Genomic DNA, 56459 nt, shown 5'->3' with positions numbered 1-56459 from the left:
TCGCGGTGCGGCTCGGCGGCCGGGTCGGCTGCCTGAGCGCGCTCCGGAGCTACGGGCTCTGGGGCGGGTTCCGCGACGATGCGACGCATATCACGCTCCCGCGGAACGCATCCAGACTCCGTTGGCGGAGCGACGAGACCAGCGGGATGCGCGCGGACCGATATCCGGCCCGGCCGTGCCTGGTGCACTGGCGCGACGGCCCGGTGCTGCGCAGGTCGCCACGCGCGTCGAGCTGGCGCGTCGAGCTGCGCGAGGCGCTGTCGGATGCCGCGGGATGCGCGCCGCGTGCGGACGTGCGTGCGGCGTTCGAGTCGGCGGTCGCCGCCGGGGCGCTCCCGCTCCCGGCCGCGCAGACGCTGCTCGATGCGATCTGGTCGCGCGAGCGGGCGCCGATGACCCTCCTCGCCGGCTCCGGCTCGGGCGCCGAATCCCACCTCGTCGAGATCCTGCTGGCGCTGCGCGTGGCGTTCGTCCAGCAGGTCGAGTTCGCGGGGGTCGCCCGGGTCGATGCGCTCGTGGAGCGGTGCCTGGTCATCGAGGTCGACGGGTATCGCTTCCACGCCGCCGAACCGCAGTTCGAAGCCGATCGGCGCCGTGACGCCCGGCTGCTCGCGCTCGGCTACCCGGTGCTTCGCCTGCCCGCGCGCACCGTGGTCGAGCAGCCGGAACTCGCGACCCGGCTGATCGTCGAGGCGCTCACGACGGTTCGGCGGGCGCGCCTTCCGCGTCGCCGGTAGCCCGCGTCGCCGGTAGCCCGCGGCATCCCTCGCCCGAGGCATCCTGCGCGCTCACACAACTCAGGAACGCCCTTCGCCCGGCCCGCGGAATCACGGGCCGGGCGAAATGTCTCGGGGGCCATAACTGCCAGATGTTCCTGAGTTGTGTGAGGGGGAGCGGGCTAGGGGCGCTCGGGGTCGACGGCGGGGATCGAGCCGGTGGGCACGATCTTCACCTCGGCGCCGTCCTTGTCGATGAGCTTGCCGCCGACGTAGTAGTCGCCCTCCTCGAGCGCGGTGAGCGCCTCCTCGGGCACCAGGCGCGTCGGCGCCGCGACGAAGGTCGAGCGATCGCCGCGCGAGTTCGAGCGCCGCACGACGTGGTTGAACAGGACGTTGAGCAGCACGGCCATGATCGTCGCCGAGCTGATCCCGGAGTGGAAGATGATCTGGAACCAGCTCGGGAACGCGTCGTAGATCGTGGGCAGCACCACGGGCAGCATGCCGAAGGCGAGCGAGATCGCGACGATGATGAGGTTCAGGTTGTTCTTGTAGTCGACCTTCGAGAGCGTCGCGATGCCGCTCGCGGCGACCGTGCCGAACAGGGCCACGCCGACCCCGCCGAGCACGGGCGTCGGGATGGCCGCGACGATCCGCCCGAGCACGGGCAGCACGCCGAGCAGCACGAGCACGACGCCGCCCGCGGCGACGACGTAGCGGCTCTTCACCTTGGTGATGGCGACGAGCCCGACGTTCTGCGCGAACGCGCTCTGCGTGAACGAGTTGAAGACCGGCGAGACCGCGCTCGAGAGCATGTCGGCGCGCAGGCCCGCCGCGATCCGCTTGGAGTCCACCTTCGTGCCGACGACCTCGCCGACGGCGAGGATGTCGGCGGTCGTCTCCGTGAAGGTGACGAGCACGACGATGAGCATCGAGATGATCGCCGCGGGTTCGAAGGTCGGCAGGCCGAACTGGAAGGGCGTCGGCACGGCGAAGATCGGGCCCTCGAGGGCGCCCGCGAAGTCGACCCGGCCGAAGAACGCGGCGACGACGGTCGCGAGCACCAGCGAGAGCAGGATGGCGAGGCGAGCCAGCGCCGGCGTGCCGAACTTCGTCAGCAGCACCATGATGAGCAGCGCCACGCCGGCGAGCCCGAGGTTCGCCGGGTCGCCGAAGTCGGGCGCGCCGGCCCCGCCCATCGCCCAGGTCCCCGCCACCGGGATCAGCGTCAGGCCGATCGAGGTGATCACGACGCCGGTGACGACGGGCGGGAAGAACTTCACGATCATGGCGAAGAAGGGGGCGATGAGGATGCCGATCACCGCGGAGGCGAGGATGGCGCCGAAGACCGCCGGCAGCCCGCCGCCGCCGGAGAGGATCGCGAGCATCGTGGCGACACCGGCGAAGGAGACGCCCTGCACGAGCGGCAACTGGGAGCCGAAGAAGGGGATGCCGATGGTCTGCAGGATGGTGGCGAGGCCGCCGATGAACAGCGCGCTCGCGATGAGCACGCCGATCTCCAGCTGGCTGAGGCCAGCGGCCTGGCCGATCACGAGGGGCGGGGCGATGATGCCGCCGTACATCGTGAGCACGTGCTGCAGACCGTAGGCGAAGGTCGGGCCGAGGCCGAGCTTCGCATCTTCGGGCCTGGCGGGGGTGGCTTTCGCGGCGCTTCGTGTGCGTCCCATGGTTCCTCTGCTGTCGGTTGCGGTTGATGCGGTATCGCATGTGTCTTCACCGGGGCCGTGTGGGGAACGGACCGAGGTGGCAGGGTGCACCGACGCGAGCCGGCGACCCTGCCGGAGGAATCCAGCTTTCGTTCTGCGGAAACTGGATTCCAGTGAGTGAGAAGAGTGAAGCACTCGGCATTGGGGCTGTCAAGGGGGCGCCGGACGGATCGTCGAAGCTCGACGCGGGTGAGCGGGCGCGCCTTGCAATAATTTCCCATATGGGTATATATTCAGGGGATGGCCCGTGCAGCGACGACCTCCGACGTCTTCAACGCGATCGCCGAGCCGCAGCGACGAGACATCCTGCTGCTGCTCCGCGCCGGCGAGCGCCCCGCGACCTCCATCGCCGAGGAGCTCGGCCTGAGCCAGCCCGGGGCCTCGAAGCACCTGCGCGTGCTGCGGGAGGTCGGGCTCGTGCACGACCGGCGCGACGGCAGGCAGCGCGTGTACCGGCTCGATGCGCGCGGCCTCGAGCCGGTGCACGAATGGGCCGGCGGCTTCGAGCGGTTCTGGAACGAGAGCTTCGACCGCCTCGACGCGTACGTGCAGGACCTCGAGCAGAAACGGAGTGCAGAATGACGAACGACCAGGCGACGAGCGGGACGGAGTCGGCCACGGCCGACCGCGAGATCGTGATCACCCGGGTGATCTCGGCCCCGCGGGCCCTCGTGTTCGAGGCCTTCACCGAGGTGCGGCACCTGTCGCAGTGGTGGGGGCCGCACGGGTTCACGACCACCACCCGCGCCTTCGAGTTCCGCGAAGGCGGGGTCTGGGAGTTCGTGATGCACGGGCCGGACGGCACGAAGTACCCCGAGTGGATCAGCTGGACCGAGATCGTCCCGCCGGAGCGCATCGCCATGCTCCACGGCGAGCATCGCGACGACCCCGACGCCTTCGAGTCCGTGCTGAGCTTCGAGGAGCGCGGGGAGTCGACCGCGGTCCGCATGCTGACCGTGTTCCCGAGCCGGGAGCTGCGGGACGCCGCCATCGAACGGCACGGCGCCGTCGAGGGCGGCCGGCAGACGCTCGCGGAACTCGCCGCCTACGTCGAACGCGCGAGCCGGACGCAGGGGGCGCACTGATGGCCGGCACCGTGTTCTTCAGCGTCTCGATGTCGCTCGACGGCTTCATCGCCCCGGCCTCCGCGGACGAGCTGATGGGGCGGCAGTGGATGCAGCTGCAGCAGTGGGTGTTCCGGCAGAAGCACTTCAGGGAGAACCTGCAGCTCGGCACCGGCGGCGAGGAGGGGCCCGACAACGATCTCGTCCGCGCCACCTTCGAGCGCACCGGGGCGAGCGTCATGGGCCGGCGCATGTTCGACGCCGGCGAGGCCATGTGGCCGGAGGAGCCGCCGTTCCACACCCCGGTGTTCGTCGTGACCCACGCGCCGCGCGAGCCGTGGGTGCGCGCCGGCGGCACCACCTTCTTCTTCGTCACCGACGGCATCGAGTCCGCGGTCGAGCAGGCTCGTGCGGCCGCCGGCGCGCGCGACGTCCGGATCGCCGGTGGCGCGGACACGATCGTGCAGGCGCTGAACGCCGGGTTCGTCGACGAGTTCCACCTCGCCGTCTCGCCGGTGCTCTTCGGCGCCGGGGTGCGCCTCTTCGACCGGATCGACGCCGCGACGATCGGGATCGAGCAGGTGGGCGCCGAGTCCTCGCCGCTCACCACGCACCTCCGCTACCGGGTGCGCGTCGGGGAGTCGGCGCGATAGGTTTCGGTCATCGGAAAGGACCCGACGATGACCGATCTCCACCTCCCGCCGAGCGGGTTCCCCGCGCTCGACTGGGCTGCACGCTCCATGCCGGTGCTCGCGGCGACGATGCGCGAGCACGCCGAGGCTTTCGCCGGACGCCACGTCGGCATCTGCCTGCACACCGAGCCGAAGACCGGGGTGCTCGTGCAGTGGCTGCTCCGGGTCGGCGCGCGCGTCACGATCACCGGCAATCTCGGCACCACCGTGCCCGAGACTGCGGCGGCGCTCGCCGAGCTCGGCGCGACGGTGGTGGGGGAGCGGACGGATGACCCGGCCGAGCACTCCCGCAACGTCGCACGGGTCGTGGCCGCCGAACCCGAGCTGCTGCTCGACAACGGCGGCGAGATGATCGAGCTCGTGCTGCGGGGCGGCCCGCGCGCCGCCGGGTTCCTCGGTGCGACGGAGGAGACGACGACCGGCGGACGCCGACTCCGCGAGCTCGAGGTGGAGGCCGACTTCCCGGTCATCGTGATCAACGACAGCCGGCTGAAGCTCCTCGTCGAGAACGAGTACGGCGTGGGGCAGAGCATCGTGCAGGGGTTCATGAACGCGACGAACGCGATGCTGCCCGGCATCCGCGCCACCGTCATCGGCTACGGGCCGTGCGGCAAGGGGGTCGCCGACACGCTCCAGCGGCTCGGCGCCCGGGTGAGCGTCGCGGACGCCGACCCGTACCGGGCGCTCGAGGCGATCATGCACGGGCACCGGGTGGGCCCGCTCGCCGAGCTGCTGCCGGGCTCGGACGCGCTCTTCCTCGCGACGGGGCATCCGGATGTCGTGCCCGCCGAGGCGTTCCCGCTGCTGCCGGACGGGCTCATCATCGCCGGGGTCGGGCACGAACCGTACGAGCTCGATCTCGCCGCGCTCGCCGAGGCGGCCGTCGAACAGCGCTCGTTGTCGGTGCCGGGCGGCGACGCGTCGGCGCGCAGCCTCTACCGGATGCCGGACGGACGCGAGATCGTCGTGCTGCACGGCACCCGCATGATCAATCTCGTCGCGGCGAGCGGGAACCCCATCCAGGCGATGGACCTCGGGCTCTCGCTGCAGGCGGCGAGCCTCGCCGCGATCGCCACCGGCCGGGCCCCGTTCACCGGACCGCACGCGGTGCCGGCCGACGTCGACCGGGCGCTCGCGACGCGACTCGTGGAGACGTGGCGGTGAGCCGTCCGGCTTGACCTCGAGTGCGCTTGAGGTCCGAGACTGGGGTGCGAGGTGAGGAGCTCGCATGAACCCAGGAGTCCGCCAGTGCGCCGTCTGCGGCGTCGAGTACGACCCCGAGGCGCTGCCGGGGCTCTGTCCGATCTGCGCCGATGAACGCCAGTACCTGGCGGCGGACCGACGGCAGCACTGGGTCGACCCGGCCGACTTCGCCGGCAGCATCGACGTCGTCGAGACCGAGCCAGGGCTGTGGTCGATCGCGGTCGACGGTGGACCCGGCATCGACCAGCAGGCGAAGGTCATCGTCACGGAGGCCGGCAACGTCATGGTGGAGGTGCCGGCATCGATCAGCGAACGCGCGGTCGAGGCGGTTCGCGCGCTCGGCCCGCTCGCTGCGATCATCGCCTCGCACCCGCACATGTACGGGCTGCAGTCGCTGTGGTCGCGGGCGCTCGGCGGGGCGACCGTGTACGTCTCGAACGTGGACCGCGAGTGGCTCGGTGTCACGCCGGAGCCGGTCGTGTACTGGGGCGGCGAGATCGAGCTGGTCCCCGGCGTGGTCGCCTCGCAGCCCGGCGGGCACTTCCCGGGCAGCTGCGTCGTGCACTGGGTCGGGCGCGACGGCGCCGGGGTGCTGCTGACCGGTGACACCATCGGGGTCAACCCCGACGGGGAAACGCTCGCGTTCATGCGCTCGTACCCGAACCGGATCCCGCTCTCGGCGGGGGTCGTGCTGCGGATCGCCGATCACGTCGAGCGATACGAGTTCGACCGCATCTACGGCAACTTCGGCGGCGCCATCCGCTCCATGGGGAAGGCCCGCCTGCGCGCCTCGGCGGACCGGCACGCCGCCTGGGCGCGCGGCGACTACGATCACCTCACCGGGACGGGGTGACGGTCGAGGGCGGGCGTCGCAGCCGCGCCTCGGAACCCGGCAGGATGGGACGGTGACCACGTCTCGCTCGATTCGCCGCGCCATCCGCCCGCTGCTCGCCGCGACGCTCCTCGCGGGCCTGCTCGCAGGATGCGCGAGCGCGCCGACCGACGGAGCCGCGCCCAGCGGGGCGTCGACCCCGGCGTCGTCGTCGCCCCCACCGAGTCCCGCGGCGGCGGAGACCCCTGAGCAGAGCTTCCGGAACTGGCTCGCGGCGAGCCGCGAGCCGGAGGTCGAGCTGGCCTGCTCCTACGTGAGCGAGGAGCTCGTCACGAAGATGCTGGCCGAACTCGCCGCGAGCGGCGTCGCACTCGGCGGGTGCGCCGAGATGATCGCCACGACCGCGCAGCTGTACGCGGCGCTCGGCGAGAGCGCGGATGCCGAGGTCGAGACGGTCAGCGAGGCGGCCGACCGAGCCGAGCTGTTCGTCACGTACGGCTCCGGCGACTGCGGCACCGTCGTGCTCGTGCCGGGCGGAGGCCGCTGGATCCTGACCGAGCACTCCCAAGAGGTCTGCTGAGCCGAGCGCGTCAGCGCGCTCCTGGCTCGACGGCGATCGCGCGGGTAACGAATCCGCCTCTGCTGGAAACACCCTTTCCGAGCCGCAACATCGCGGTGCACAGTGCCAGTCATGGCACGGGGGAACGGAGAGCACGAGTGAAGATTCGAAAGGCGCTGATCGGCGCCGTCCTCGCCGGCGCGACGCTGCTGGGCGGAGTGGCCGCGGCCGCGCCCGCCCAGGCAGCTGGGCGGTGTGTGGACTACCAGTACTCGCAGGGCGGCTATTCGACGTGCATCGGGCACATCCAGGCGATTCTGCGCCAGTACAACCAGGTGACCGTGGTCGACAACAACTTCGGCCCGGCGACTGCGACGGCGGTCAAGTCGTTCCAGCGCAACTCCGGGTTGACGGCCGACGGGATCGTGGGGGCGAACACGTGGGCGAAACTGTGCGCCTTCGGCAAGGCGGCCACCTACCCGCCGTACGCGGCCGCCGCTCGTGCGGCCGCAGCGGCCGCCGGGTGCTAGCCCGGCGGCGGACGCCGGCCTGAGACGGGTCCCCATCGGCATCGGTCGGTGGGGACCCGTTCGCTTGGCCCGAGCGGCTAGTACACGATCGTGTAGCCGGTCTCCCGAGCCGCGGGACGGTACCCCATCCGCTCGTAGAGCGCGAAGGCGCCGGTGGGGCTCGCCGCGTCGACCTCGAGCGTCGAGAAGTCGATGCCCTCCTCGGCGGTCGCCCGGAGGTGGGCGGCGAGCAGGGCGCTGGCGACGCCGCGTCCTCTCGCGGCGCGGGCCACCCCGACGAGCGGGACGTGCGAGCTGGAGAAGCCCTGTCGGGCCCAGTCGTCCTCGTCGACGTCGGCGAGCACGAAGCCGACGGCGCGATCGATCGCCGGGTCGACGGCGACGAAGGAGAGCGACGGCCGGAACGCGGTGCGCGACACGAACGCCCGCCACTGCTCGGCAGAGGACGGCTGGCTGCCCCAGTGGTCGCGGAACGCGTCGTTGCGCGCCGTGCGCACCTGCTCGAAGCGCTCGGGGGAGAGGCGCTCCAGGCTGAGCCCGTCGACGAGCTCGAGCGGTTCGATCGGCTCGGCGAGGTCGCGGCGCAGGCCCGCGAAGAACCGCGCCGCCGCGAAGCCGGCCCCGCCGAAGAGCGGTGCGGCGCCCGCGGCGCGGTCGTCGGAGAAGGCCATGATCCAGCCGGGGAGGCGCCGCTCGGACGCCGCGAGCTGCTGCTCGGCCCGGGCCCGCTGCCAGGCGAGCAGGAGCCGTCCGACGCTCCGGCGCCGGTGCTTCGGATGCACGCCGCCCATGACGATCGAGCGGACGAGCGTGTCCTGCCCCGGCGGCTGTTGCACGAGCCCCCAGGCGATCGCGCGGCCCGAGCCGTCGAGGCCCACGATCGAGTCGCGCCCGCGGTCGACGAAGGACATCCCCAGCTCGTCGGCGAGATCGTCGCGGGTCGTCGAGTACTCGGGATGGTCGGCCTCCGAGATCGCCCGTTCGAGCTCGGCGACGGCGTCGAGTTCCGGCTCGCCGACGGCGCGCCACTCCGCGACGTCCGGATGCGCCAGGCGCGGCGGCGCAGTGGGCCGCACCCGCTCGCTCAGCGGTGGCAGGGCTCGCTCGCCGGCCGGCTCGGTCATCCGGCCAGCCTAGGCGGGCCGCTTCGGGTCGACAATGCTCGAGCGGAGCGGGCCCCGCGCGCTCAGGACCGCGCGGTGAGCCCTGCGGCGGCCTCGTCGTCGATGGCGTCGTCGAGCCGTGCGCTCGTCACGGGGATGCCGACCTCCATCACCTCGCCGTCCGCGCCGGTGCCGAACGAGCGGAAGTAGCTCTCGCGATTCGCGCCGGTGCGCTGGCGGCCGTGCGTCGCGGTGAGGTAGTCGTGCACGGCGACGAGGAGCGCCTGGTCGTCGGCGTGCTGCTGAGCGAGGGGGACGAAGAGCTCGTCGTGGGCGGGGTCGAGTGTGATCTCCAGGCCCGCGGCCGGGGTGAGCGAACCGTCGAAGGGCACGCAGCCCCGCAACTGGGCGGGGGAGCTCTCGGTGGCCCGGGTGAGGTACTCGACGAACGGCGGTCCGGTGAGCGGCGCCTCGGCGTCGAGCAGGGCGGTGAAGAGCTCGCCGGTGAGCTGCGGGAGCACGGCGGGCACGGCCGGGAGTGTCGCCGTGCCGCGCTTGGCCAGGACGACCCGATCGGGGACACTGCGTCGCTGGACGTCGAGGCCGTCCGGGAGCTCCGGCGGGCCCGAGAGCGAACGGCGGACGTACTCGGCGACGTCGGAGGAATGCTGGAGCGTGCGTCGGCGGCCCTCCCAGTGCGCGTCGAACGCGCGAGTCGGGTCGTCGGCATCGAGGACCGCTCGGACCTCTGAGAGCGAGAGGTCGAGGGCTCGGAGCAGGACGATCCGCCGCGCCCGGTCGACCTGATCGTCGTCGAACACTCGGTGGTGGGCGGCGTTCCGCTCCGCGACGAGGAGCCCACGGTCCGCGTACAGGCGGATCGCCTTTTCGGAGAGCGCGGTGAGCTGGGCGATCTGACCGGTGGTATGCATGGGCTCAGAGTAGGAGCTGCCCCAGGGGGAGGTGCAAGACCTCGCGACCAGCGTTACTCGGCGGCGTCGAGGATCGTATCGAGGAGCCCTGGGAATCGGGCGTCGAGGTCCTCGCGGCGCAGGGTGAGCAGGCGTCCGCGCCCGTTCGGCTCGTTGCGGATGACGCCGGCTTCGCGGAGCACCTTCATGAGGTGCGACTTCGTCGATTTGGGCACGTTCGGGTCGCTCAGGTGGCACGCCGCCATGTCGAGCGGGCCGTCGTGGAGCTGCTGCGCGATCGCGAGTCGCTCGGGATCGCTCAGCGCGAAGAGCACGGCGCCGAGGGTGAGTTCGGCCCGTTCCGGGTGCGGGAGCTCGACCGGGGCGCGCATGGTTCGAGAATAGTTGAATAATGCGCGGATGGCGAGTACCGTCCAATTGTTCGAGATTTTTGGAACAGACAGGATGTCTTATGCGCACTCGCCCCGCCGGACCCGGATTCGCCCTCGCGGTCGCCGGCGTCACCGTGATGATGGCCGGGGCGAGCGCCCCGTCGCCGTTCTACCCCGTGCTGCAGGCCGAACTCGGCATCGATTCGGGCACCATCACCGCCGTGTTCGCCGTCTACGCGATCACGCTGCTCGGCGCGCTGCTCACGACCGGCTCGCTGTCGGATCACCTCGGCCGCCGGCCGGTCGTCAGCGCCGGGTTCCTGCTGCTCGCGCTGAGCGTGCTCCTCTTCTGGCATGCGGATGCCACGGCGACCCTGTTCGCGGCGCGGGCCGTGCAGGGGGTGGCGAGCGGGCTCCTGCTCTCCGCGCTCTCCGCGAGCATCGCCGATCTCGAGCCGCTCGACCGTCCCGGTTCCGCCGCCCTCTGGAACGCGGTCGCGCCGATGGCGGGGCTCGCGCTCGGGGCGCTCGCCGCGGGCGCGGTGCTCGATGTCGCCCCCGACCCGCTCGCCGCCGTGTTCCTCCCGCTCACGATCGCCTTCCTCGCGATGTCCCTGCTCGCCTGGGTCGCGCCCGAGACCTCCCCGCGCCACCCCGGCTGGCCGGCCTCGCTCCGCCCGCGGCTGGGGGTGCCTGCGCACGTGCGCGGCCTGTTCCTGCGAAGCGCCCCCGTCGTGCTCGCCGGCTGGGCGACCGGTGGGCTCTTCCTCTCGCTCGGTGCGAGCATCGTGCACCGCGAGCTCGGCGCCGAGCTCCACGTCTGGCAGGGCCTCGCGGTCGCCGCCCTCGCCGGCTCCGGGGCCGTGACCGCGGCGCTCATCCGATCCCGCTCGCCGAGGACGATCACCGTGTACGGCGCCGCGGCCCTGGCAGCCGGAACGGCGCTCAGCCTGCTCGCGCTCGGGGCGCACTCGCTCGCCGCGTACTTCGCCGCGGTCGTCATCGCCGGTTCGGGATTCGGCACCGCCTTCATGGGCGTCCTGCGCTCGATCATCCCCGCCGTGGCACCGTCCGAGCGGGCCGCCACCTTCGCCGCGCTCTACACCCTCTCCTACCTCGCCTTCGGCATCCCGGCCGTCATCGCGGGCCTCCTCGCCCCCGCGATCTCGCTGGGCGCGACGACGTACGGATACGGTGCGGCGGTCGTCCTGCTGGCCGCGCTCGCCGCGGCACTCCGGTGGCGGGCGCCGGGCCGACCCGGCTACTGAGCGGCGACCGGCGGCGCGGCGGCGACGTCCGGCTCGTGCGGGGGGAGGTGCTCGGCCGCTCGCTCACCGAGAACGAACGACAAGCCGAGTGCCGCCGCGACGAGGATGGGGTGCCATCATGTTCAGTCCGATGGCACCAGGGGCGAGGACTCGGGTCCTACGCGTCCGCGATCGACAGCAGCAGGTGCCCGCTCGACACCGTGACGCCGGGCTCGGCGTTCACGACGCCGACGATGCCGTCCTTGTGCGCGATGATCGGCTGCTCCATCTTCATCGCCTCGAGCACGAGCACGAGGTCGCCCTTGACGACCTTGTCGCCCTCGGCGACGGCGACCTTCACGACGGTCGCCTGCATGGGGGCCTTCACGGCGTCGCCGGTGGCGGTGTCGACCGCCCCGCCCGCGGCGCGGCGTCGGGGCGCCGGGGCGCCGGCCGAGGCGCCGCCGTTGGACCCGGCGGTGCCGACGAGCTTCTTCGGCAGCGAGACCTCGATGCGGCGGCCGTCGACCTCGACGACGACGCTCGCGCGCGCGGCCGGGCCGCGCACCTCCTCGAGCTCGCCCGACCAGGGCTCGAGCGTGTTCTCGTACTCCGTCTCGATCCAGCGCGTGTAGATCGAGAACGGCTGCTCGCCCTCGGGCGCGAAGGCCGGGTTCGTCACGATGTCGCGGTGGAACGGCAGCACCGTGGGCAGGCCGGCGACCTCGAACTCGTCGAGGGCGCGGCGGGCGCGCGAGAGCGCCTCCTGACGGTCCTTGCCGGTCACGATCAGCTTCGCGAGCAGTGAGTCGAAGGCGCCGGAGATCTCGTCGCCGCTCGTCACGCCCGAGTCGACGCGGATGCCGGGGCCGCCGGGGAAGCGGAGCTGGTGGATCGGGCCGGGCGCGGGCAGGAAGTTGCGGCCCGGGTCCTCGCCGTTGATGCGGAACTCGATCGAGTGGCCGCTCGCCTCGGGGTCGTCGTAGTCGAGCACGCCGCCCTCGGCGAGGCGGAACTGCTCGCGGACGAGGTCGAGGCCGGTGACCTCCTCGGACACGGGGTGCTCCACCTGGAGGCGGGTGTTCACCTCGAGGAACGAGACGGTGCCGTCCTGGCCGATGAGGAACTCGCAGGTGCCGGCGCCGACGTAGCCGACCTCCTTCAGGATGGCCTTCGAGGCCGAGTAGAGGGCGTCGATCTGCACCTGGCTGAGGAATGGCGCGGGCGCCTCCTCGACGAGCTTCTGGTGGCGACGCTGCAGCGAGCAGTCGCGGGTGGAGACGACGACGACGTTGCCGTGCTGGTCGGCGAGGCACTGGGTCTCGACGTGGCGCGGCTTGTCGAGGTACTTCTCGACGAAGCACTCGCCGCGGCCGAAGGCGGCGACCGCCTCGCGGGTGGCCGAGTCGAAGAGCTCGGGCACCTCTTCGCGGGTGCGGGCGACCTTGAGGCCACGGCCGCCGCCGCCGAACGCCGCCTTGATGGCGACGGGCAGGCCGTGCTGGTCGACGAACTCGAGCACCTCCTCGGCGCCCGCGACCGGGTTCAGGGTGCCGGGGGCGAGGGGGGCGCCGACCTTCTCGGCCACGTGCCGCGCGGAGACCTTGTCGCCGAGGCGCTCGATGGCCTCGGGGGAGGGGCCGATCCAGACGAGGCCGGCGGCGATGACCGCGCGGGCGAAGTCGGGGTTCTCGGCGAGGAAGCCGTAGCCCGGGTGCACCGCGTCCGCGCCGGAGCGGCGGGCCACCGAGAGCAGCTTGTCGATGACGAGGTAGGTGTCGGCGCTCGTGGCGCCGTCGAGGGCGTACGCCTCGTCGGCGAGCTTCACGTGGCGCGCGTCGCGGTCCTGGTCGGCGTAGACGGCGACCGAGCCGATTCCGGCGTCGCGAGCCGCCCGGATGACGCGGACGGCGATCTCGCCACGATTGGCGATGAGGACCTTGGTGATGCGCGGCATAGTTCTCAACTCTATTGCTCGGGACCCCCTCAGCTTTGAAGGGCTCCCACAAAAAGACGCGGTTGCGGGGTGCGGCAGCTCACAACTCCGGCGTCAGTCCGGCGAAGTTGCCGATCGGATCGGCGATTTCGGGGTTCAGCGATTCCAGAGTTCCGTCCACGGCACGCCGAGCTCGCGCACGAGCTCCCGGAGCGTCGAGAGCGAGAGGCCCACCACGGTCGACGGGTCGCCCTCGACCGAGCGGATGAACGGCCCGCCGAGGCTGTCGACGGTGAACGCCCCCGCCACGGCCAGCGGCTCGCCCGTCGCGATGTACGCGTCGATCTCCGCCTCGTCGAGCGTCGCGAAGCGCACCGTCGCGACATCCGCCCGCCCCACCGCCCGGTTCACCCGACCGCCGCGGTGGTCGATGAGCCAGTGCCCGGACCACAGCGCCCCGCTGCCGCCGTTCTGCGCGAGCCAGCGCTGCTTGGCGACCTCGGGCGCGTGCGGCTTGCCGTGGATGCGGCCGTCGACGAGGAACGCCGAGTCCCCGCCGAAGATCAGCCCGTCGATCGGCTCGCCGCCGGGGGTCGTGCCGAGCAGCGCCTCGGCCTTCGCCTGCGCGAGCAGCTGCACCATCCGCTCCACCGGGAGCGGACCGTGCTGGCCCTCGTACGCCTCGACGACCGCACGCTCGTCGACGCCCGGGGCGACCGGGATCGGCTCGATGCCCGCGGCCCGCAGCGTCTGCAGTCGGGCGGGGGAGGTGGAGGCGAGGTAGAGGCGCATGGGTCCATCTTGCCGCGCGGCGGCCGCCCTGCGCCGCTGTGGGATGCTCGATGCATGCTCGGATCCCTGCTCGACCTCCAGGTCGACCGCATCGCCCACGGCGGCATCGCGGTCGCCCGCCACGACGGCCGCGTCGTCTTCGTCGCCGACGCCATCCCCGGCGAGCGGGTGCGAGCACGGGTGACGGATGCCTCGAAGGACCGCTTCTGGCGGGCCGACACCGTCGAGGTGCTCGACGCCTCGCCGGACCGTCGCGAGCACGTCTGGGCCGAGGCCTCCGTCGATCGCGACCCGGCCGAGCGGGCCGGCGGCGCCGAGTTCGGGCACATCCGCATCGAGCGCCAGCGGGCGCTCAAGGGCGAGGTGCTCGCCGACGCCCTCTCCCGCATGGGCGGCGTCGCGCTCGCGCCCGAGGTCGCGGCCGTGGCCGCGGAGCTCGCGCCGGGCGTCGACGCCGCGAACGGCACCGGCTGGCGCACCCGGGTGCGGCTGCACGTCGACGCTGAGGGCCGGGTCGGGCCGTACGCGGCGCGCAGCCGTCGCGTCGTCCCGGTCTCGTCGCTTCCGCTCGCAGCCGCCGAGCTCGCGGCCCTCGCCCCGCTCGACGCGCGGATGCCCGGCGTCGGGGCGATCGACCTCGTGCTGCCGAGCGCGGGCGAGGCCCAGCTCGTCACCGTCGAAGCCTCCGCCGAGTCGTCCCAGCGCGGCCCGCGCGGCCAGCGCGGTCGTCGCGGCGGGCCGCGCCGCCCGCAGGCGGCGCGCCCGGCCGCGACCCGCGACCCCGTGATCGTCGAGGAGCTCGTCGCCGGGCGCCGCTTCCAGGTCGACCGCGGGGGCTTCTGGCAGGTGCACCGGGGCGCCGCCGCGACGCTGCACGCCGCCGTCCAGCGCGCGATCGACCCCGAGCGCTTCGACCCCCGCGCCGCGAACCTCGACCTCTACGGCGGCGTCGGCCTGCTCGCGGCCGCGGTCGGCGGCCGCTTCGGCGACACGACCCGCATCACGACCGTCGAGACCGACCCGCGCGCCACGCTGCACGCGGGGGAGAACCTCGCCGAGTGGGTCGGCGCGCAGGCCGTGACCGCTCGCGTCGACCGCTATCTCGCCGAACTCGCCGTCGGCGCGGGCGTCGCCGAGCGCGCGAGCCTGAAGGCCGGCACCGTCGTGCTCGACCCGCCGCGCGCGGGCGCCGGCCGTGAGGTCGTCGACCGGATCGCCGGGCTCGGGCCCGCCCAGATCGTGTACGTCGCGTGCGACCCGGTGGCGCTCGCCCGCGACGTGGCCCTCTTCCGGGGGCACGGCTACGAGCCGGAGGCGATCGAGGCGTTCGATCTCTTCCCGAACACGCACCACCTCGAAGCAGTGGCGCGTCTCGCCCGCTAGGGTGGCAGCTGAGGAAACGGGGGGTGCTGTGAGCGACGAGCGCGACAGCGACGCACGCCAGGCGACGGTCGCGATCGTCGACGATCACGAGGCGGTCCGGCTTGGGCTGCGCGCGGCCTGCCAGGACGCCGGCTACGACGTCATCGCCGACACGGCCGACGTGCCCCAGCTGCTCGCCGCGCTCGCCGGCGGCAGCTGCGACGTCGTCGTCCTCGACCTCTCGCTCGGCGACGGCTCGAGCGTCACCGACAACGTGCGCCAGGTGCTCGCCACCGGCAGCCACGTGCTCGTGCACTCCATCGCCGACCGCGTGGCCGCGGTGCGCGAGGCGCTCGCCGCGGGTGCGGCCGGCGTCATTCCGAAGGCCTCGCCGATGGCCGCGGTGATCGGCGCCATCTCCACGGTCGCCCGCGGCGACGTGCTGAACAACGTCGAATGGGCGAGCGCCATCGAGGCCGACCGCGACTTCGCCAGGGCCCAGCTCGGCCGACGCGAGCGCGATGTGCTGCACCTCTACGCCTCCGGCCTGCCGCTGAAGCTCGTCGCCGCCCAGCTCGGCATCGCGCACTCCACCGCCCGCGAGTACCTCGACCGCATCCGCGCCAAGTACGTCGAGGTCGGCCGCCCCGCGCCGACCAAGGTCGACCTGCTGCGCCGCGCGGTCGAAGACGGCATCCTCCCGGGTCTCGACGGCGAAGCGGGCGATGCCCTCCGCTGAGTGGCGCGTCGCCCGACCCACCGCCCGGCGGAGGATGTCGGTCAGCCGGAGCCAGGTCGAGACGATCTCCGCTCGCGCCGTCGGGATCGCAGGTCTCGTCTTCGCCGCCCAGACGGTGCCCTCCGCCCTCGCCGAGGCCGCGGTACTGCGCCCGGGGGCCGGGGCCGCGCTCATGGCCGTCGTGTACGGGGCGATCGTCGCGCTCGCGGCGGCCACCCTCTCGAAGGTCGCGATCCGCGCCGCGTGCCTCTCCTTCGCCATCCTCTACCTGCTCGCCCTGCTGTCCTGGCCCACGCTCGTCGAGGACTTCGGCGCGATGGCCGGGCAGGTGCCCTGGCTCTACTTCCTCTGCACCGTCGCGACGACCGCCGCGGTCGTCGCGCTGCCGAGCTGGTGGGCGGCGGCCTACACCGTCGTCGTGCCGATCGTCTACGGCATCGTGCGGGTCTCGCCATCGGGCGGCGCGGCCGAACCGCTGCTCGCCGTGCTCGACGCCACCTACGCGCTCATCCTCGGCATCGTCGTGCTCGTCATCATCACGATGCTCCGGCAGGCGGCGATCGGCGTCGACCAGGCTCAGGAGGCGGCCCTGCAGCGCTACGACCTCGCCGCCCGGCTGCACGCGAACGAGCTCGAGCGCGTCAAGGTCGACGCCCTCGTCCACGACAGCGTGCTGACGACGCTGCTCTCGGCCGCCGCCGCGACCCGGCCCGAGCAGCAGGCGCTCGCCGCTCGGATGGCGAAGGACGCGATCGCACGGCTCGACGACGCCGGCGCGGCCGGCCCCCGCTCGCTCGACCGGGTCTCGCTCGGCGTGCTCGTGCGGCGGCTGCGCACCGCGATCGGCACCTTCAATGCGAGCTTCGCCGTGCGCGTCGTGAACGCGGGCGGTGTGGAACTGCCCGTCGAAGCCGTCGAGGCGCTCTACTCGGCGGCCGTGCAGGCGATGGTGAACAGCCTCCAGCACGCCGACGAGCCGGGCCGGGTGACCCGGCGCGAGCTCCGCGTGCGCGGCGTGCGGGCCAATGGCTGCGTCATCGAGGTGGCCGACAACGGCGTGGGCTTCGATCCGATCACGGTGCCGCACGAGCGGCTCGGCGTGCGCGTCTCCATCGAGGAGCGGATGACGAACGCGGGCGGCCTCGCGAAGATCGAGTCGCTCGCGGGGCACGGCACGACGATCATCCTCGCCTGGCCGACCGGCGCGATCGGGGGCGACGCATGATCTCCGTCCCCAGGTGGCTGCTGCTCGTGCTCGCGGCGCTCTTCTCGACGTACCACGTCATCCTCGGCGTGTACTCGCTCGCCGTGCCCGCGAGTCCCTGGCCGGCGGTCGTCGCCCTCGCCTGCTACGCCTTGGCGACGGTGCTGAGCCTCTGGCCCTCCTCCCGGGCGCGGATGCCCGACTGGCTCGCCGCCTTCGACCTCGCGGTGAGCATCGCGCTGCCGCTGCTCGCCACGAGCCAGCTCGACGCCTCGGGCGACAACGGCTACGCCACGTGGTACGTCGCGGCCGTGGGCACGCTGATGACGATCGCCGCGGCCCGCCGCCAGCTCGTCGTCGCATGGCTCGGCGTGATCGCGCTCGCGGTGCAGACGATGGTGTGGGCGGGCCCCCTCGCGCTCGGCTCCCTCGGTGTCATCGGCAGCGTGGTCTGGGTGGCCATCGCGCACGCGCTCACCTCCGCCCTCGCGAACTCGGCCCGGGAGACCCGGCGCTACGCGCAGGCCGAACGCGAGGCGGCGGCCTGGCAGGCGGCGCAGGACGCCTACCTCTTCGAAGGGCGGATGCGTCTCGCGCACACGAACCGGGTCGCCGCGCCCATGCTCCGCCGCATCATCGACCGCGACGGGGTGCTCAGCGAGTCGCAGCGCGACGAGTGCCGCCGGCTCGAGGCCGCCATCCGCGACGAGATCCGCGGCCGGATGCTGCTCACCGACGCCGTCCGCGTCGAGGTGCAGCGCGCCCGCGAACGCGGCATGACCGTGACGCTCCTCGACGAGGGCGGCATCGACGACCTCGACGAGGTGGCGCGGGACCGCGTGCTCTCCCAGCTCGCCGAGGCGATCGCGGGCTCGAACGCCGACCGCATCATCGCCCGGACCGCCGCCGAGGGATCGGCCGCCGCGGTGACGGTCGTCGGCCTGCGCACCTCGGCGGTGCCCGGCGACGACGGCGACGACGCCGAGGTGGAACTGTGGCTCGAGATCCCGCGTGCGCCCGAGGGCGAGGCGGAGCGGGCCGTGCCGGCCGGCGAGACCGAGCCCGTCGAGGACTGAGCCGGGCGCACCGTGCCCGCGGACCTGCCGCGCCGTCTGCGCTGCCTGAGGGGAGCTCCGCGGCTTAAATGAGGAGGGGGCCGGTCGATGACCGGCCCCCTCACAGCCCGAGCCACGGCGACAACCCGAATATCGCCCTGGCTCGCCCCCAACAATCACCGGTTACCCGACCGGTGATGATGGCGACTCCTCTGGAGCCTGCACATCAATAGTGCAACAGGGGCGAGGTTCGCAATAGTCAGCATTTGTGAGGACATCGGGTCCTCATCGGGTCCCCCTAGCGGAGGGACCGCTGCCAGCGCCCCTGACCCGTCTCGATCGGCCGGCGCAGCGCCGTGCCCGAGCGCACCCACTCGTCCCGGCCGGCGGGCGCGGCGGAGGCCTCGGGGGTGTGTTCCTCGAGCACGGCGGTGACGACGGCGATGACGGCCGCGGTCTCGGCGGGCGTCGGCGGCCGGCGGTCGACGAAGCGGAGATCGACGGCGGGCTGGGCGTCCTGATCGGTCACAGCGGCTCCTTACAGGGGGATGTTGCCGTGCTTCTTCGGCGGCAGGCTCGCGCGCTTCGTGCGCAGCGTGCGGAGCGCCTTGGCGATGGCGACGCGGGTGGCCGCGGGCTCGATGACGCCGTCGAGCTCGCCGCGCTCCGCGGCGAGGAACGGGGAGGCCACGTTGTAGGTGTACTCGTTCGCGAGCTGCGTGCGCACGGCGGCGACGTCCTCGCCGGCCTCCTCGGCGCGCTTGATCTCGGCGCGGTAGAGGATGTTGACGGCGCCCTGCCCGCCCATGACCGCGATCTCCGCGGTGGGCCAGGCGAGGTTGATGTCGGCGCCGAGCTGTTTCGAGCCCATCACGATGTACGCGCCGCCGTAGGCCTTGCGCGTGATGACGGTGACGAGCGGCACCGTCGCCTCGGCGTACGCGTAGAGCAGCTTCGCGCCGCGGCGGATGACGCCGGTCCACTCCTGGTCGGTACCGGGCAGGTAGCCCGGCACGTCGACGAGGGTCAGGATCGGGATGGAGAAGGCGTCGCAGAAGCGCACGAAGCGGCTGGCCTTCTCGCCCGCGGCGATGTTCAGGGTGCCGGCCATCTGGCTCGGCTGGTTCGCGATGATGCCGACCGAGCGGCCCTCGATGCGCGCGAAGCCGATGACGATGTTCGGCGCGTAGAGCGGCTGCACCTCGAGGAAGTCGGCGTGGTCGACGAGCCCCTCGATGACGGTGCGCATGTCGTACGGCTGATTGGGGGAGTCCGGGATGACGGAGTTCAGGCGTCGGTCCTCGTCGGTGATCTCGAGCTCGATCTCGGACTCGTAGACGACCGGGTCGGCCATGTTGTTGTCCGGCAGGAACGAGACGAGGGTGCGCGCGTAGTCGAGCGCGTCGTCCTCGTCGCTCGCGAGGTAGTGCGCGACGCCCGAGACGGTGTTGTGGGTCAGGGCGCCGCCGAGCTCCTCGAAGCCGACCTCCTCGCCCGTGACGGTCTTGATGACGTCGGGGCCGGTGACGAACATGTGGCTCGACTTGTCGACCATGATCACGAAGTCGGTGAGGGCGGGGGAGTAGACCGCGCCGCCCGCCGCCGGCCCCATGATGATCGAGATCTGCGGGATGACGCCCGAGGCCGCGGTGTTCCGGCGGAAGATCTCGCCGTACTTGCCGAGCGCGACGACGCCCTCCTGGATGCGCGCGCCGCCGGAGTCCAGGATGCCGATGATCGGCACGCCGATCTTCAGCGCGAGCTCCATCACCTTGATGATCTTCTCGCCGGCGACCTCGCCGAGGGAGCCGCCGAAGATCGTGAAGTCCTGCGAGTACACCGCGACCTGGCGGCCGTGGATGGTGCCGGTGCCGGTGACGACGGCGTCGCCGTAGGGGCGCTTGGACTCCATGCCGAAGGCGTGGGTGCGGTGCCGCACGAACTCGTCGAGCTCGACGAAGGAGCCCGGGTCGAGCAGGCCCTCGATGCGCTCGCGGGCGGTCATCTTGCCCTTGGCGTGCTGCTTCTCGATGGCGGCCTGCCCGGAGGCGGTCACCGCCTCGTGATAGCGCGCCTTGAGGTCGGCGAGCTTGCCCGCGGTGGTCGAGAGGTCGGGGCCGTCGTTCGTCGCTTCGGTCACCGGATCACTCTACCGGTGAGCACTCCGGCCGGATCGTTGACGGAACCCTACAAATCTGGGGCGCTCCTTTCCCGCCTCTCGCCACCGTGGCGTCCTGCCGCCCCGGCGGCCCTCGGTAGGGTGATGGCCATGGATTGGGAGCGCTCGCGGGCCGCCGTGCCCCGGTTCGAGTTCCTCGAACAGGCCGGGTCGACGAACGACGAGCTGCGGATCGCGGCCACGGGAGCGGATGCCTCGGCCTGGCCGCACGGCGCGGTCGTGGTCACCGACGAGCAGACCGCCGGGCGCGGCCGGCTCGGCCGGAGCTGGCTCGCCCCGAGCGGCAAGACGCTCGCGATCTCGATGCTGCTGCGCCCGGCCGACGGTCGCGGCCCCGCGCTCCCGCTCGAGGCCTACGGCTGGATCCCGCTCATCGCGGGGGCTGCGATGACCGAGGCCGTGCGATGGGAACTCGCCCGCGCCCGCGCCGCGCGCCTCGAGGAGGCGCCGGAGGACGGCGACGCCGACGGTCCCGGGCTCCTGGACGTGGAGCTGAAGTGGCCGAACGACGTGCTGGTGTCGGGCTACAAGGTCTGCGGCATCCTCTCCGAACTGCTGCCGCCGGAACCCGGCGATGCGGCGCCCGCCGGCGTCGTCGTGGGGGCCGGGCTGAACCTCACCCTCGACGAGCACGACCTGCCGACGCTCACCTCGACCTCGCTGCTGCTCGCGAGCGGGCGCCGCCCCGACGCCGACGCCGTGCTCGCCGACTACCTCGCGGGCTTCCTCGAGCTCTTCGACGCCTACCGGGCGGCGGGCGGCGACGCGGTCGCGTCCGGCATCGCCGAGCGCGTCGCGACCCTCTGCGGCACGATCGGCGAGGAGGTGCGCGTCGAGCTGCCGGGCGGGCGCATGCTGCTCGGCACCGCCGAAGGACTCGACCCAGACGGCCGCCTGCTGGTGCTCGACCGCGAGTCGGACGAATCGCAGGCCGTCGCCGCGGGCGATGTGACGCACCTGCGGTATGAATGACCGTATGAGGCCACCCGAGACCGAGCAGCGCCAGGCGACCCCCGAACGCGTGGTCGCGCGCCTCCGTCGGCACGGGAGACGGCTGATCCTGCCCGCGATCGTGCTGATCGGCGTCGTCGGCGGCGCGGCGTACGCGAGCGGCATCCTGCTCGAGGACTGGCAGCGCTGGGCGGTCCTCGGCGGCTCGGTCCTCCTCGTGCTGCTCGCGTGCCTGCTCCCGTTCCTGTCGTGGCTCGCCGGCCGGGTGACGATCACCGACCGTCGCGTCATCGTCACGAGCGGCGTGTTCGTCCGGGTCCGCCGCGAGCTCCCGCTGCGCCGGGGCTACGACGTCACCGTGCGGCGCACGCCCGGCCAGCGGATGGCCGGATCGGGCGACGTGCGCATCGACGTCGGCCGCGAGCGGCCGTTCGTGCTGAAGGACCTTCCCGGGCCCGAGCTCGCGCAGCAGGCGCTGCACGAGCTGATCGCGGGCGCGCCCTCGGTGACACCGCTGCAGCCGACCCAGTCGGAGGCCGACACCGTCATGTGGGGTCAGCGCTGACGCAGGCCCCGACCTCGGCGCATCTGGCGGCGGAGGCCTCCGCGCACGCGTAAAGTAGACGGGCGGTTCCCGCGCGCCCCCGGTGCGGGACGCAGAGGAAAGGTGCCTGTTGGCCGACGAATGCATCCACGGTTTCGACGACGGCCTCTGCGCCATCTGCTTCCCGCCGAAGGGTCCTGAGCCCGCGCAGCAGCCCGAACCGGCGGCACGGGCGAGCCGGGTCCCCGGCCGGCGGCCGAGCGCCGCGTCGCTGCGCACGCCTGCCGCGAAGGCGCCCCGGGCGAAGACCGGTGCCGGGGCGCTCAGCGCGCCGCCCATCGACGCCGGAGCGGTGCGCATCTACCACGTGACGCACCTCGACAACCTCGCGCGGATCCTCGGCGCCGGCGCCCTCGTGCCGGACTCGGCCGGGGCCGCGCCGCTCGTCGACCTCTCGGCTCCCGCGGTGCGCGAGTTCCGCCGCGCTCGGGCGGTCGACGGCACCGATGCGGTCATCGCCGACTACGTGCCCTTCCTGCTCACCCCCGACGCGCTCGTCTGGAACGCGGTGCGCGAGGGCACCCCCGACCCCCGGCTCACCCCCGAGGCCGTCGAGCGCCCAGCGTCCGATCACGTCATGCTCGTCAGCTCGGTCGCCGCCGCGCGCGGCGCCGCCACGGCCGACGGTGCGGTCGCCGTGAGCGAGGTGGACACCGCGCTGCCCGGTGCGGAGCTCGCCGTCGCCTGGCCGGCGGTCGAGCGGATGCTCCGGCTGCTCGCCCACGAGCAGGAGACCGCGCGCCTGCGCACCGCCGAGTTCCTCGTGCGCGGGGAGGTGCCGCTCGAGCGGATCGCGCTCATCGCCGTCGGCAACGAACGCGTCCGCGACCGCGTGCGCGCCGCGCTCTCCGCAGTGGGCGCGAAGACGCGGATCGCGGTCTACCCGCCCTGGTTCCTGCCCGCCGAGGACTGAGCCGGCTCCTCGAAGAGCGCGCGCTGCGCCTCCTCCGCGCGGGCGAGCTGCGACAGTCCGTCCGCGCGGTGATGCCCGTACACCCAGTAGCGGTAGAGCACGAAGCGGAACAGCGTGCCGAGGCCAAGGCCGATGACGTTCGAGGCGATGTTGTCGGCCACGAGGCTCGTGAGGCCGAGGGCGTGGTGACTGATCCAGAGGCAGCCGAGCGCGATCGCCATCCCGCCGAGCGAGACGATGACGTACTCGGCGAACTCCCGCAGGTAGTTCTTCCTGCGGTGGCTGCGGAAGGTCCAGTAGCGGTTGCCCAGCCAGTTGAACACGATCGCGACGCTCGTGGAGATCGTCTTCGCGCCGAGGGCGGACTGCGCCCAGCCGTCCGCTCCGAACGCGCCGAGCCGCAGCGCGTTGAACAGCGCGACGTCGATCGCGAGGCCGATCAGGCCGACGACGCCGAACTTCAGCGCGTACGCCACCACCCCGCGCCACAGCCGGCGTGCGAGATCGCCGGCCCGCGAGCCGGTCGCCGCTCCCGCCGGGAGGTCGCGCGTCGTCACCCGGCACATCCTAGCCGCAGGCGCCGCCCGTAGACTGGGGGCATCCGCCCGGTGACCGCCGGGCGCCACATCGAGCGCGGCCGTCGGCCGCACGGAGGCCTCGTGCCGCGACTCAGCGTGCTCATCCCCGCCTGGAACGCCAGCGCCCACCTCGCGTCGACGATCAGGACGACGCTCATCGCCCTGCCGCGGGATGCGGAGATCGTCGTCTACGACGACGCCAGCGAGGATGCCACCGCCGCCGTCGCGGCGTCCTTCTCCGACCGGCGGGTCCGGGTGATCGTGGGCGACAGCCAGCTCGGCCCCGCCCGCGGCATGAACCGCCTCCTCGGCGCGACGGACAGCGAGTACGTCGCCCGCATCGACGCCGACGACCTGTGCCATCCGTTCCGATTCGCGCTGCAGCGGCGGGAGATCGAGCGCGGCGCGGACGTCGCCTTCGGCACCCTCCTCCACTTCGGCGGACGCTACCGGTATCCGCGCTGGCTCTCCCGAGGCCGTCTCGGCCCGCAGGCCGTCCGCGTCTCCCTGCTGCTGTCGAACCCGCTCGGGCATTCGACCATGTTCGCCAGACGGAGCGCGCTGCACGGCGAGCAGAGCTACCAGGACGTCCCGACCGAGGACTACGTGCTGTGGACCACGCTCGCCGCCGAGGGCGCGCGCATCGTGCGCAGCGCAGCCCCGCTCGCCAGCTACCGGCACCACCGCGGGCAGCTCACGGCGACCGCGGACTGGCAGCAGCGCCGCGTGCACGAGGACGCCGCGGTGCGCCGCGCCTACTCCGATCTCGGCGCCGAGGTCACCGGCGTCCGCCCGTCGGCGGAACTGCCCCTGCGCGGTGCCTGGACCGATGCGGGCGACGTCGAGTACCTCGCGGCGCTGCGCGCGGCGGTCGATGCGCTCGACGGCGGCGAGGGACGCTTCGTCGCCGAGCTGGCGAAGGGGAGAGGGCTGCGATGAACGCTCACGCGGCTCACAGTCCGCTCCCAGCTGAGCGGGGTCGAATCGAAAGGATGTCGAACGTGGAAGGAGTCGGTCGGGTGCGGGTCGGAGTGATCGGTGGCGGGCAGCTCGCGAGGATGATGATCCCTGCGGCGATCGAGCTCGGCGTCGAGCTCCGGGTACTGGCCGAGGCGGAGGGGATGGCCGCCGAGCTCGCTGCGACCGCGGTGGGCGACTACCTGGACGCCGAGACCGTGCTGGCCTTCGCGCGCGACGTCGACGTCATCACCTTCGATCACGAGCACGTCCCGCAGGACGTGCTGCACGCCCTCGTCGACGCCGGCGTCCCCGTGCACCCGGGACCCGACGCGCTCCGGTTCGCGCAGGACAAGCTGCTCATGCGCGAGCGCCTCTCCGAGCTCGGCCTGCCGGTACCCGACTGGGCGCGCGTCGAGACCGCCGAGGAGCTCGACCGGTTCATCGAGGCGCACGGCGGCGCCGCCGTCGTGAAGACGCCGCGCGGCGGCTACGACGGCAAAGGCGTCCGTGTCGTGCACGGCTCGGCCGAGGTCGCGGAGTGGTTCGCCGCGCTCGCCGAGGACGGCCGCCCCGGCGCCCTGCTCGTCGAGGAGCTCGTCGAGTTCCGCCGCGAGCTCGCGCAACTCGTGGCCCGACGCCCCTCGGGCGAGCTCGCCGCGTGGCCCGTCGTCGAGACCGTCCAGGTCGGCGGTGTCTGCAGCGAGGTCATCGCGCCGGCTCCGCGCTCGGCTGGGCGCGTCGCGGACGTGGCCGCCGACGTGGCCATCGCGATCGCCGAGGGGCTCGGCGTGACGGGCGTGCTCGCGGTCGAGCTGTTCGAGACGCGCGACGACCGGGTGCTCGTGAACGAGCTCGCCATGCGCCCGCACAACAGCGGCCACTGGTCGATGGACGGTGCGACCACGGGCCAGTTCGAGCAGCACCTCCGCGCCGTGCTCGACCTGCCGCTCGGCGGCACCGGCACCCACGACGACTGGTCCGTCATGGTGAACATCCTCGGCGGTCCCGCCGAGGGCTCGCTCGCCGACCGCTACCCCGAGGCGCTCGCCGGGCACCCCACGGTGAAGGTGCACAACTACGGCAAGGCCCCGAGGCCCGGCCGCAAGATCGGGCACGTGACCGCGGTGGGGGCCGATCTCGACGACGTGGTCTACCAGGCCCGAGCCGCCGCGGCGGTGTTCCAGGACTGATGTCCGGCGCGGTGACCGCATCGCTGGATTCGACGGCGCTGTCGTCGGCTCGATCGGTCGCGCCCGCGGGGCGCGCCGGGGGAGCCGCGACGGGACGCGGCCGTTTCCTCGCCCTCGACGGGTTGCGGGGGCTCGCGGCGCTCGTCGTGCTCGTCCACCACGCACTGCTCCTGAATCCCTCGATCTCCTCCCTCTACGTCGAGGGCGGCTCGGCGCCCGAGCGCGGCACCGCCCTCTGGTGGCTGACGTACAGTCCGCTCAAGCTCACGAACGCCGGCCACGAGGCGGTCACCGTGTTCTTCGTGCTGAGCGGCTTCGTGCTCGCGCTGCCCGTGCTGCGCGGCGGCTTCGACTGGGTGTCGTACTTCCCACGGCGGGTCGTGCGACTCGGGCTGCCCGTCGCGGGCGCCGTCGCCTTCTCCGCGTTCCTCCTCGCCGTCGTCCCGAGGCCCTCGGTCGAGCGGTTCTCGCCGTGGGTCGAGGAGCGCACCGCGAAGGAGCTCGACTGGCATCTCGTGCTGAACGCGCTGAACCTCTTCAACGGCTCCTACGATCTGGACAACCCGCTGTGGTCGATCCAGTGGGAGATGATCTTCTCCGTCACGCTGCCGGTCTTCGTGGTGCTCGCGCTCGCGCTGCGGCGCTGGTGGCCGCTCGGGCTCGTCGCAGCCCTCGCGGGCGTCTGGATCGGCTCGGAGACGGGCACCGGGGCGCTCGAGTACCTGCCCGTCTTCCTCGTCGGCGTGCTGCTCGCGGCGAAGCTCGAACTGCTCGAACGGGCGTCGGCGACGATCAACCGCTCCCGCTGGGCGCCGCTCGCCTGGGCCGGCCTGTTCGCCCTCGGGCTCGTGCTGCTGGTCCTGCGGTGGGAGCTCGGCGCCTTCGGCTCGATCGCCCCGATCGCCGCGCTGCTGAAGGTCGTCGTCGTGGTGGGCGCCGTCCTGCTCGTGTTCTGCTGCCTCGGCTCGCGCGGGGCGGCCCGACCGCTCGGCTCCCGCCCGGTGCAGTTCCTCGCCCGGATCTCGTTCAGCCTGTACCTCGTGCACGTCCCGGTGCTCGTGGCGCTGCGCTTCGCCCTGCCGGAGCTGCCCGCGCACTGGATCATGGCGCTCGGCATCCCGCTCTCCCTGCTCGTCGGCACGGTCTTCTACCGGATCGTGGAGGCGCCGTCGCACCGTGCATCGGGCTGGGTGGGGCGCCGGGCGTCGGCGCTGACCGCGAGCCTCGGGCCGCGGACCCAGGGCTGACGCGCGGCGTCGTTGCGGGCATCTCCCAGTCCTCGCCCCTACACTCGTTCGAGTGACTGAGACCTCCCCTGCACCGCTCGTCGGCGTCGTCATGGGTTCCGACTCCGATTGGAACGTCATGCGCGAGGCGTCGGAGCTGCTCGACGAGTTCGGCATCCCGCACGAGGTCGAGGTCGTCTCGGCCCACCGCACACCGGAGAAGATGATCGCCTACGGCAAGCAGGCCGCGGGCCGAGGGCTCAAGGTCATCATCGCCGGAGCCGGCGGCGCCGCGCATCTGCCCGGCATGCTCGCCTCCGTCACGACGCTGCCCGTCGTCGGCGTCCCGGTGCCGCTGTCCCGACTCGACGGACTCGACTCGCTGCTCTCCATCGTCCAGATGCCGGCCGGCGTGCCGGTGGCCACGGTCTCGATCGGCGGAGCGAAGAACGCCGGCCTGATCGCGGCCAAGATCCTCGCGACCGCCGACCCGGCGCTGAGCGAGGCGCTCGCCGCCTACGCGACGGCGCTCGCCGAGCTCGTCGAGGAGAAGAACGAGCGGCTGAAGCAGTCCCGATGAGCCTCGCCGCCAGCCCGATCAGGTACCCCGACCTCGCGTCGCGCCCGCTGATGACGAAGCGCGGCTGGTGGCTCGTCGCGCTCAACTTCCTGATCCCCGGCTCGCCGCAGGTGCTCGCCGGCAACCGGCGGCTCGGCCGTTTCGGCCTCGGCGCCACGCTCGTGCTCTGGCTGCTGCTCATCGCGGCGGTCGTGTCGTGGCTCCTCTGGCCGACCGCCGTCTTCAGCGCGGTCTCGATGTCGTGGTCGCTCTGGATCATCGCGGCGGTGCTCGTCTTCTACGCGGTGCTCTGGGTCATCCTGACCTTCGACACGCTGCGCATCGTCCGGCTCGTGAAGACCGCGCCCTCGGCTCGCGCCTGGATCGCCGGCCTCACCACCGTGCTCATGGTCGTGCTCTCGGGCGGCGCCTCGTACGGCGCCTACCTCGCCTTCACCGCGAGCGGCTTCCTGAACTCCGTGTTCATCGCCGGCCCCACCGAGCCGCCGGACGAGAACGGCCGGTACAACATCCTGCTGCTCGGCGGAGACTCCGGCCCCGACCGCGAGGGCCTGCGCCCCGACAGCATGTCGGTCGTCTCGATCGACGCCGACACCGGCCAGGCCGTCATCATCGGCCTGCCCCGCGACCTCGAGGACGTGCCGTTCCCCGAGGATTCCCCGCTCGCGCAGGTCTACCCCGACGGCTACGGCGCGATCGACGGCTGCGAGGTCGACGTCTGCCTGCTGAACTCGATCTACACCGAGGTCGAGCTGAAGAGCCCCGAGATGTACCCCGACGCGGTCTCGCGCGGCAGCGAGCCGGGCATCGAGGGCATGCGCGACGCCGCCGAAGGGGTGACCGGCCTCGACATCCAGTACTACGTGCTCATCGACATGCAGGGCTTCGAGCAGCTCATCAACGCGCTCGGCGGCGTCGACATCAACGTCGAGACCCGCATCCCCATCGGCGGCGACGAGGACAACGACGGCGTCGACGGCTGGATCGAGCCGGGCCAGCAGCACCTCGACGGCTATCACGCGCTCTGGTACGGGCGCGCGCGGTATGGCGTGGCCGGCGGCGACTACGAGCGGATGGCCCGCCAGCGCGTGCTGCAGGAGGCGATCCTGCACCAGTTCACCCCGGGCAACGTGCTCGCGAAGTTCCAGGACGTCGCCTCCGCCGGTGCCGACACGGTGAAGACCGACATCCCGCAGTCCATGCTCGGCTACTTCGCCAATCTCGCGATGAAGACGAAGGAGCTGCCGATCGGCCAGCTCGAGCTGGTGCCGGACAACGGCGTCGACCCGACGGACCCCGACTACGAGCAGATCCGCGCCATGATCGGCGAGGCGCTGTTCCCGCCGAGCCCGGACCCGACGGCGGAGCCGACGGAGTAGCTCCGCCGGCGGCGCGGTCGCGGCTGGCGTGATCGCGCGGGCGGGGTGATCGCGCGGGCGGCGTGCTCGCGCCGTCGGCTCAGAGGTCCGCGTGCAGCTGCCAGACCCGCTCGCCGGCGTCCTGCCAGCTGAACGCCCGCGCGCGGTCGGCCGCGGTGATCGCCAGGCGGGAGGCGAGCTCGCGGTCCTCGGCGACGTGCGTGATCGCCGCGGCGAGACGATCGGCGAAGCCCGCCGAGCCGCCGACGCCGACCGCGACGGACAGCCCCGCCCCCGCGGCGATCTCCTGGTGCGCCGGAGCGTCGGAGTGGATGACCGGGACGCCGAGGCTGAACGCCTCGATCAGCCAGGTGCCGCTCGCCTCGTCGTGCGCTGGGGCGACGACGGCCGTCGCCCGGGCGATCACCACCGCGAGATCGGCGGCGTCGAGCTCGTCGAGGCGGTGCAGCCGCCCGGCCGCGAGGCCGTGCTCCTCCGCGACGGTCACGAGATGCTGGTCGCCCCAGCTCTCCGGGCCGAGCACGACGAGCGGGAGCTCCGGGACCCCGGTGCGGCCGAGGGCGGCGAGCACGTCGACGAGGCCCTTCCGGGGCTCGAGGGTGCCCTGGACGAGCAGGTACTCCGCGGGCAGCCCGAGCCGCTCGGCGCGCGCCTCGGCGTCGGGCCCGAGCACGAGGCCGGTGCGCGGGGCGGTGCCGATGACGCGCAGCCGATCGCCGAAGTCGACGATCATCGAGAGCCGATCGGCGAGCGCGTGCGTCGGCACGACGACCGCGTCGGCGTGCTTGCGCGCCCGCTTCAGCATGCCCTTCTGCCAGGCGACCGTCGTCGAGCTCAGCGCTTCGGGGTTCGTCCAGGCCAGCACATCGTGGACGGTGACGACGGTCTGATCGCCGGTGCCGCGCTCGTGCTTGCGAAGCGGCGCGAACAGCCCGGGGGCGTGGATCATGCCGCCGCCCGGGGATGTCGTCAGCCCGAGTTGCCACGCGGCCGCGAGCTCGCGCCGAGCGAGGCTGGTCTTGTAGAGGTCCGCGAGCCCCGGCAGCGTCTCGAGCAGGCGCGCGTAGTCGGCCTCGGGCGAGGAGGAGACGATGCCCTCCACCGCACAGCCTTCCGGCGCGGTGCGGATGATGGCCCGGCCGAGCTCCTCCGTGTACCGCCCGAGCGCGCCCGGCACGGGAGCGACGAGCTGATCGACGACGACGCGCAGCGTGATCGGCATCCGGCTTCCTCCTCGCGGCGCCCTCCTGGCGCTCGTACGAATCTACCGGTCCCAGACTGCGAATCCGGCGTGCGTCCGCCGGGCCCGGCGCGGCCCGCCGCGCGTCGTCGGGCAGAATAGACAGGACCGAGAGCGAGACCCCGACACATGACCGTATCCAGTGCGCCGCCGCGCGTCGTCGCCGTCGTCGTCGCCTACAACCGTCGAGACCTGCTCCTGGAGGTCCTCGAGGCGCTGTCGGCCCAGGAGACCCCGCTCGCGAAGGTCGTCGTCGTCGACAACGCCTCCGACGACGACTCCGCGGCCGTGGCGCTGGCGCACGGCGAGCTCGTCGATCTCGTGCGGCTCGAGCGCAACACCGGCGGCGCCGGCGGCTTCGCCGCGGGAATGGCGGTGGCGCTCGACGAGCACGCGCCCGACTGGCTCTGGCTCATGGACGACGACACGGTCCCGACGCCGAGCGCCCTCCGGCACCTCCTCGCCGCGGTCGACGGCTCGGACTACGTCATCGCGGGCTCGCGCGTCGTCTGGACGGACGGCACCGACCACCCGATGAACACGCCGCGGCAGAACCCCTTCGCGGGCGGCGCCGAGCGACGCGCCGCGGCGGAGCGCGGCGGTCTCGCCATCCGCAGCACCTCCTTCGTGTCGATGCTCGTCCGCGCCGACGTCGTCCGCGCGATCGGCCTGCCCATCGCGGACTACTTCATCTGGAACGACGACTTCGAGTACTCGACGCGCGCCCTCCGCGGGCGGCGCGGCCTGCACGTGCCGGCGTCGGTGGTCGTGCACAAGACCAAGGTGCTCGGCGCCTCGGACGCCGATCCGGGGCCCCGCTTCTACTACGAGGTGCGCAACAAGCTGTGGATGCTGCGCCGCTCGGCCAGCCTCTCCCCGTTCGAGAAGGCCGTCTACGGGGCGTCGAGCGTGCGGCGGTGGCTCCGCACCTTCGTCCGCTCGAGCGACCGCGCCGTCCTCCGCGACGGTTGGCGGCGCGGGTACCGCGACGGCACCCGCACCCGGCCGCGCCCGAACCACATGTCCCTCGCGGGGCTCGGCCGGGCGAGCGCGGCGATCGAGCGCCTGGAGCCGGACTCGTGAGCGCGCCCTTCTCGCTGCTGCTCCCGGTGTACCGAGGCGATGACGCGGCCCACTTCCTGAAGGCCGTCGGTTCGAGCACCGCCGAGCAGACCGTCCGCCCGGCGCAGCTCGTGCTGGTGCAGGACGGCCCGGTCGGCGACGGACTCGCCGAGGCGATCGAACGGGCGGTGGCGCAGAGCCCGGTGCCGGTCACCAGGCACGTCTTCGACGAGAACGTCGGGCTGGCCGCCGCGCTCGAGCACGGGCTGACGCTCTGCACGCACGACATCGTGGCGCGGATGGACGCCGACGACATCTCCCTGCCCGAGCGCTTCGCCAAGCAGCTGCCCGTGATCGAAGCCGGGGCCGACCTCGTCGGCACCGGCATGTTCGAGTTCCTCGACGACGACGGTTCGATCGTCGCCCGGCGAACCCCGCGCACCGGGCACGAGGAGATCGCCCGCTACGCCCGGTTCCACGATCCGTTCAGCCATCCGACGGTGATGTACCGGCGCTCGGCGGTCGCGAACGCCGGCGGCTACCGGCCGCTCGGGCTGATGGAGGACTACTGGCTGTTCGCGCGGATGATCCACGCCGGCGCCCGGGTGGAGAACCTCGCCGACCCGCTCGTCATGTACCGCGTCGGCGCCGGGGCGTACGCCCGGCGCGGCGGGCGGGCGCAGTGGCGCAGCGAGCTCGCCCTGCAGCGCGCGCTCCGGTCGATCGGGTTCACGACGCGCTGGGAGTATCTGCGCAACGTCGCCGTGCGCGGGGCGTACCGCTTCGTGCCCGAGCCGGTGCGGAAGATCGCCTACCGGCGGCTCATCGCGAACGGGGGCGCGGCGAACGCCTAGGAGATTCCGACCGCCTGCTCGCGCCACTCCGATGCGAAAGTATCGGTGACCCCCGTCTTTCCGTACCATGAGGGGGCCGCGGTCCCCCTACCCGCGGCGTTCGGGGGTTCCAACGTGAGACGACTTCGCCAGCTGAGCATCGGCCTGCTGGCCGCGATCATCGTGGCGTCAGGGCTGAGCCTGGCGCCCGCGACGATCGCGCCGACCACTGCAGCGGATGCAGCGGACGGGGCCGACTTCAATCCCGGCATGATCATCAGCGACGCCGTCTTCTACGACAGCAAGACGATGACGGTCGCGCAGATTCAGAGCTTCCTCAACGCGCGAGTGCCCGAATGCCGCAGCGGCTACACCTGCTTGAAGGACTACCGGCAGACGACGAAGTCCCAGCCGGCACGGTCGGAAGGCTGCTCGGCCTACTCGGGGCAGGCGAACGAGTCGGCCGCCCTCATCATCTACAAGGTGGCGAACGCCTGCGGGATCAACCCGCGCGTCCTCATCGTGCTGCTCGAGAAGGAGCAGGGGCTCGTGAGCGACAGCTGGCCGTCGGCGCGCCAGTACCGCTCGGCGACCGGCTACGGCTGTCCGGATACGGCCGACTGCGACGCGAACTACTACGGCTTCTTCAATCAGGTGTACCACGCGTCCTGGCAGTTCAAGAAGTACCGGGCGAACCCCGGTATCCGGAACTACCAGGCCGGTCGGACGAACACGATCTACTGGCACCCGAACGCCTCCTGCGGCACGTCCAAGGTCTACATCGAGAACCAGGCGACGGCGGGCCTCTACATCTACACGCCCTACCGTCCGAACACCGCCGCGCTGCGGAACCTCTACGGCACCGGCGACTCCTGCTCGAGCTACGGCAACCGCAACTTCTGGCGGATGTTCACCGACTGGTTCGGGTCGACCGGCACCTACGCCGTGCACCCGAGCCTCGTGGCGCTGTACAACTCCACGGGCGGCGCGAGCGGCTCGCTCGGCTCGCCCGTCGCCCAGGCCACGCTCTACTCGGGCGGCGGCGTCGGTCAGCGCTTCCAGCGCGGGTGGGGCTACTGGCACTCGGTGACCGGCGGCTTCATGACGAAGGGCGCCATCGGCGCCCGCTACGAGGCGTTGAAGGGACCTGCGGGCCCCCTCTGGTACCCGATCGGCAAGGAGGTCGCCGAGAAGGGCGGCGCGAGCCAGGCGTTCCAGAAGGGCATGATCTACTGGTCGGCCGCGACCGGCGCGCAGCGCGTGTTCGGTGCGATCGGCACGTTCTACGAGGACCAGGGCGGTGCCGGTGGCAAGCTCGGGTACCCCACCACGGAGGAGATCACCGAGAAGGGCGGCGCGAGCCAGGCCTTCACAAAGGGCCGCGTGTACTGGGCCTCCGCGACCGGGCCGCAGCTCGTGGCCGGCGGGATCCTGACCGCCTACCTGCAGTCGGGCGGCCCGGGCGGGGCGCTCGGGTACCCGCTCGCACCCGAGAAGGCGATCTCCGGCGGCGCCATGCAGCAGTTCCAGAACGGCGCCGTCTTCTGGAGCTCCAGCTCGGGCGGGCGCGTGCTGCTCGGCGAGATCGCCGCGGGCTATCAGCGGGTCGGCGGGCTCACCGGCTCCCTCGGCGTGCCGCTCGAATCGACTCGCACCTACTCCGGGGGCGGTCTCGGGCAGCGCTTCGCGAAGGGCTGGCTGTACTGGTCGAGCAAGACCGGCGCGCAGAAGGTCACCGGAGGCATCGGGGACGCCTATGCCGCGGCGGGCGGGCCGAACAGCGGGATCGGCTACCCCGCCGGCGGCGAGAGCACGATCACGGGTGGCGCCAAGCAGGCGTTCAGCAACGGCGCCGTCTACTGGAGCTCCGCGACGCGGGCGCAGCTCGTCCGAGCGGAGATCGACACCGGCTACGCCGCCGCGGGCGGTCCGACCGGCAAGCTCGGATTCCCGGTGGCGAACACCGTCGCCGAGGCGAACGGCGGATTCTCGCAGCGCTTCGCCAGCGGCTGGCTGTTCTGGTCGGCCGACACCGGCGCGCAGTTCATCTCCGGCGGCATCGCCACGAAGTACTTCGCGTACGGCGGCTCCTCCTCGAGGCTCGGCTTCCCCCTCGAGGGCGAGCGCTCCGAACCGGGCGGCGCCTCGCAGCGCTTCCAGGGCGGCAGCGTGCTCTGGTCCTCGAGCACGAAGGGCCAGACGGTCGTCGGCGGCATCGCCACGGTCTACGCCCGGCTCGGCGGGCCGGCCGGGGCGATGGGCTACCCGGCGGAGGACGAGCGGTCGGTCTCCGGCGGTGCGGCGCAGCGCTACACGAAGGGCGGGATCTACTGGGCCTCGGGCGTCGGGAGCTTCCCGGTCGTGGGCGGCATCCACGATGCGTACGTGAAGGCCGGGGCCAACGCCGGATCGCTCGGGTTCCCGCAGGCGAGCGAGGTCGCGGAGCCGGGCGGGGCGAGCCAGGAATTCCGCAACGGCTGGATCCTCTGGTCGGCGCCGACGCGCGCGCAGCTCATGCCCAGGCAGATCGGTGAGTTCTACTACGCCGAGGGCGGTCCTGCGACGTTCGGCTATCCGCTGGCCGCCGCGACCAAGAAGGCCGACGGCTCGCTGGAGCAGACGTTCCAGAAGGGGCGGATCCGCTGGACCTCCGCGGGCGGGGCCGTCCGCTTCTGAGCTCGACGGGGTCGCGGCACTAGACTCGTGCGAGTGCCGCGACCCAGGATCCTCTGTATCTCGTTCTCCCACTTCGTCAGCGACTCGCGCGTGCTCCGACAGCTCGAGGTGCTGACGAGGTTCGGCGACGTCACGACGATCGGCTACGGCGAGGCCCCGCCCGGCGTCAGCGAGCACCTCGAGATCGACGCCGCACTGCCATCGCTCCCGCAGACGATCCCCGGCGCGACGAAGCTCGCGTTCCGCGCGTACCGCTCCGTGCTCTTCGATGCTCCGGCCGTCGCGGCCGGGCTCGAGCTCCTGCAGGGGCGCAGCTTCGACCTCGTAGTGGCCAACGAGGCGCGGGCGCTCCCGCTCGCCCATCGCGTCGCCGACGGGGCGCCGGTCTGGGGCGACATGCACGAATGGGCGCCCCAGGAACGGACCCACGTGCTGTCCTGGCGGCTGCTCGTCGCCCCGTTCATGACCTGGGTGTGCCGCGAGTACCTGCCGCGCACCGCGGCGGTGACCACGATCAACGGCTCGATCGCGGAGCTGTACGAGCAGCACTTCGGCGTCCGGTCCCGGATCGTCAGGAATGCGATCGGGTACCAGGACCTCCGGCCCTCTGCGGTGGAGCCCGAGCGGATCCGCCTCGTGCACAGCGGAGGGGCGGTCCCCGGGCGCAGCATCGAGACCCTGATCGAGGCGGTCTCGCAGCTCGACGACCGCTTCAGCCTCGACCTGTACCTGGTCAAGGCCCGCGGCTCCGACCGGTACTGGCAGAGTCTGGTGGATGCCGCTGCCCAGGACGACCGGATCACCGTGCACGACCCCGTGCCGCCGGCGACGCTGCCGCGCGTGCTGAACGGCTACGACGTCGGAGTGTTCGTCCTGCCGCCGCGCACGATGAACCACCGGCTCATGCTGCCGAACAAGTTCTTCGACATGGTGCAGGCGCGACTCGGACTCGTGTTCAGCACCGCGGTCGAAACCGACGCGCTGATCGAGCAGTACGAACTCGGTCTCGTCTCACCCGGCTTCGGGACGGCCGAGCTGGTCGCCACCCTCCGGCAGCTCACGCCCGAGTCGGTCGCGAAGTACAAGCAGGCCGCGGATGCGGCCGCACACGAACTCAACGCCGAGCGCGACGTCCGCGTGGAGGAGGAGCTGCTGACCGAGCTCCTCGCCGGTCGGACCGGCACCGCCTGAGGCTCCGGCTCGCGACTCAGCCGATGAGCGAGCGGTAGTGCTCGGCGAGCTGCCTGGCGCTGACCTCGAGGCTCCGCTGCTGCACCACGAACTCGCGCGCCCGGCGGCGCATCCGCTCGGCCTCGGCCGAGGGCAGCGCCAGCTGGGCCCGGATGGCCGCCTCGAGCGCCCGGACGTTCCCGGGCTCGATGAGCTGACCGGTGGACCCGTCGTCGAGCATCTCCGAGGTGCCGCCGCTGCGATACGCGATCACGGGCGTCCCGCACGCCTGGGCCTCCAGCAGCACGAGCCCGGCGGCCTCGGTGGTCACCGTCGGCAGCACGAGCAGGGAGGCGGCCCTCAGACGGGCGCGAACCGCTTCGCGGTCCTGCCGTCCCAGGAAGGCGATGTGCGCAGGCGCCGACTCCTGCAGGGGAGCGAGCAGCGGGCCGCTGCCGATGAGTTCGAGCCGGTGGGGAACGGTGCGCTGCACCTCGATCGACGCCTCGACCAGCTGGTCGACGCCCTTCTGCGTCGAGATGGCGCCGACGAAGACGATCGTCGGCGGGGCGTCCGTCCGCAGCCCGACCGACGGCTCGGGGGTGAAGAAGTCGGTGTCGATGCCCTGGTAGTGCACCTCGAGCCGGTCAGCAGGGAAGCCGGCGCGCACCGCGGAGTCCGCGAGGTACTCGCTGACGGCGAGCACTCGTCGGCTCCGCGCGGCCGCGAGCTCGGCGTTGCGGCGGTTCCAGGCGCCGAGGAGACCACCGCCGGTGGCGCCGGCCGCCACGACGTCGGCACCGTGGATCGTCGTCAGCATCGGGACGTCGTCCTTGGCCGCTGCGCGGCTCGCGGGCCAGGACCAGGTGGCGAAGTGCTGGTGGATCAGGTCGGGGCGGAAGCGGCGGATGCGTCGGGACATCCGTGCCAGGAAGAGCGGGATCAGGTACTCGCGCGTCCGCAGCGGGGCCGAGCGGAACGGGACGGCCTCGTCCAGGGGGAGGCGCACCGCGGGATCCTGCACATCCGCCGCCATCGTGAAGAGCTCGAAGTCGAACTCCTCCCGCAGACGCATCGCGTGCGCGACCGCGAAGTAGGTCGGGGGGACCTGCAGCGTGTTCTTCGCGATCGCGACGCGGGGCACGTCAGGCGCGCCCGATGACGCGGTAGGCGACGTCGTCGCCCCAGACCTGGGCCTCGCTCACGCGGCGGCCGTCGATGAACGCGGTGATGCCGGGGAGGTCGGCGGGGGAGAGTCGACGGTACTCGGCGTGGTCGGCCTGTACGATCGCGGCGTCCACGGGCTCGCCGAGGTGGTACGCGGTGAAGCCGAGCCGGTCGAGCTCCTCGTCGGAGTACAGCGGGTCGTGCACGCGGACCTCCGCGCCCCGGTCGCGGAGCGCCGCCACCGTGTCGAACACCCCGGAGAACGCAGTCTCCTTGACCCCGCCGCGGTACGCGGCGCCGAGGACGACGACCTTCGCCCCGCTCAGCTCGCCGTAGGCGCCCTCCAGCATGCCCACCGCGTAGCCGGGCATGCCGAGATTCGCCTCGCGCGCGGCCCGGACGACCGTCGCCTCCGGGTCGTTCCAGAGGTAGAGCCTCGGGTAGACGGGGATGCAGTGCCCGCCGACGGCGATGCCGGGCTGGTGGATGTGACTGTACGGCTGCGAGTTGGAGGCTTCGATCACCTTGTAGACGTCGATGCCGCTCTTCTGCGCGAAGCGGGCGAACTGGTTCGCGAGCCCGATGTTCACGTCGCGGTACGTCGTCTCGGCGAGCTTGGCGAGCTCGGATGCCTCAGCGGAGCCCAGGTCCCACACCCCGTTCGGGCGGGGGAGGTCGGGACGGTCGTCGAAGTCGAGCACGGCCTCGTAGAACGCCACCGCGCGCGCCGCGCCGGCCTCGCTCAGCCCGCCGACGAGCTTCGGGTACTTGCGCAGGTCCTCGAAGACCCGTCCCGTGAGCACCCGCTCGGGGGAGAACACGAGGTGGAAGTCGGTGCCCTCGCTCAGCCCCGACGTCTCCTCGAGCATCGGCTTCCAGCGCCCGCGCGTCGTGCCCACCGGCAGCGTCGTCTCGTACGCGACGAGGGTGCCGGGGGTGAGGTGCTCGCCGAGCGATCGGGTCGCGGCGTCCATCCAGCCGAAATCGGGCCGGGCCTCCTCGTCGACGAAGAGCGGCACCACGAGCACGACGGCGTCGGCGCCGGGAACCGCATCGGCGTAGTCGGTCGTGGCGCGCAGGCGGCCCGCCGGAACGAGCTCGGAGAGCTTCTCCTGCAGGTGCGCCTCCCCGGGGAACGGCTCGACGCCGGCGTTGACGAGCTCGACCGTGCGCGGATTCACGTCCACACCGACGACGTCATGGCCCTTCGAGGCGAACTGGACGGCGAGCGGCAGGCCGATCTTCCCCATCGCGATGACGGCGATCTTCACAGTGGTGCTCTCTTTCTTCGTGGGGATCGGCTGGTCAGCAGCCGGTCACTTCGTACAGTCTGGCGTCGCCGCGCTGGGCGATCAACGTGAGGCCGGGCGGATCGTCGGAGAGGCCCGTCAGCCCCGGGTACAGCTCCGCGCGCGGGTCTCCAGGGAACAGCATGCGGTCGTCAGAGTCGATCACGTGGGTCACGCCGAGTTCGGCCGCCGCCGCGCAGGCGTCGGGCGTGGCGTCGGCGAGCCCGTTCGCCACCGCCCAGTAGGAAGCCGGATAGCGACCTCCGACGTGCGGGAACAAGCTCTGACGCCCGGTGAACGCGTAGACGAGGGTACTGCCGTTCCACGGGTTGCCCGCGATCACGGCGCCCGCGGGGACGAGTTCGCGGACGTCCTCGAAGAGGGCGAGCTCGTCGGCGTTCACCGACGGACTGTCGGCATCGACGCGGTACGCCGCCTCGAGGTCGGCGCGCAGGCTCGGGATCGCCCCGAACTGGGTGGACACGACGGCGACGGCCGCGAGCAGACCGATGACACCGGTCCGCAGACCCGCCGGCAGCGTGCCCGCGCTCCGCTCGCCGGCCCGGTCGATGGCCCGGCCGATCCAGTCGAGGGCCAGGACGAGCCCGGCCACCGCGAGGGGGACGGCCGCGATCGGCAGCAGCGCCGCGAGGCGGAACGCATCGTTGTACCAGAGTCCGGTGAGGAGGGTCCGGAGCCCGCCCGCCGGCCAGCCGTTCGCGACCGCGAACAGCACCACGCAGGCGAGGTAGGAGCCGAGCAACCACACCGGCACCCGTCGGACGACGGCGGCGACGAAGCCGAGGATCACCATGATCGTGACGGTGTACCCGACGGTGATGTCGAGCGGGCTGTTCAGGAGCGCCTCGCCGACGGAGGCGTAGAACGGCCGCGCCGGCGGCCACCCGTTGTCGGTCGTGCCGAATCGGAGCCAGACCACGGCTTCGAGGCAGAACAGGACGAGGACGGCGACGATGACGAGTGCTCGGCGCCAGGCCGTCGACTGGGCCCGGACGCCGCGAACGGCCGTCGCGATGACGAGCGGGGCGCTGAGCACGAAGAGCGAGAAGAGCGCGTTCGGATGGGCGATCGTGGCGGCGCCGACGGCGGCCACCGCAGCCGGGAGCCACCCGAGCGGGGAGAGCCCGAGGCCTCCGGGGCCGGCGGCGCCGGTGCGTGCGCCGCCGCGCAGCATGGCGACGAGGGCGCCGAGCGCGATCGGCACGAGCGCGATCGCGAGCGCGTTCGGATAGAGCACGCCGTACTGCACGAGGAGGATCGGGAACATCGCGAAGCCGGCGGCGAGCGCCCCGCCCAGCACCAGGGTCAGGGGTCGCGCCCCGAGCACGGCGCGGACGAGGAACGTCGTGCCGAGCGGCCAGAGGACGGCGGCGACGACGAGCGCGAGCACGTTGGCGACCACGACCGGGTCGGCTCCGCTGAGCTGGAGCACGAGGACCGCGATGCCGTGCCACGTCGTGGGGTAGAACGACGACGAGCCGGGCGTCGTCATCTGCATGCGCAGTGGCGAGGCGTCCCCGGTGTCGGCGATCCAGCGGATGGCGTTGAGATGGTAGAGCGCGTCGTACGTCTGCGAGGGATGACCGGGTGACCCGATCGCGGGCAGGACGAACAGCAGGATCAGGGCCGCTGCTGCGGCGATCCCGGCCAGCGCGGGCCACAGGGTGCGCCAAGACTCTGGGGCGCCGCGGCCGCGCCGTGCGAGCGGGCGGAACGCGAGACCGACGAGCCCGGCCGCGACGGCGGCGAGGCCGACCGGGACCAGCGACCAGTCGAGTCCGAGCATCGGCGCGACGATCGACGCGCCCGCGATCACCGAGACCGACGCGCCGGCGGAGACGGCGAGGAACCCGATGCCCCGCAGCCCGAGCGCGAGCGCGAACGGGGCTCCGGGGACGAGGAGGAGCCCGATCGCGATCAGGCCCGGCGGGATCGCTTCCAGCCAGCTCATGGGAGGCGAACGAGTCCGATCATGCGTCGCCGTCGCCGGACTCCAGCGGGGCGGACCCGGCGAGGAACGGCTGCAGGCGGTTGTCGAACATGGAGATCGCCGACCCGATCGCCATGTGCATGTCGAGGTACTTGTAGGTGCCGAGCCGACCGCCGAAGAGCACGTTGCGCTCCTGCTTGGCGAGCGTGCGGTACTGCAGCAGGCGCTCGCGGTCGGCCGCGGTGTTGACCGGGTAGTACGGTTCGTCGCCGTTGCCGGCGAATCGCGAGAACTCGCGCATGATCACGGTGCGATCGCGCGGGTACTCCCGCTCCGGGTGGAAATGACGGAACTCGTGGATGCGCGTGAACGGCACGTCCTCGTCGGGGTAGTTCATCACGCTCGTGCCCTGGAAGTCTCCGGTGGGCAGCACCTCGCGCTCGAAGTCGAGGGTGCGCCAGGAGAGCGGGCCCTCGGCGTAGTCGAAGTAGCGGTCGACCGGGCCGGTGTAGACGACCGGGATGCGGCCCACCGTGCCGGACTTGGAGTACGGCTGGGACTCGTCGAAGAAGTCGGTGTCGAGATGCAGCTCGATGTTCGGGTGGTCGGCCATCCGCTCGAGCCACGCCGTGTAGCCGTCGACGGGCAGTCCCTCGTGCGTGTCGTTGAAGTAGCGGTTGTCGTAGGTGTACCGGACCGGGAGGCGCGAGATGATCTCGGCGGGGAGCTCGCTCGGATCCGTCTGCCACTGCTTGGCCGTGTAGTGCTTGATGAAGGCTTCGTAGAGCGGCCGGCCGATGAGCTGGATGCCCTTGTCGTTGAGGTTCTGCGGGTCGGTGCCCGCGAGTTCGCCGGCCTGTTCGCGGATGAGCGCGCGCGCCTCGTCCGGACCGTAGGCGGCGCGGAAGAACTGGTTGATGGTGCCGAGGTTGATCGGCATCGGGAAGACCTCGCCGCGGTGGCGCGTGTACACGCGGTGCACGTAGTCCGTGAAGCGGGTGAACCGGTTGACGTAGTCCCACACGCGCTCGTTGGAGGTGTGGAAGAGATGCGCACCGTACCGGTGCACCTCGATGCCGGTTTCGGGGTCGTTCTCGCTGTAGGCGTTGCCGCCGAGGTGCGAGCGGCGATCGATGACGGCGACCTTGAGCCCGAGCTCGTTGGCTGCGCGCTCGGCGACCGTCAGCCCGAAGAGCCCGGAACCGACGACGAGCAGGTCAGTGTTCACGGATGGGGGTTTCCTCTCAGACGACTTCCCAGGGTACCCGACGGGGGCTGGGGGTTCACGGTGCCCGGCGAACGGCCGGCGGCGAGCGCGGTGTACACCGCATCGTAGGCGGCGAGCCGATGCGCGTCGTCGAAGCGCTCGCCCAGGGTGGCGGCGATCTCCGCGGGGTCGAGCCCGCGGGTGCGGGCCACGACGTCCTGGACCGCATCGGCGTAGGCGGCGGGCTCGCTCGAGTCGACGAGCGCACCCACCGAGGCGTCGACGAACACTCGCTGACCACCGCGGGCGCCGACCACGACGGGCAGCCCGTGGGCGATCGCCTCGGCGATCGCGACGCCGAAGGTCTCGCCCTCCGTGGGGAGGAGGAACAGGTGTGCCGCCTCGAGGTGCTTCCCGACGTCCTCCGGTCGTTGCGCCCCGGCGAGGACCACCGCGTCCTCCAGGTCGAGCTCCGCGACGAGCGCGGCGGCCTCCGCGCGGAGCGGCCCGTCGCCCACCCAGTCCAGCCGGGCGTCGACACCTCGTCGGCGGAGCTCGGCGAGCGTCCGGATGGCGAGGAGCGGGCGCTTGCCCTGCGTCAGCCCGCCGACGGCGACGAGTCGGAGCACCCCCGACGGCTCGCTCGGGCGCGTCGTGAGCCGACTCGGGCGAGTCACCGCATTCGGCACCGTGACGATCGGGCCGGAGCGGCCGAGCCGTCGGATCTGCTGCCCGAGATGATCGCTCACGGCGACGACCACGGCGGGGCGGGAGAAGAGCCGCCGTCGGATCGCCCGGGCCCGGCGCGCCGCGCGGCCGTCCGCGAACGAGCTCGCGACGATCGACGAGTGCTCGGTGTGCACCCAACGGCCGCGGGCGGGCCGGGCGAGGACCATCGGCCACAGCGACGTCGCCGCGTGCGAGTTGACCAGGTCGGCGCCCGGGAAGTGCCGGCGCAGCGCCCGCGCTGCCGCCCACCACGAGCGCGGGGCCCCTGGCGTCATCGGGACCCGGACGACCCGGATGCCGTCCCGTTCCACGACCGTCGGGCCGCCGTCGGCGTGGGCGGGGGCGACGAGGTGCACGACGGAGACCTCGTGCTCGGCCGCGAGCATCCGGACGTCCCGCTCCACGAAGGCCCCCGTGTACGGATGCTCCGCGCTCGGGTACCAGGGGGTGACGATGAGGATTCTCACCGGACTCCCGCCGCCAGGACGGCGTCGGCGGCGCGGCCGCCGACCGCGCGAAGCGAGGCGTGCTCCTCGACCCAGGACGCCCGCGCACGACGGCGCGAGGCCGTCTCGCCGGACGCGGCATCGTCCAGCGCGAGGATCATCGCCTCGGCGATGTCCTCGGCCCGATAGTCGACCGCTCGGCCGAGCCCGTGATCGCGGACGAGGGCGGCGCCGCTCCCGGTCCCCGCGAAGATCACCGGGGTGCCGCAGGCGGCGGCCGCGTAGGTCTTGGTCGGTCGGGCGAAGTCGTAGCCGATGCCCGGGACGATGCTCACGAGCGCGGCTGCCGCGCCGCGGATCCACTCCGCCGCCTCACTCGGCGGGACGACGCCGCCGAGTTCGACCCGGCCCGGTGCGAGGCGTTCCGCGGCGGCGCGGATGGTCGGTTCCGAGGCCCCCTGGCCGAAGAAGCGCAGGACGGCGTCGGGGTGGCGTTCGAGCACCATCGGCATCGCCTCGACGAAGCGTTCGGCCCCCTGCCACTCCGACATCGTGCCCGTGTAGACGAGATACGGCGGCGAAGAGGGTTTCGCCGACCCGTCCGGGGTGAACATCGTGGTGTCGACGCCGTTCCCGACGGTCGCGATCCGCGCCGGATCCACGCCGAACCCCGTGATCCGCTCGGTCACCTCGTCGGAGATCGAGAGCACGCAGGCCGCCTTGCGCATGACGTGTCCCTCGACGGCCCGCATGATGCGGACGACCACCGCGGGCGCGCCCATCGCGATGACGCCGTCGGTCCAGATGTCGGCCGCATAGTACGCGTAGGGCTTGCGGCGGACGCGGCTGACGACGGAGACGACGAGCCCGGTGGTGGGCGGGGCCTCGGCGACCGCCTGGTCGAAGCGCGCGAAGAGCATGCGGAAGAACAACGGGATGTCGAAGCTCAGGTACTGCAGGTACCCGCGGACGTTGCCGCCCCGGTCACGGAGCACCGGCATCCTCGCGATCGTGAGGCCCGCTTCGTCCACCGGCGTCGCCGGAGCGGTCGGCGGCGGGGTCGTGGTGACGACGCGGACCTCGTGCCCCCGGCGGAGGAACCCCTGGGCCAGCGCCCGCAGACGGAAGGCGCCGGCGCTCACCTCGGGGGCGAACAACCGGGAGGCGATCAGGATGCGGCGAGGTCTCGGCATGGCTCAGTCGGCGGCGAGTTCGACGGAACGGCCCGAGTTCGCGGACTCGACGACGGCCTCGGCGACCCGCAGCGTGACGAGGCCCTCGCGCATGGTCACGGTGTTCTCGGACCGGCCGAGGATGGCATCGCGGAAGGCTTCGTGCTCGCTGCGCAGGGGTTCGCGCTTGGCGAGCGCAAACCTCGTCATCTCGCCCTCGGTCACGCCCCGGAAGGCGGCGACCGACTCCCACTCCGTCGCGTGCGTGCCGTTCGCGAAGAAGGTGAGATCGGCGCTCACCGTGTCGGCGACGAAGGCGCCGCGCTCGCCGGTGACGACCGTCACCCGTTCCTTCATCGGCGACAGCCAGTTGACCAGGTGATTGGTGATGGCGCCGCTCGCGAGCTGGCCGGTGGCGGAGACCATGTCCTCGTGCGGGCGGCCGCTGCGCGTCGTGGTCCGGGCGGCGATCGAGGTGTAGGCGGACTGGGCGAGCCAGGCGGTGAGGTCGATGTCGTGGGTGCCCAGGTCCTTGACGACCCCGACGTCGGCGATGCGGGCCGGGAAGGGGCCCTGCCGGCGGGTGGCGATCTGGTAGAGCTCGCCGAGCTCGCCGTCGGCCAGTCGCCGGCGGAGGTCCTGCAGCGCCGGATTGAACCGTTCGATGTGGCCCACGGCTCCGACGAGGCCGGCCGACTCGAAGGCGGCCGCGACGCGCTCGCCCGCCACGCTGTCGCTCGCGATCGGCTTCTCGACGAGCGTGTGCACGCCGGCCGAGGCGAGCTCGAGTGCGACGGCCTCGTGGAAGCCGGTCGGCACGGCGACGACGGCGGCGTCGATGCCCTGTTCGATGAGTGCGGCGACGGAGTCGAGCACCGGGAGTCCCCCCGCGACGCCGTGGGGGTCGCCCTGGGCGTCCGCGACCGCGACCAGTTCGACGCCGTCGAGTTCGCGCGCGACGCGCACGTGGTGGCGGCCCATCATCCCGAGGCCGATGACGCCGATGCGCAGGGCGGCCGTCATCACGAACCCGCCTTGGCGAGCGTGTTCACCGCGGTCACGATGCGCTCCAGCTCGTCGTCGCCGAGCGAGGGGTGCACCGGCAGCGAAAGCGCCTCCCGGGCCGCGCGCTCGGTCTCCGGGAGGTCGAGCTCCAGGCCGAAGGACGGCAGCCGGTGGTTGGGGATCGGGTAGTAGACCCCGGAGCCGATCGCGTACTCCTCGCGCAGGGCCGTCGCGAATCCGTCGCGGTCCTCCGGCACGCGGATCGTGTACTGGTGGTAGACGTGCTCGGCGCCCGCGGCGACGGGCGGCGTCGCGACGCCCTCGAGGTGGCGGTCGAGGAACGCCGCGTTGCGGCGACGCGTCTCCGTCCAACCCTCGACCTTCGTGAGCTGGACGCGCCCGATTGCGGCGTGCAGGTTCGTCATCCGCGCGTTGAAGCCGACGATCTCGTTCTCGTACTGCCGCTCCATGCCCTGATTGCGGAGCAGACGCAGCATCCGCTCGACCTCGGCCTCGCCGGTCGAGACCATGCCGCCCTCACCGCTCGTCATGTTCTTCGTCGGGTACAGGCTGAACATGGCGAATCGGCCGAACGTGCCGACCCGCCGGCCGTGCAGCGAGGCGCCGTGGGCCTGGGCCGCGTCCTCGAACACCGCCAGGTCGTGCGCCTCGGCGAGGCGTTCGAAGGCCACCATGTCGGCCGGGTGCCCGTAGAGGTGCACCGGCATGATGCCGACGGTGCGCTCGGTGAGCTTGGCCTCGACGTCGGCCGGGTCCAGGCAGAAGGTGTCCGGGTCGATGTCGGCGAACACCGGCGTGGCCCCGGTGAGCGCGACGGAGTTCGCGGTCGCGGCGAAGGTGAACGAGGGGACGATGACCTCGTCGCCCGGACCGACCCCGGCCGCGAGCAGCCCGAGGTGCTGGCCCGCGGTGCCCGAATTCACGGCGACGACGGCCCGGCCGTCGAGCAGGACGGACGAGAATTCCTGCTCGAACGCGGCGACCTCCGCCCCCTGCGCGAGCATGCCGGACGCGAGCACGGCGTCGACCGCCGCGCGCTCCTCGGCGCCGATGATGGGCTTGGCAGCGGGGATGAACTCCGTCATGACTGCTCCTCCCGCAGGTTCCCTGCGTCTTCGATGTAGCGTTCGCCCGTTCTCGGGCAGGTCCAGATGCCGTCCTCCGCCTGCTCCAGCGGAACGCCGGCCTTGCCGACCCAGCGGATCCGTCGGGCGGGGACCCCCGCCACGAGTGCGAAGTCGGGGACGTCCTTCGTGACGACGGAGCCGGCGGCGACCATCGCCCAGCGACCGATGGTCACGGGCGCGACGCAGACGGCGCGGGCGCCGATCGAGGCGCCGTCGCGGATCGCGACGCCGACGGGCGTCCAGTCGTCGGCGAGCTTCAACGTGCCGTCCGGCGTGACCGAGCGCGGGTAGGTGTCGTTCGTCAGCACCACCGCCGGGCCGATGAAGACGCCCTGGCCGAGCTCGGCCGGCTCGTACACGAGCGCGTAGTTCTGCACCTTGCAGGCGTCGCCCATGGTGACGCCCGTGCCGATGTACGCCCCGCGGCCGACGACGCAGTCGCGACCGAGCACGGCCCGCTCTCGAACCTGGGCGAGGTGCCAGATCTTCGTGCCCTCGCCGAGTTCGGCGTCGGGGGAGACGTCAGCGCTATCCGCGATCGTGGTCACCCGGGAGTCCTTTCGTAGCTCGCTCGACGCGATCGACGACCGCCCCGCGACGTCACGCGTCGCGGTCCCGTTCGTCGGAGCCGGCGTCGAGGCGGTCCAACTTTACCCGCAGCAGCGCAACCTCTTCTGCGAGGGTCCTGGTGCGGTCCTCGAGATCGGTGAGCTCTCCGGCGTGCTGCAGGTTGACGAAGAAGAGGATGACGATCGAGATGAAGAAGACGAAGTTCGTCGGCACCTCGATGCCGAGGAGCTGGGAGGCCCAGGTCAGGGTCGCCGGGAACACGCCGATCACGAGGGCGAGCAGGGCGGCGACGAACCACCAGACCGCGTGCCGCTCGCGCAGGCGCCGTCGGCGCAGGAGCTCGATCACCGAGGCGAGGGCGACGAGCCCGGCGACGATCCCGAGCAGATACGTGGCGAAGCTCATGATCCGGCTCCGTTCTTCGCAGCGGGTCGCTCCGGCACGGTGAGCCGCGGTCGGATGAGGGCGATGCAGAGCGCGGCGAACGCGCGGACGAGGTGGATCGCGGCCCGGAACGGATGCTGCGACGGACGGCCGCCGGAGCGCTGACGCATCTCCACCGGAACCTGGGTGATCCGCAGGCCGGCGCGAGCGGCGATCACGAGCGCCTCGACCGTGTCGCCCAGGTACTCGGCGGGGTAGTGGCGTGCGAAGAGCGCGACCGCCCGCGGCCCCATGGCCTTGAAGCCGCTCGTCGTGTCGGTGAGCCTCGTGCGGCTGACCCGGCCGAGAATGCCGGCGAGGACGGTCATCGCCCATCGCCGCGGTCCCTTCGCCTCGTAGTCGCCCTTGCCTGCGAACCGGGCGCCGATGACGATGTCGGCCTCGGCGAGGCCGTCGAGGAGCTCGGGTACGGCGCCGGGGTCGTGCTGCCCGTCGGCGTCGATCTGGACGACGCGGTCGTAGCCGTGCTCGAGCGCGTAGCGGAAGCCGGCGCGCATCGCCCCGCCGACGCCGAGGTTGAAGGGGAGCACGAGCACCTCGGCGCCCGCAGCGCGGGCGACGGCGGCCGTCAGGTCGGTGGACCCGTCGTCGACGACGAGGCGGTCGATGTCGGGCAGCACGCGCGCGATCTCGGCGAGCACCTCCCCGACGCTGTCCGCCTCGTTGAGGGCGGGCAGCACGAGCAGGGTCCGGCCGTCGCGGGGATCACGGGCGCTCATCGCCGGTTCCGCTCTTCGGTCGCCGCAGCGTGCGCCGCGGCGGCGGGGAGGCCGTAGACGCAGGCCTGCGCCGGGGTCCGCCGAACGGACTTCCACGCGGTGAACAGGCCGTCGCGCTCGGCGGCGACCACCAGGTCCGCGTTCCGGAGCAGCTCCGAGATCGCGGGATCGCGTCGCACCGCCCGCCAGAGACGCCGGCCGCCGTCCCACGGCGTCAGGCGGAAGACGGTACGCCCGGCCGCGGAGCCCCAGAGCAGTCGGCGGACCGCCGCCCCGACCCCGCCGAGCCGGAGGTCGACGTGGTGCGCGGACACCGCGGCGGGCGCCGCCGCGCCGCGGGGGAGGACGAGGTCGACGCGGCCGTCCGCAGCCCAGGAGAGATCCAGGTCGCGGGTCACGGCCCCGGTCGGGCTGAGGACGACGATCCGGCGGGTCATCTGCTGCCTCCGTTCCGTGCGACCGCGCGTTCGAGCGCGGCGAGCCGCGGAGCGAGCTGGCGGGAGCGTTCGAACTGGGACGCCCAGCGCTGCGCCGCCCGGCGGTCGTCGTCCGTCTGGGCGAGAGCCGCTTCGGCCGCCCGTTCGAGCGTGGTCGCGACCTCGTCCGGGCCGAGCCCGGGAGTCGGGAACCAGACGGGCGAGTCGCGGAGCACGTCGCTCGCCGCGTTGCCGGGATCGTGGATGGAGGCGATGGGGATGCCGGTGGCGGCGTACTCGAAGACTTTGCCGCTCGTCACGTACTTGCCCGTTCCGAGGACGAGCAGCAGCGCGTCGAGCCGGGCGTAGGTGTCGGAGATCGTGGCTTTCCCGACGGGGCCGAGGTGTCGCACGCCGTGCTCGGCGTTGTCGCGGATCGCGTCGACGACCGACTGGTTCGGGATGCCGGAATGGTCGAGGTAGCCGTAGAGCTCGAGCTCGGAACGGGCGAGGAGCTCCGAACGTTCCCTGGCGAGCCGCCAGCCGGCGAGGAGAGCTTCGACGGGCACGTGCGAGGAGATGGTGCCGATGTAGCCGAGCCGGAGCCCGGTCTCTCGGCCGGCGCGGACCGGGGGGAGCCGCTCGGCGAAGGCTGCCTCGAACCCGTTCGCGACGACGTGCATGCGCGCGGCGGCGTTCGGGTACAGGGCGCGGTGCCAGTCGAGGATCGGCTCGTTGACGAACCAGACCTCGTGGGCGGACTCGACGAGTCGTCGCTCCCACTGGTCGATCGCGGAGCCGGGGGCGCTCAGCCGGCGGCCGGAGAACACGTCGAGCTGCCAGGCGTCCCGATAGTCCATCACGTACGGCACACCGTGATCGGTGTGCAACCGGTGCCCGGCGAGGAAGTCGACGTGCGGGTTCGCCGTGGCCACGACGAGGTCGACCGGGTCGTTCGCGTGCAGCTCGAGCGCCGCACGCTCGAGCGGTTCGCGCCATCCGCCGTAGCCGCGCTCGGGGAACCGCCGCAGATCGCGACGGTTGCGCAGCGTCGCCCAGATCTCCGGCGCCGCTGCGCGCGCGTACGACCAGCGCGAGATGTCGACGTCGTAGGCCGGGCTCGAGAACGGCAGGCGGACGACCGAGATGCGCTCGTCGATCAGCGGTTCGAGCGTCGGGTCGATGCCGGTGCCGGTGACGAAGACGTCGCGCTCGGCGGTGAGGACGGTCACGCGCCAGCCTCGCTCGGCGAACGCGTTCGCCGTCGCGAGCGCTCGGTAGACGCCGCCGCTGCGCGCCGGCGGGTAGCCCCAGGCGACGTACAGCAGATGGGGGGCTCGTTCTTCGCTCACTTCATCCCGTCGCTCGGTTGTCATGCAGTCGTGCGGCCTCCGATCGCAGCGACAAGGAGTCTAGCCGCCCCACCGGGGCGGGGGCTCATTCCGCGCCGATGCCGCGGTACAGCGCACGGAGCGCGGCGACGCGACCCGGCACGTCGTGGTGGGCGGAGACCCAGTTCCGCCCGGCCGCTGCCGCCGAGGCCGCCTCCGGATCGGCGAGGATCGACTCGACGGCGGCGACGGTCTCCGCGGGGAGCGCCGCCCGGGTCACCGGGACGTCGGAGGGCGACGACGGATGCGGCGCCATGACGAGGGGCACGCCGATGCCGAGCACCTCCAGCTCGCTGATCGCGAGGACGCCGGCCGGCTGGCCGACCGCGGCATGCGCCCCCGCGAGCCAGCGCAGGTACTCCGGTTTCGCGGTCCTCGGCCGGAGCCGGACGCCGAGCTCGGCGGCGCGGGCCGCCGAGTCGCCCCAGTCGAGCCCCTCGAGGCGGACGTGAGGGAGGGCCTCGCGCAGCGCCGCGGCGATCGCGAGCTGTCGCTCGGCATCCTTCGAGGCGTCCCAGCGGGACGGGAACACGACGAGCGGCGTCTTCGCCGGCCGCCACTCCGGCAGCGCCGAGACGTCGATCGGATTCGCGAAGTACACGGCGTCCGACCTGGCCGCTCTGGCGTGCTCGGCGAGATCCGGCGTCGAGTACAGCACGGCGGCGGCGCCGTCCGCCGCCGCCTGCATCACGTCGTGCGCGTACGGCTGGTGGAAGTGGTGGCGGATGTCCGTGCCGTGGAAGTGCAGCACGTACGGCCGACGCGGCCAGAGCTCGAGGTACTTGACCCGACGGCCGTAGTGCAGATGGATGAGGTCCGAGCGCAGCTCGTACGCGACCCGACGACCGTGCCAGGCGGCTGCGCCGGCCACCCGCGGAACGAGCTGCGCGTCCCGGCTGAGATCGCGGGCATCGAGGTGCCACCAGCGCCGGCCGCTCGAGCGTCCGGCCGTGGTCAGCGTCCGTGCGACGCCCGCGGCATCGAAGAGGTGGGTGACCGCGGGGTCCCGTTCGGGGCGGGTCACTCCTGCTCCGAACGCGGAGCGAGCCCGGCGAGTGCCGCCTGCACGGCGAAGTCGGGGACCGCGCTCACGACCTCGTCGAACGCGCCGTGCGCCTCGAGGCGGCCCGCCTTGAAGAAGAAGACGATGTCGGCGTCGCGGATGGTGGCGAGCCGGTGGGCGACCGTGATGACCGTGACCTCGTTGCCGATCTCCTGGATCGCCTCCGTGATCGCCGCCTCGGTGGAGGTGTCGAGCGCGCTCGTCGCCTCGTCCATCACGAGCACGCTCGGGTCGTTGTAGAGCGCCCTGGCGATGCCGAGCCGCTGGCGCTGCCCGCCGGAGAGGGCCATGCCGCGCTCGCCGATGCGGCCCTCGATGCCGTCTTCGCGCGCCTCGACGAGGGGACGCAGTTGCGCGCGGTCGAGCGCGCGCAGCACGCGCTGCTCGTCGATGCCGTCAGCCCCCCAGTTCAGGGCGACGTTCTGCGCGATGGTCGCGTCGAAGAGGGCGACCTCCTGCGGGACGTAGCCGATCGAGGAGCGCCAGGCGTTCAGGACCGAGCCGAGGGGTCGACCGCCGATCGTGATCTCGCCCGAGGTCGGTCGCAGCAGTCCGAGCACCATGTCGACGGCGGTCGACTTGCCGGCACCGGATGCCCCGACGAGCGCGATGTGCGAGCCCGCCGGGATCTCGAGCGAGACGTCGCGGAGCGCGGGCTCGCCACCGGGCAGGTAGGCGAACGAGACGTCGTCGAAGCTGATGGTGCGCTCGGCGCGGGGCGGGAGCTCGGCGGTGTCCGCCGTGGGGGTCTCGAGCTTGCGGGTCTCCGACTTGTGGATCTCCTCGATCACCAGCTCGGCGAACGGGGCGTTCGAGTGCATCTGGTTGAGGATGGCCTGGAAGCGCGTGAGCGAGGGGACGATCCGGAACCCGGCCACCGCGAAGAGGGCGATCGCGCTGATCGCGCCGGTGAGCCCGCCCGTCATCCAGCCCACGCCGCCGACGAGGGCGAAGCCGATGATCAGAGCCGATTCGAGCACGAATCGGGGGACCACGCTCAGGAAGGAGACGGACGCGCGCGCCCGCGAGGCGATCGTCCGGTTCTCGTGCACCGCGGTCTCGACTCCCGAGGTCGCCCCGCGCAGCGTGATCTCCTTCAGCGTCGCGACGGCCTCGGTGATGAGCCTGGAGGCGCGGAAGGAGTACTCGCGGTTCACCCGGCCGTGGTGAACCGATCGCTTGGCGATCACGCGCGAGAGCAGGAGGGCGATGAGCCCCAGGTAGACGAGGGTGGTCACGGCGGTGGCCGGCTGCGCGACGAGGAGCACGACGATGACCGCGGCGGAGGAGACCACCTCGCTCACGAGGCTGCTCGCCGGGATGAGGACGCCGTAGACGGTCGCGTTCACGCCCTGATCCACGGAGCGGACGATGTCGGCCGAGTTCATCCTGACTCGCTCGGCCCACGGCGTGCTCAGGTAGGCCGCCAGCAGCTTGTCGCCGACGGCGACCTCGTGCGCGGCGAAGCGGCTGGTGCCGATGCGCACGACGAGCACGTTGAGCGCGGACTTCAGCACGATGACGAGCGCGATGATCGCGATGATCACGAGGTACTGGTCCATCGTGGACACGCTGCCCACGAGCGGCAGGTGCGTCGGCTGGCCAGAGATCATGCCCGGCAGCACCACGGCGAGCAGGCCGAGCGCGACCACGTCGAGCACCGCGAGGCTGACGGTCGCCACGGTGTACCGGACCAGGAAGGCCTTCGAGCCTGCGGGGAGCGCGTCGAGGACCCGCATGACGATGGCGAAGATGGACATTGCGTGGAGACTCCTCGAGTTGCGGGACGGAAGGTCCGCGCGGATCCCCGCCATCATAGTTCGCCCGACCCGGGCGATCCCCGGCCGAGGGCCGCCGCCGCATAGAATCGTCCGGTGAAGGTTCTGAGCGTCGTCGGCGCACGCCCCCAGTTCGTCAAGCTGGCTCCGATCGCGAGCGCGGCCGCTGAGGCCGGAGTGGAGCACCTCATCGTGCACACCGGCCAGCACTACGATCCGCTCCTGTCGGACGTCTTCTTCGAGGATCTCTCGATCCCGAAGCCGACCGTGCACCTCGGAGTGGGCTCGGGGAGTCACGGCGTCCAGACCGGCGCGATGCTCGGGGCCATGGACGCCGTGCTCGACGAGCACCGGCCCGACTGGGTCCTCGTGTACGGCGACACGAACTCCACGCTCGCCGCCGCGGTCAGTGCGGTGAAGCTCCACTTCAAGGTGGCGCACCTCGAGGCCGGGCTGCGCTCGTTCAACAGACGGATGCCGGAGGAGCACAACCGCGTCCTGACCGACCACGCCGCCGACCTCTGCCTCGCGCCGACCGAGGTCGCGATGCGCCACCTGGCCGACGAGGGACTCGCCGACCGGTCGATCGTGGTCGGCGACGTCATGACCGACGTCCTGTACCAGGTGCGGGACCGGGTGCTCGCGGCGGATGCCGTCGGCCTCCCCGGGTACGCGGCGGGCGAGTACTACCTCGCGACGATCCACCGCGCCGAGAACACCGACGACCCCGCCCGGCTCCGAGCCATCCTCGAGTCGCTCGGCCGGCTCGATCGGCCCGTCGTGGTGATGGCGCATCCCCGGCTCGTGGCGAAGTGCGCGGAGCACGGCATCCCGCTCGAGCAGGGCGCCCTGTTGGCGCACCCGCCCCTGCGCTACCCGGACCTCGTCGCGGCGACCATGTCGAGCGCCGGCGTCGTCACCGACTCCGGCGGGCTGCAGAAGGAGGCCTTCCTCCTCCGTGTGCCGTGCACCACCGTCCGCACCGAGACGGAGTGGGTCGAGACCGTCGAGCTCGGCTGGAACCGGCTCGCCGCCGATCCCGCGGACGTCGCCGCGGCCGTCGCCCGCCCGCGGCCGGCCGACACCGACGCCGAGCCGTACGGCGACGGCCGCGCCGCCGCCCGGGTGATCGCCGCGCTGTCCGAGTGGTCGGCCGGGTAGTCCCCGTGCCGACCGTGGACGTCGTCGTTCCGGTCCACCGACTGGACCGGCCGATCGATCGCGCCGTCGCCTCGGCGCTGCGCGAGGCGGAGACGAGCCGCGTGATCGTCGTGGGTCACGAGCTGTCGGCCGAACGGGTCCGCGCGCGCCTGGGTGAGACGGCGGGCGACCCGCGCGTCGAGGTGATCGCGCACCACGACGGCGTACCGAGCCCCGCCGGCCCGGTGAACGCCGGGCTCGAACGGGCGACCGCGGACTTCGTCATCCGCCTCGATTCCGACGACGAGTTCGAGCCCGGCCTGCTCGCCTCATTGCTCGCCGCGCAGCGTGCCGGCGGCGCGTCCGTCGCGATCCCGCTCATCCGGCGGAACGGCGCGACGCCGCTGCTCTCCCCGCTCGCGCGCGCCGGCGACCGCGCGCTGCTCGACCCGATCGCCGATCGACTCGTCTACCGGACGCACACCTTCGCGCTCGTCGACCGGCGGCGCTTCCCGTCGCTCCGGCTCAGCGTGGGGCTCGCGACGGGGGAGGACGTGGAGTACGCGATCGCGCTGTGGTTCTCGGGGCGCGGCGTGGCGTTCGCCCGCAGCGGGCCGGCCTACCGCCTGAACGACGACGCCGGTGAACGCGTCACGACCACCCGACGACCCGTCGCGGACGATCTCGCGTGCGTGCTGCGACTGCTCGACTCGCCCACGTTCAGCCGGCTGCCGCGGCGGGCACAGCGGGCGGTGGCCACGAAGCTGCTGCGCAACCACGTCCTGCAGACGGCCAGGAACCGGCCGACGCCGGCCGAGTGGTCGGCGGCCGACCGCGTCGCCGTCGCCCGGACGGTCGCGGCGATCCGCACGGCGGCGCCTTCGGCCGCTGCGCCGCTGTCGATCGCGGAGCGCCGGATCCTTCGCGCGCTCGCCGACCCGGACGCGGAGCTCGCCGCCGTGCTCGCGTTCGCGCGCCGTCCGCGGCGTCTGCACGAGCTGCTGCTCACGGCGGATCCGTCACGGCTGCTCGCCAGGGACGCGCCGCTGCGCATGCACCGCGCCGCGAGGGCCCTCTCCAGCGCCGCTGCTCGCGGCTGAAGCGCCGTCTGCGGGATCGAGCCGCTGCGGACCGGGCTACTGGTGGAAGGTCTTCCGCCACGCGTCCGGCGAGGTGATCTCCGGCAGCGCCTCCCGGTAGCGCGCAGACAGCTCCGGCCAGCGCCGCTTGATCTCCCGGTGGAGACGACGGCTCTCGCGGAGCATCTTGCGGAAGCGCGCCGGGTTCCTGGTGTAGCGAACCTTGCCCGTCCCGTCAGCGGTCGACACGAGCGCGCTGTCGTAGAAGGGGAGGCGGAACCAGGCGCCGTCGCGCTTGGCCAGCTCGACCTGCGGGGCCTCGATGTTGCGCGGGGCCGGCCTGGTGAAGGCCTGCCGGAGCGTCATGCGCGCGGTGAACAGCACGAGCGCGAGGCCGCGGGGCCCCTTGGCGGGCTTGCCGTCGGGCCCGAGCGGGAAGACCTTCTTGCCCTCCACCGTGCGCGGGATCGCGTCCTCGCGGAGCACGGTCTTCTCGGGGAAGGATGCGGCCGTCTCCCGAAGCGAACCGAGGATCGTCGGCAACTCCTGCTGCATGTGCTCCGGGCCGCGGAGGACGTCGCGGAGGGCGCGGTGGCGCAGGGTCACCGGGTAGTACTGCATGGCCAGCAGATGGCGGATGTCCCAGCGGAAGCTGTCGCCGGTGATCCGACCGCCGTCGGGGAACGGCGAGTGCAGCAGCGCCGCCACGAACCGGTTCCGCGCGTGGAAGTACGCCTGCCAGTCGATCGAGTCGTCCTTGTCGAGCCAGGACACGTGCCAGAGTGCGGCTCCGGGGAGCGTCACGGTCGGGAAGCCGTGCGCGCCGGCGCGCAGGCAGTACTCGGCGTCGTCCCACTTGATGAACGCCGGAAGCGAGAGGCCGGCCGCCCGGATCGCCGCGACCGGGATCAGGCAGAACCACCAGCCGTTGTAGTCGGCGTCCATCCGTGCGTGCATCCACTTCGTCTGCCGGACGTTGCTGAACCGGAAGTCGTGGGGCACCTGATCGTGCGGCTGCGCATGCCACATGAACGGCCCGAGATCCATGGTCTCCGCGAAGGCGTGCATCACCGGCCGGTCGAGCAGGTCGAACATGTGGCCGCCGACGAGGACGGGCTTCGTCGCGTACCGCGCGAACCGGATGCTGCGCGCGATGCTCTCCGGCTCGATGGTGACGTCGTCGTCCAGCAGGATCAGGAACTCGGCGGCGCCGGCCTCGAGCGTCTCGAGCATCGACCGGGCGAACCCGCCGGACCCGCCGAGATTGGGCTGCTCGATCAGCTGCAGGCGATCGCCGAGCCGTTCGGAGAGCTGCGGGTACTCCTCGCGGTCCGCGACGAGCGCGGTGCCCTGGTCGACCACGTAGACGCGGTCGACGAGTTCGTCGAGCGAGCCGTCCGCCGCGATCGCGTCGAGGGTCCGCACGCAGAAGTCCGGCTTGTTCATCGTGGTGATGCCGATCGAGGCCGTGCCCTGCCGCGGCGGCGCAGCGTCGGTCTCCCACACCGCTTCGCGGAGCACGACGTCGCTGCGGCCCGCGACGATGTCGAACCAGTACCATCCGCCGTCGCCGAAGGTCGTGACCGGCAGATCGATGCGCAACTCGGTGCTGCCCCGCAGGGCTTCGCTGGCGACCCGCTGGGGGACGCCCTGCGCGGTGGAGCGGTACACGAGCAGCGTCCCGTCGCCCTCGAGCTCCGCGCGCAGCCGGATTCGGTCGACCACGGTCCAGTGCTGCCAGTAGGAGGCCGGGAAGGCGTTGAAGTACCCGGCGAACGACATCCGTTCGCCGGCCGCGACCCGGAAGGAGCGGCGACCGAGCACGTCGTCGATGTGCGCGCGGTCGCTGACCCGAACCTCGCGGGCCCCGAAGCGAGCCCAGACATCGGCGTCGATGTAGAGCGGCAGCACGTCGGGATCGCCGTCCTGCGGGAAGACGACGCGCTGCAGTTCGGCCCAATCAGCTGACACGATAGTGGTTCTCCGGGAATCGAGGTCGGTGCCCGGTTCGACCGGGCGCGACTACGAGCCTAGTGCCGCGCCTCGTCGAATCCTGGGAAGCAGTCGTGCCAGCTGGATGCCGAGCACGCAGAGCTCCGCGATCGCGAGGCCCCAGGCGACCCCGGCTGCGCCGAACGCG

At 72.4% G+C, this 56459-nt stretch carries 54 protein-coding genes (2 of these 54 running past the window's edge); 27 read left to right on the top strand and 27 right to left on the bottom strand.

The genetic code is table 11. The annotated features are described in order from the left end of the window. A protein-coding gene (locus MTP13_RS17475) for a DUF559 domain-containing protein (RefSeq protein WP_243568917.1) crosses the window boundary here: on the top strand, positions 1 to 737 show its 3' portion. Its footprint begins 175 nt before the window's first position; 737 of the gene's 912 nt are visible here — the last part of the coding sequence; the start codon falls outside the window, past its left edge; its stop codon occupies positions 735 to 737. A gap of 161 nt (positions 738 to 898) precedes the next feature. Here the strand turns inward: MTP13_RS17475 and MTP13_RS17470 are convergent, their stop codons facing one another. Beyond that, a complete protein-coding gene (locus MTP13_RS17470) occupies positions 899 to 2404 on the bottom strand; it encodes a nucleobase:cation symporter-2 family protein (RefSeq protein ID WP_243568916.1) in 1506 nt (501 codons plus the stop codon). Positions 2405 to 2683: 279 nt separating this feature from the next. Between MTP13_RS17470 and MTP13_RS17465 the strand changes: the two genes are divergently transcribed. From MTP13_RS17465 to MTP13_RS17435, 7 genes are all read left to right on the top strand, one after another. After that, a complete protein-coding gene (locus MTP13_RS17465) occupies positions 2684 to 3025 on the top strand; it encodes an ArsR/SmtB family transcription factor (RefSeq protein WP_243568915.1) in 342 nt (113 codons plus the stop codon). Beyond that, positions 3022 to 3528 carry an SRPBCC family protein gene (locus tag MTP13_RS17460; protein ID WP_243568914.1) on the top strand — a complete coding sequence of 169 codons (507 nt, stop codon included), beginning with the start codon at positions 3022 to 3024 and terminating at the stop codon, positions 3526 to 3528. Before MTP13_RS17465 ends, MTP13_RS17460 begins: the two co-directional genes overlap by 4 nt. Then, a complete protein-coding gene (locus tag MTP13_RS17455; RefSeq protein ID WP_243568913.1) occupies positions 3528 to 4160 on the top strand; it encodes a dihydrofolate reductase family protein in 633 nt (210 codons plus the stop codon). The genes MTP13_RS17460 and MTP13_RS17455 overlap by 1 nt, the downstream gene beginning before the upstream one ends. A 27-nt stretch (positions 4161 to 4187) precedes the next feature. Then, entirely contained in the window at positions 4188 to 5363 is a 1176-nt protein-coding gene (locus MTP13_RS17450; RefSeq protein ID WP_243568912.1) for an adenosylhomocysteinase, read from the top strand. A gap of 64 nt (positions 5364 to 5427) precedes the next feature. Then, positions 5428 to 6255 carry an MBL fold metallo-hydrolase gene (locus tag MTP13_RS17445; RefSeq protein WP_243568911.1) on the top strand — a complete coding sequence of 276 codons (828 nt, stop codon included), beginning with the start codon at positions 5428 to 5430 and terminating at the stop codon, positions 6253 to 6255. Between the two features lie 52 nt (positions 6256 to 6307). Then, positions 6308 to 6814 carry a hypothetical protein gene (locus tag MTP13_RS17440; RefSeq protein WP_243568910.1) on the top strand — a complete coding sequence of 169 codons (507 nt, stop codon included), beginning with the start codon at positions 6308 to 6310 and terminating at the stop codon, positions 6812 to 6814. A 137-nt stretch (positions 6815 to 6951) separates the two neighbouring features. After that, positions 6952 to 7323, top strand: a complete 372-nt coding sequence (locus tag MTP13_RS17435) for a peptidoglycan-binding domain-containing protein (RefSeq protein WP_243568909.1) — start codon at positions 6952 to 6954, stop codon at positions 7321 to 7323. 77 nt (positions 7324 to 7400) lie between these two features. Here the strand turns inward: MTP13_RS17435 and MTP13_RS17430 are convergent, their stop codons facing one another. From MTP13_RS17430 to MTP13_RS17420, 3 genes are all read right to left on the bottom strand, one after another. Next, the gene (locus tag MTP13_RS17430; protein ID WP_243568908.1) at positions 7401 to 8447 is read right to left on the bottom strand and encodes a GNAT family N-acetyltransferase; all 1047 of its coding nucleotides are present in this window, start codon (positions 8445 to 8447) and stop codon (positions 7401 to 7403) included. Positions 8448 to 8509: 62 nt separating this feature from the next. Further along, complete coding sequence (locus MTP13_RS17425; protein WP_243568907.1) at positions 8510 to 9358, bottom strand: MerR family transcriptional regulator; 849 nt, start codon at positions 9356 to 9358, stop codon at positions 8510 to 8512. 53 nt (positions 9359 to 9411) lie between these two features. Beyond that, on the bottom strand, positions 9412 to 9729 hold the full coding sequence (locus tag MTP13_RS17420) for an ArsR/SmtB family transcription factor (protein WP_243568906.1): 318 nt from the start codon (positions 9727 to 9729) through the stop codon (positions 9412 to 9414). 80 nt (positions 9730 to 9809) lie between these two features. Here MTP13_RS17420 and MTP13_RS17415 point away from each other — a divergent pair, with 80 nt between their 5' ends. Further along, positions 9810 to 10997, top strand: a complete 1188-nt coding sequence (locus tag MTP13_RS17415) for an MFS transporter (protein ID WP_243568905.1) — start codon at positions 9810 to 9812, stop codon at positions 10995 to 10997. A gap of 157 nt (positions 10998 to 11154) precedes the next feature. On the opposite strand, the gene MTP13_RS17410 is transcribed toward MTP13_RS17415, so the two are convergent. Together MTP13_RS17410 and MTP13_RS17405 are read right to left on the bottom strand one after the other, a co-directional pair. Continuing rightward, positions 11155 to 12933: an acetyl/propionyl/methylcrotonyl-CoA carboxylase subunit alpha gene (locus tag MTP13_RS17410; protein ID WP_243568904.1), complete on the bottom strand. Its 1779-nt coding sequence runs from the start codon at positions 12931 to 12933 to the stop codon at positions 11155 to 11157. Positions 12934 to 13068: 135 nt separating this feature from the next. Beyond that, a complete protein-coding gene (locus MTP13_RS17405; RefSeq protein ID WP_243568903.1) occupies positions 13069 to 13704 on the bottom strand; it encodes a Maf family protein in 636 nt (211 codons plus the stop codon). A 54-nt stretch (positions 13705 to 13758) separates the two neighbouring features. Here MTP13_RS17405 and MTP13_RS17400 point away from each other — a divergent pair, with 54 nt between their 5' ends. Genes MTP13_RS17400 through MTP13_RS17385 form a run of 4 tightly spaced genes read left to right on the top strand, consistent with a single transcriptional unit; the run spans position 13759 to position 18085 of the window. After that, positions 13759 to 15087 carry a class I SAM-dependent RNA methyltransferase gene (locus MTP13_RS17400; RefSeq protein WP_243568902.1) on the top strand — a complete coding sequence of 443 codons (1329 nt, stop codon included), beginning with the start codon at positions 13759 to 13761 and terminating at the stop codon, positions 15085 to 15087. 28 nt (positions 15088 to 15115) lie between these two features. After that, entirely contained in the window at positions 15116 to 15805 is a 690-nt protein-coding gene (locus MTP13_RS17395) for a response regulator transcription factor (protein ID WP_243568901.1), read from the top strand. Beyond that, entirely contained in the window at positions 15792 to 17030 is a 1239-nt protein-coding gene (locus tag MTP13_RS17390) for a sensor histidine kinase (RefSeq protein ID WP_243568900.1), read from the top strand. Before MTP13_RS17395 ends, MTP13_RS17390 begins: the two co-directional genes overlap by 14 nt. Beyond that, on the top strand, positions 17027 to 18085 hold the full coding sequence (locus MTP13_RS17385) for a hypothetical protein (RefSeq protein WP_243568899.1): 1059 nt from the start codon (positions 17027 to 17029) through the stop codon (positions 18083 to 18085). Before MTP13_RS17390 ends, MTP13_RS17385 begins: the two co-directional genes overlap by 4 nt. A 277-nt stretch (positions 18086 to 18362) precedes the next feature. Here the strand turns inward: MTP13_RS17385 and MTP13_RS17380 are convergent, their stop codons facing one another. Both MTP13_RS17380 and MTP13_RS17375 read right to left on the bottom strand, forming a co-directional pair. Further along, positions 18363 to 18593 carry an acyl-CoA carboxylase epsilon subunit gene (locus MTP13_RS17380; RefSeq protein WP_243568898.1) on the bottom strand — a complete coding sequence of 77 codons (231 nt, stop codon included), beginning with the start codon at positions 18591 to 18593 and terminating at the stop codon, positions 18363 to 18365. Positions 18594 to 18602: 9 nt separating this feature from the next. Next, positions 18603 to 20204 carry an acyl-CoA carboxylase subunit beta gene (locus MTP13_RS17375; RefSeq protein WP_243568897.1) on the bottom strand — a complete coding sequence of 534 codons (1602 nt, stop codon included), beginning with the start codon at positions 20202 to 20204 and terminating at the stop codon, positions 18603 to 18605. A 129-nt stretch (positions 20205 to 20333) separates the two neighbouring features. Here MTP13_RS17375 and MTP13_RS17370 point away from each other — a divergent pair, with 129 nt between their 5' ends. The 3 genes from MTP13_RS17370 to MTP13_RS17360 all read left to right on the top strand — a co-directional run bounded on the left by MTP13_RS17370 (position 20334) and on the right by MTP13_RS17360 (position 22711). Next, the gene (locus MTP13_RS17370; RefSeq protein ID WP_243568896.1) at positions 20334 to 21215 is read left to right on the top strand and encodes a biotin--[acetyl-CoA-carboxylase] ligase; all 882 of its coding nucleotides are present in this window, start codon (positions 20334 to 20336) and stop codon (positions 21213 to 21215) included. Between the two features lie 4 nt (positions 21216 to 21219). Then, complete coding sequence (locus MTP13_RS17365; RefSeq protein WP_243568895.1) at positions 21220 to 21759, top strand: PH domain-containing protein; 540 nt, start codon at positions 21220 to 21222, stop codon at positions 21757 to 21759. A gap of 109 nt (positions 21760 to 21868) precedes the next feature. After that, the gene (locus MTP13_RS17360; protein ID WP_243568894.1) at positions 21869 to 22711 is read left to right on the top strand and encodes a DarT ssDNA thymidine ADP-ribosyltransferase family protein; all 843 of its coding nucleotides are present in this window, start codon (positions 21869 to 21871) and stop codon (positions 22709 to 22711) included. Here MTP13_RS17360 and MTP13_RS17355 read toward each other — a convergent pair. After that, positions 22678 to 23268 (bottom strand): GtrA family protein, encoded by a 591-nt coding sequence (locus tag MTP13_RS17355; protein ID WP_243568893.1) that lies wholly within the window; start codon positions 23266 to 23268, stop codon positions 22678 to 22680. The genes MTP13_RS17360 and MTP13_RS17355 overlap by 34 nt on opposite strands. Positions 23269 to 23370: 102 nt before the next feature. On the opposite strand from MTP13_RS17355, the gene MTP13_RS17350 reads away from it, so the two are divergent. The 5 genes from MTP13_RS17350 to MTP13_RS17330 all read left to right on the top strand — a co-directional run bounded on the left by MTP13_RS17350 (position 23371) and on the right by MTP13_RS17330 (position 28624). Further along, positions 23371 to 24228 (top strand): glycosyltransferase family 2 protein, encoded by an 858-nt coding sequence (locus MTP13_RS17350; protein ID WP_243568892.1) that lies wholly within the window; start codon positions 23371 to 23373, stop codon positions 24226 to 24228. Positions 24229 to 24281: 53 nt separating this feature from the next. Then, entirely contained in the window at positions 24282 to 25439 is a 1158-nt protein-coding gene (locus tag MTP13_RS17345) for a 5-(carboxyamino)imidazole ribonucleotide synthase (RefSeq protein ID WP_243568891.1), read from the top strand. A gap of 11 nt (positions 25440 to 25450) precedes the next feature. Further along, on the top strand, positions 25451 to 26686 hold the full coding sequence (locus MTP13_RS17340; protein ID WP_243568890.1) for an acyltransferase family protein: 1236 nt from the start codon (positions 25451 to 25453) through the stop codon (positions 26684 to 26686). Between the two features lie 91 nt (positions 26687 to 26777). Then, on the top strand, positions 26778 to 27245 hold the full coding sequence (gene purE, locus MTP13_RS17335) for a 5-(carboxyamino)imidazole ribonucleotide mutase (protein WP_243570878.1): 468 nt from the start codon (positions 26778 to 26780) through the stop codon (positions 27243 to 27245). After that, positions 27242 to 28624, top strand: coding sequence for an LCP family protein (locus MTP13_RS17330; RefSeq protein WP_243568889.1), 1383 nt, complete (start codon positions 27242 to 27244; stop codon positions 28622 to 28624). Before purE ends, MTP13_RS17330 begins: the two co-directional genes overlap by 4 nt. Positions 28625 to 28703: 79 nt before the next feature. Here the strand turns inward: MTP13_RS17330 and MTP13_RS17325 are convergent, their stop codons facing one another. Then, entirely contained in the window at positions 28704 to 29846 is a 1143-nt protein-coding gene (locus MTP13_RS17325; RefSeq protein ID WP_243568888.1) for a glycosyltransferase, read from the bottom strand. A gap of 147 nt (positions 29847 to 29993) precedes the next feature. On the opposite strand from MTP13_RS17325, the gene MTP13_RS17320 reads away from it, so the two are divergent. From MTP13_RS17320 to MTP13_RS17305, 4 genes are all read left to right on the top strand, one after another. Continuing rightward, positions 29994 to 30947 (top strand): glycosyltransferase, encoded by a 954-nt coding sequence (locus MTP13_RS17320; RefSeq protein WP_243568887.1) that lies wholly within the window; start codon positions 29994 to 29996, stop codon positions 30945 to 30947. Further along, positions 30944 to 31780, top strand: a complete 837-nt coding sequence (locus tag MTP13_RS17315; protein WP_243568886.1) for a glycosyltransferase — start codon at positions 30944 to 30946, stop codon at positions 31778 to 31780. Before MTP13_RS17320 ends, MTP13_RS17315 begins: the two co-directional genes overlap by 4 nt. A gap of 114 nt (positions 31781 to 31894) precedes the next feature. Next, positions 31895 to 34435, top strand: coding sequence for an LGFP repeat-containing protein (locus MTP13_RS17310; protein WP_243568885.1), 2541 nt, complete (start codon positions 31895 to 31897; stop codon positions 34433 to 34435). A gap of 90 nt (positions 34436 to 34525) precedes the next feature. Next, complete coding sequence (locus MTP13_RS17305) at positions 34526 to 35626, top strand: glycosyltransferase family protein (RefSeq protein ID WP_243568884.1); 1101 nt, start codon at positions 34526 to 34528, stop codon at positions 35624 to 35626. A gap of 16 nt (positions 35627 to 35642) precedes the next feature. Here MTP13_RS17305 and MTP13_RS17300 read toward each other — a convergent pair whose 3' ends face one another. From MTP13_RS17300 to MTP13_RS17230, 15 genes are all read right to left on the bottom strand, one after another. Further along, positions 35643 to 36749: a glycosyltransferase gene (locus MTP13_RS17300; RefSeq protein WP_243568883.1), complete on the bottom strand. Its 1107-nt coding sequence runs from the start codon at positions 36747 to 36749 to the stop codon at positions 35643 to 35645. A 1-nt stretch (position 36750) separates the two neighbouring features. Beyond that, entirely contained in the window at positions 36751 to 38043 is a 1293-nt protein-coding gene (locus tag MTP13_RS17295) for a nucleotide sugar dehydrogenase (protein ID WP_243568882.1), read from the bottom strand. A 34-nt stretch (positions 38044 to 38077) separates the two neighbouring features. Next, the gene (locus MTP13_RS17290) at positions 38078 to 40033 is read right to left on the bottom strand and encodes a DUF6541 family protein (RefSeq protein WP_243568881.1); all 1956 of its coding nucleotides are present in this window, start codon (positions 40031 to 40033) and stop codon (positions 38078 to 38080) included. Positions 40034 to 40052: 19 nt separating this feature from the next. Further along, positions 40053 to 41240, bottom strand: a complete 1188-nt coding sequence (glf, locus tag MTP13_RS17285; RefSeq protein WP_243568880.1) for a UDP-galactopyranose mutase — start codon at positions 41238 to 41240, stop codon at positions 40053 to 40055. Next, a complete protein-coding gene (locus MTP13_RS17280) occupies positions 41237 to 42415 on the bottom strand; it encodes a glycosyltransferase family 4 protein (RefSeq protein ID WP_243568879.1) in 1179 nt (392 codons plus the stop codon). The genes glf and MTP13_RS17280 overlap by 4 nt, the downstream gene beginning before the upstream one ends. Continuing rightward, complete coding sequence (locus MTP13_RS17275) at positions 42412 to 43587, bottom strand: glycosyltransferase family 4 protein (protein ID WP_243568878.1); 1176 nt, start codon at positions 43585 to 43587, stop codon at positions 42412 to 42414. The genes MTP13_RS17280 and MTP13_RS17275 overlap by 4 nt, the downstream gene beginning before the upstream one ends. A 3-nt stretch (positions 43588 to 43590) precedes the next feature. Further along, positions 43591 to 44589 (bottom strand): Gfo/Idh/MocA family protein, encoded by a 999-nt coding sequence (locus MTP13_RS17270; RefSeq protein WP_243568877.1) that lies wholly within the window; start codon positions 44587 to 44589, stop codon positions 43591 to 43593. Beyond that, positions 44589 to 45677: a DegT/DnrJ/EryC1/StrS family aminotransferase gene (locus MTP13_RS17265; RefSeq protein ID WP_243568876.1), complete on the bottom strand. Its 1089-nt coding sequence runs from the start codon at positions 45675 to 45677 to the stop codon at positions 44589 to 44591. The genes MTP13_RS17270 and MTP13_RS17265 overlap by 1 nt, the downstream gene beginning before the upstream one ends. Then, entirely contained in the window at positions 45674 to 46267 is a 594-nt protein-coding gene (locus MTP13_RS17260) for an acyltransferase (RefSeq protein WP_243568875.1), read from the bottom strand. The genes MTP13_RS17265 and MTP13_RS17260 overlap by 4 nt, the downstream gene beginning before the upstream one ends. A 52-nt stretch (positions 46268 to 46319) precedes the next feature. Beyond that, positions 46320 to 46694: a DUF2304 domain-containing protein gene (locus MTP13_RS17255; protein WP_243568874.1), complete on the bottom strand. Its 375-nt coding sequence runs from the start codon at positions 46692 to 46694 to the stop codon at positions 46320 to 46322. After that, a complete protein-coding gene (locus tag MTP13_RS17250; RefSeq protein ID WP_243568873.1) occupies positions 46691 to 47452 on the bottom strand; it encodes a glycosyltransferase family 2 protein in 762 nt (253 codons plus the stop codon). Before MTP13_RS17250 ends, MTP13_RS17255 begins: the two co-directional genes overlap by 4 nt. Further along, positions 47449 to 47889 (bottom strand): hypothetical protein, encoded by a 441-nt coding sequence (locus MTP13_RS17245; RefSeq protein WP_243568872.1) that lies wholly within the window; start codon positions 47887 to 47889, stop codon positions 47449 to 47451. The genes MTP13_RS17250 and MTP13_RS17245 overlap by 4 nt, the downstream gene beginning before the upstream one ends. Then, positions 47886 to 49220 carry a glycosyltransferase family protein gene (locus MTP13_RS17240; protein WP_243568871.1) on the bottom strand — a complete coding sequence of 445 codons (1335 nt, stop codon included), beginning with the start codon at positions 49218 to 49220 and terminating at the stop codon, positions 47886 to 47888. The genes MTP13_RS17245 and MTP13_RS17240 overlap by 4 nt, the downstream gene beginning before the upstream one ends. A gap of 85 nt (positions 49221 to 49305) precedes the next feature. Continuing rightward, the gene (locus MTP13_RS17235; RefSeq protein ID WP_243568870.1) at positions 49306 to 50283 is read right to left on the bottom strand and encodes a glycosyltransferase family protein; all 978 of its coding nucleotides are present in this window, start codon (positions 50281 to 50283) and stop codon (positions 49306 to 49308) included. Next, the gene (locus tag MTP13_RS17230) at positions 50280 to 52082 is read right to left on the bottom strand and encodes an ABC transporter ATP-binding protein (protein WP_243568869.1); all 1803 of its coding nucleotides are present in this window, start codon (positions 52080 to 52082) and stop codon (positions 50280 to 50282) included. Before MTP13_RS17230 ends, MTP13_RS17235 begins: the two co-directional genes overlap by 4 nt. 114 nt (positions 52083 to 52196) lie before the next feature. Here MTP13_RS17230 and wecB point away from each other — a divergent pair, with 114 nt between their 5' ends. Further along, a complete protein-coding gene (gene wecB / locus MTP13_RS17225) occupies positions 52197 to 53261 on the top strand; it encodes a non-hydrolyzing UDP-N-acetylglucosamine 2-epimerase (protein WP_243568868.1) in 1065 nt (354 codons plus the stop codon). Between the two features lie 5 nt (positions 53262 to 53266). Beyond that, positions 53267 to 54340, top strand: coding sequence for a glycosyltransferase family 2 protein (locus tag MTP13_RS17220; RefSeq protein WP_243568867.1), 1074 nt, complete (start codon positions 53267 to 53269; stop codon positions 54338 to 54340). Between the two features lie 36 nt (positions 54341 to 54376). On the opposite strand, the gene MTP13_RS17215 is transcribed toward MTP13_RS17220, so the two are convergent. Continuing rightward, entirely contained in the window at positions 54377 to 56290 is a 1914-nt protein-coding gene (locus MTP13_RS17215; protein ID WP_243568866.1) for a glycosyltransferase, read from the bottom strand. Between the two features lie 51 nt (positions 56291 to 56341). Next, a protein-coding gene (locus tag MTP13_RS17210; RefSeq protein WP_243568865.1) for a polysaccharide biosynthesis protein crosses the window boundary here: on the bottom strand, positions 56342 to 56459 show its 3' portion. It continues 1112 nt past the right edge of the window; the window shows 118 of its 1230 coding nt (coding positions 1113–1230); the start codon falls outside the window, past its right edge; it ends in the stop codon at positions 56342 to 56344.

The organism is Agromyces soli, assembly GCF_022811605.1.
In the GTDB taxonomy this organism is placed as follows: Bacteria; Actinomycetota; Actinomycetes; order Actinomycetales; family Microbacteriaceae; genus Agromyces; species Agromyces soli.
Note: the sequence above shows the minus strand (reverse complement) of the source record. Positions and strands in the feature narration are given on the sequence as shown.

What these genes read in the sequence shown, in the direction of transcription:
- MTP13_RS17275 (WP_243568878.1), bottom strand. Translation starts at nt 43,587, where the DNA reads ATGCCGAGACCTCGCCGCATCCTGATCGCCTCCCGGTTGTTCGCCCCC.
- MTP13_RS17270 (WP_243568877.1), bottom strand. Translation starts at nt 44,589, where the DNA reads ATGACGGCCGCCCTGCGCATCGGCGTCATCGGCCTCGGGATGATGGGC.
- MTP13_RS17230 (WP_243568869.1), bottom strand. Translation starts at nt 52,082, where the DNA reads ATGTCCATCTTCGCCATCGTCATGCGGGTCCTCGACGCGCTCCCCGCA.
- MTP13_RS17250 (WP_243568873.1), bottom strand. Translation starts at nt 47,452, where the DNA reads ATGAGCGCCCGTGATCCCCGCGACGGCCGGACCCTGCTCGTGCTGCCC.
- MTP13_RS17265 (WP_243568876.1), bottom strand. Translation starts at nt 45,677, where the DNA reads ATGACGGAGTTCATCCCCGCTGCCAAGCCCATCATCGGCGCCGAGGAG.
- MTP13_RS17400 (WP_243568902.1), top strand. Translation starts at nt 13,759, where the DNA reads ATGCTCGGATCCCTGCTCGACCTCCAGGTCGACCGCATCGCCCACGGC.
- MTP13_RS17330 (WP_243568889.1), top strand. Translation starts at nt 27,242, where the DNA reads ATGAGCCTCGCCGCCAGCCCGATCAGGTACCCCGACCTCGCGTCGCGC.
- MTP13_RS17345 (WP_243568891.1), top strand. Translation starts at nt 24,282, where the DNA reads ATGTCGAACGTGGAAGGAGTCGGTCGGGTGCGGGTCGGAGTGATCGGT.
- MTP13_RS17255 (WP_243568874.1), bottom strand. Translation starts at nt 46,694, where the DNA reads ATGAGCTTCGCCACGTATCTGCTCGGGATCGTCGCCGGGCTCGTCGCC.
- MTP13_RS17465 (WP_243568915.1), top strand. Translation starts at nt 2,684, where the DNA reads ATGGCCCGTGCAGCGACGACCTCCGACGTCTTCAACGCGATCGCCGAG.
- MTP13_RS17455 (WP_243568913.1), top strand. Translation starts at nt 3,528, where the DNA reads ATGGCCGGCACCGTGTTCTTCAGCGTCTCGATGTCGCTCGACGGCTTC.
- MTP13_RS17245 (WP_243568872.1), bottom strand. Translation starts at nt 47,889, where the DNA reads ATGACCCGCCGGATCGTCGTCCTCAGCCCGACCGGGGCCGTGACCCGC.
- MTP13_RS17430 (WP_243568908.1), bottom strand. Translation starts at nt 8,447, where the DNA reads ATGACCGAGCCGGCCGGCGAGCGAGCCCTGCCACCGCTGAGCGAGCGG.
- MTP13_RS17405 (WP_243568903.1), bottom strand. Translation starts at nt 13,704, where the DNA reads ATGCGCCTCTACCTCGCCTCCACCTCCCCCGCCCGACTGCAGACGCTG.
- MTP13_RS17470 (WP_243568916.1), bottom strand. Translation starts at nt 2,404, where the DNA reads ATGGGACGCACACGAAGCGCCGCGAAAGCCACCCCCGCCAGGCCCGAA.
- MTP13_RS17450 (WP_243568912.1), top strand. Translation starts at nt 4,188, where the DNA reads ATGACCGATCTCCACCTCCCGCCGAGCGGGTTCCCCGCGCTCGACTGG.
- MTP13_RS17325 (WP_243568888.1), bottom strand. Translation starts at nt 29,846, where the DNA reads ATGCCGATCACGCTGCGCGTCGTCGTCGATCAGCTCGTCGCTCCCGTG.
- purE (WP_243570878.1), top strand. Translation starts at nt 26,778, where the DNA reads ATGGGTTCCGACTCCGATTGGAACGTCATGCGCGAGGCGTCGGAGCTG.
- MTP13_RS17365 (WP_243568895.1), top strand. Translation starts at nt 21,220, where the DNA reads ATGAGGCCACCCGAGACCGAGCAGCGCCAGGCGACCCCCGAACGCGTG.
- MTP13_RS17445 (WP_243568911.1), top strand. Translation starts at nt 5,428, where the DNA reads ATGAACCCAGGAGTCCGCCAGTGCGCCGTCTGCGGCGTCGAGTACGAC.
- MTP13_RS17370 (WP_243568896.1), top strand. Translation starts at nt 20,334, where the DNA reads ATGGATTGGGAGCGCTCGCGGGCCGCCGTGCCCCGGTTCGAGTTCCTC.
- MTP13_RS17320 (WP_243568887.1), top strand. Translation starts at nt 29,994, where the DNA reads ATGACCGTATCCAGTGCGCCGCCGCGCGTCGTCGCCGTCGTCGTCGCC.
- MTP13_RS17425 (WP_243568907.1), bottom strand. Translation starts at nt 9,358, where the DNA reads ATGCATACCACCGGTCAGATCGCCCAGCTCACCGCGCTCTCCGAAAAG.
- MTP13_RS17410 (WP_243568904.1), bottom strand. Translation starts at nt 12,933, where the DNA reads ATGCCGCGCATCACCAAGGTCCTCATCGCCAATCGTGGCGAGATCGCC.
- MTP13_RS17390 (WP_243568900.1), top strand. Translation starts at nt 15,792, where the DNA reads ATGCCCTCCGCTGAGTGGCGCGTCGCCCGACCCACCGCCCGGCGGAGG.
- MTP13_RS17290 (WP_243568881.1), bottom strand. Translation starts at nt 40,033, where the DNA reads ATGAGCTGGCTGGAAGCGATCCCGCCGGGCCTGATCGCGATCGGGCTC.
- MTP13_RS17460 (WP_243568914.1), top strand. Translation starts at nt 3,022, where the DNA reads ATGACGAACGACCAGGCGACGAGCGGGACGGAGTCGGCCACGGCCGAC.
- MTP13_RS17385 (WP_243568899.1), top strand. Translation starts at nt 17,027, where the DNA reads ATGATCTCCGTCCCCAGGTGGCTGCTGCTCGTGCTCGCGGCGCTCTTC.
- MTP13_RS17415 (WP_243568905.1), top strand. Translation starts at nt 9,810, where the DNA reads ATGCGCACTCGCCCCGCCGGACCCGGATTCGCCCTCGCGGTCGCCGGC.
- MTP13_RS17420 (WP_243568906.1), bottom strand. Translation starts at nt 9,729, where the DNA reads ATGCGCGCCCCGGTCGAGCTCCCGCACCCGGAACGGGCCGAACTCACC.